Origin of the sequence: Metabacillus rhizosphaerae, assembly GCF_037201795.1 — a bacterium.
Taxonomy (GTDB): Bacteria; Bacillota; Bacilli; order Bacillales; family Bacillaceae; genus Metabacillus; species Metabacillus rhizosphaerae.
This window is the reverse complement of sequence record NZ_CP147403.1, coordinates 1,230,857-1,288,527: the sequence shown is the minus strand read 5'-3', so window position 1 is coordinate 1,288,527 and position 57,671 is coordinate 1,230,857. Positions and strand designations below refer to the sequence as shown.

The following is a 57,671-nucleotide window of genomic DNA, read 5'->3' as shown; positions in this document are numbered from 1 at the left end:
AATCGTAATTTTAATTGTATTAGATATTAAGAACATCGCTGTAAAAATCAGACCTATAATAAGACCTAATCCAATATTTCGAGAAAGTGATATAACATCAAAAAGCTTTTCAACTTCATCTTGACCATATTTCACTTTTGATGCATTTTCAAATTTTGCAATTTTATCAGCAATTAGCTTTGTATCCTGTGGTTCCTTTGCTTTGACAACAAAAACATCGTTTAATGGATTATTTTGCTCGAAAAGCTCAAAGGATTCCCCTTCTTCACCTAAACTCTCAACTAAGTTATCTAACTCTTTTTCCTTCGGAGAGTAAACAATAGATTCTACCTCTTTAATCTTTTCAATCTCACTCTTAAGCTTTGCTTGTGCATCCTCTTTAGCGGTTACATCGATAAGAACACGAACTTCAACATCGTTTTCAAGATTATCTGCAACATTGTTTAGGTTCATCATAATGACTAAGAATGTACCAACTAAAATTAATGTCACAGTTACTGCACTGACTGATGCAAACGTCATCCATGCATTTCTTGCTAGACTCTTTAAACTTTCACGAAAATGACGACCAAGAGTATTAATCATATAAACCGTACTCCCCTCTTGCTTCATCACGCACAATCTTTCCATCTTCGACTGCGATGACACGCTTTTTCAACGTATTTACAATTTCCCTGTTATGTGTTGCCATAACAATCGTTGTACCACGATTATTGATTTCCTCAAATAGGTGCATGATTTCCCATGACGTATCAGGATCAAGGTTACCGGTTGGTTCATCCGCGATCATTACTGCAGGATTGTTAACGATTGAACGCGCAATAGAAACACGTTGCTGTTCCCCACCTGATAATTCATTAGGGAAGAATCGTGCCTTATGCTTAAGCTGAACTAAATCTAGTACGTCTAGTACTCTCTTTTTAATATTTTTTTGGTTTTCACCGATCACTTCTAATGCAAAAGCAACATTTTCAAAGACTGTTAGTTTTGGTAATAGTTTAAAATCCTGGAACACAACACCAATACTACGTCTTAACATCGGAACTTTATTTTCCTTAAGCTTTGATAAATCGACACCATTAATGATGATCTTCCCGCTTGAAGGTTTTTCCTCACGGTACATCATTTTAATAAATGTTGACTTCCCAGCTCCACTAGGTCCAACTACATAAACAAATTCACCTTGGTTAATCATTATATCAAGCCCATTAATGGCTAAAACACCATTGGGATATGTTTTATATACTTCTGACATTTCTATCATAGAAAAACCACCTAATAGTTGTTTTTATTTGGAAATATGTCGTTCATTGTCGTAAATTGTCGACTAAACAGACATAATAATTCCTTGTCTTCAAAACTACAAGATTTATTATACCATCAATTTTCGTCAAAAATAGACTAAATTTATATTACAATTTCATTTCAAGCATATTAAACCTTCAAAAACCTTGATATAATAAGTTTTTTTGAGGGTTGTATGGGATAATGTGACAAAAGGATTATGTATAAGTAAGCGTTTTACTATTAAAATTTTAGAACCTTCTGACTAATATTGCAAGAAAAAATAAAAAAAGGATGACCTTTGTCGGAGTCAACCTTTCATTTTATTACAATATATTTCATTTAGGGCGATTTATTTTTTCTCTGCCAACCATGTTGCGACAACTTCAGCGTCAGCATCCTGTAATACTCCTGGCATGCCTCCACGACCGTTGATTAAGATCTCTTTTATTTCTTCTTTTTCATATTTCGCTCCGACTTCACGTAAGTCTGGACCATTTTTACCTTCTAGATTTTCACCATGGCAGCCAATACAGCTTTGTTGAACGATCGTTTCTGCATCACCGCTAGCCTCGCCTTTTGCTTCTTCCTTAGGCTCTTCTCCACCACCACAAGCGCCAAGAATAACCGATGTTCCAAGTAATAATGTAAGTAGCTTGGTTTTCAACAGGATTTCCTCCTTCTTTATGTATATAATTTCTAGGTTATTATAACCTAACTAGGCACGTTTGAAACCTTCGCCAAGAACCTCTGAAGCATCTGTTACAGTAACAAATGCATATGGATCAATGCTTTTAACGAGTTGTTTCAATTTTGTGAATTCCGTTTGATCAACAACACACATTAAAACGGGTCGTTCATTGTTCGTAAACCCCCCGTGTGCTGCTAACCGGGTCACACCTCGATCAATTTCATGGAGGATCGCATCCTGAATCTCCTTTTGCTGATTAGTTATTATCATCGCCATTTTCGAACGCCCCCAGCCAATTTGAACGATATCAATCGTTTTACTCGTCACATATAAGCCGATTAACGCATAAAGCCCTCTTTCAATATCGAACACAAACGCCGCCGCTAGCACGATAAATCCATCTAGTAGTGCTACACAAGTACCAAGTGTAAGCCCTGTATACTTATGAATAATTTGTGCAGCAAGATCTGTCCCTCCAGTTGATGCCTTTCCTCTAAATACAATACCTAAACCAAGACCGATGGCAATTCCACCAAATAATGAACCGAGCAAAGGATCCATTGTGGCCGGCTCCCAGTTTCTCGTTAGATAGACAACTAGTGGTACAAAAATAGTTCCAACTAATGTTTTGATACCGAATTGTTTCCCTAATAAAATCACACCGGCGATAAATAGCGGAATATTAAAGGCCCACTGCACATACGCAGGCTCGAATCCAAATGTCGCATCAAGGATCGTACTAATACCACTTACACCACCCGATGCAACTCGATTTGGCAGTAAAAATAAATTAAAACCGATCGCAACGAATGATGAACCAATTAATATGTATATGTATTCAATCACTTTTTCTAGCCTAGGATTGTATGAATGATTTCTTTTGCGAATCAATTGGAAATGTACCTCCTTTTTAGCTTTTTTGTTATTCATGAGATGTCCTAAATGAGTATAGCACTCGTTATTTTGTCTGTGAATGACAGCTAAATAACGTGGTAACGAGGTAAAGAGAGGGTAATTTTGATTAGTGTTTGCTACTTTGGAGAAAAAATTACGAAGTGGGGTTTTATAGAGGAAAAAGTTCATAGAAATGTGAGGCACTATAGAAGGTTTAGAGGAGTTAAGTAGTGATTCTTGCAAGTTTGGATACTTATTTTGCAACTTATATTAAAAATTTTGCAAATGCGGATGATTTTTTTGCAACTTTTACTGATAATTTTGTATTTGACTAATTCAATGCCCTTAGCCCCAGCTATAAAAAAAGCAACCCGATTGCGTTCACAATACGAGTTGCTTCATTAATTTATGATAATTTCGAACGTAAGAACGCATCAATAAACGGATCTAATTCTCCATCCATGACCGCATGTACGTTTCCGATTTCTGTATTTGTACGGTGATCCTTTACCATTGAATATGGGTGGAATACATAAGAACGAATTTGGCTGCCCCAGCCGATGTCCTTTTGCTCACCACGGATTTCCGCAAGCTCAGCTTCTTGCTCTTCAATTCGTTTTTGGTATAGCTTAGCTTGAAGCATTTTCATTGCACGCTCACGGTTTTTAATTTGGGAACGCTCTGTTTGACATGTCACAACAATATTTGTTGGCAAATGTGTGATACGAACAGCAGAGTCAGTTGTATTAATATGCTGTCCACCAGCTCCACTCGCACGGTACGTATCAACTTTTAAATCTTCAGTCCGTATTTCGATATCGATTTCTTCATTAAATTCAGGCATAATCTCACAGGAAACGAATGAAGTATGACGACGGCCTGATGAATCGAAAGGTGAAATACGTACTAAGCGATGAACGCCTTTTTCTGCTTTTAAGTAGCCATATGCGTTATGTCCTTTGATCAGGAGGGTAACACTTTTTATTCCAGCCTCATCACCTGGTAAATAATCAAGCGTCTCAACCTTGAAGCCTTTTTTCTCAGCCCATCGTGTGTACATACGCAATAGCATTGAGCCCCAGTCTTGAGACTCCGTTCCACCAGCACCTGGGTGTAGCTCAAGAATCGCATTATTTTTGTCATGCTGCTCACTTAGTAACAGTTGAAGTTCAAAGTCATTCAACTTCCCTACTAAATCCTTGATTTCAGAAACAAGCTCTTCCTGTAAATCCGCATCTTCTTCTTCTTTCACGAGTTCATAAGTTAATTGAAGATTCTCATATGACTCATTTAACTCATGAAACTGGTCAACCATTTCTTTTAATGCGTTTGTTTCATTTATTACCGTTTGTGCAGCGTTTTGGTTATCCCAAAAATCAGGTGCAGTCATTTGCCCTTCTAGTTGCTGAATACGAGCTTCTTTTATATCGAGGTCAAAGAGACCCCCTAAAGTCCGCTAAACGTTTAGCTGTTTTTTCAAGCTCTTGTCGAATTTCTACTAATTCCATTACAGTCACCTCAGGTTTAATTTGTATGACAGGATAAATCCGCAAACAAGAGAGAGGTGTAATGTCACCTCTCTCAGTTTAAGTAATTTCTATATTATATACCTTTTTCTCTATTGAAAGCTATTTATTGGCCACAGCAGTTTTTGTACTTTTTACCACTACCACAAATACATGGCTCATTTCGACCAATTTCCACGACTTTACGAGACGGTTTTTTCTTTGGCGGTTCATCGCCTTCTTTTGGATGAACGGCTGTTTGGCCCTTCGCTACCTCTTGACGCTCAAGATTATTGCGAATTTGTGCTTTCATAATATATTTCGCAACATCCTCTTCAATGGAGGCAATCATGTTTTCAAACATCGCAAAGCCTTCCATTTGGTATTCACGCAACGGATCATTTTGACCGTATGCACGTAAATGAATACCTTGACGAAGCTGATCCATCGCATCGATGTGATCCATCCATTTTGAATCAACCGCACGAAGAAGAATAACTTTTTCAAACTCACGCATCTGCTCATCGCCGAAGTCTTCTTCCTTCAAGTTGTACAGTGCGATTGCTTTTTTGCTAATAAGCTCTGTCATTTCTTCTGGATCTTTTCCACGAAGATCAGATATTCCAAGTTCACCTTCTTGAAGAATGTTGGCATTCATATAATCGATAATACCTTCTAAGTTCCATTCTTCCTCAACCTCATCTTGTGGTGTATAAGTAGCTACAGTGCGCTCAATCGTTGACAGAAGCATTTTTTCAACAATCTCACGAAGGTTATCTGAATCAAGAACTTCAAAGCGTTGTTTATAAATAACTTCACGTTGCTGACGTAATACATCGTCGTATTGTAGAAGCTGTTTACGTGCATCAAAGTTATTACCTTCAACACGTTTTTGTGCAGATTCAACAGCACGAGAGACGATTTTACTTTGAATTGGTTGCGTATCGTCCATACCTAGACGATCCATCATATTCATCATATTTTCTGAGCCAAAGCGGCGCATTAACTCATCTTCCATAGAAAGATAGAATTGTGTTGCCCCTGGATCACCTTGACGTCCTGAACGTCCACGAAGCTGGTTATCAATACGGCGGGATTCATGACGCTCAGTCCCGATAACCGCTAAACCACCTATCTCACGAACTCCATCACCAAGCTTGATATCTGTACCACGACCAGCCATATTTGTTGCAATTGTAACAGCTCCACGCTGACCTGCATTTTCAATAATTTCTGCTTCCTTCTCATGGTTTTTTGCATTCAACACATGATGGGGAACTCCTTTTTTCTTAAGTAGCTGAGAAATTAATTCAGATGTTTCAACAGCAACCGTACCAACTAAAATTGGCTGACCTAGATCATGACGTTGTGATACATCCTCGACAACTGCACGGAATTTCCCTTCCATGGAACGGTAAACTAAATCAGCTTTATCATCACGAGCAATTGGCTTGTTTGTTGGAATTGCGACAACCTGCATGTTATAAATGTTGCGGAACTCTTCTTCCTCTGTTTTCGCTGTACCAGTCATACCAGAAAGCTTTTTATACATACGGAAGTAGTTTTGGAATGTGATTGTTGCAAGTGTCATGCTTTCATTTTGAATCTCTAGACCTTCTTTAGCTTCAATTGCCTGGTGAAGCCCATCACTATAGCGACGTCCCTTCATTAGACGACCAGTGAACGAGTCAACAATGACAACCTGTTCTTCTTCAACAACATAGTCAACATCGCGCTGCATCACAAATTGTGCTTTTAACGCTTGGTTGATGTGATGATTTAACGCAACATGGTTGATATCGAAAAGATTTTCAATTCCAAAGGCTTTTTCAGCTTTTGTCATACCGTCCTCTGTAAGCTGAACAGCCTTTGTTTTCACATCATATGTAAAATCTTCTTCCTGCTTTAATTGGCGAACAAAGCCATTCGCTTGGATATAAAGCTTTGTCGATTTCGCAGCTTGTCCTGAGATAATTAACGGTGTTCTCGCTTCATCGACTAAGATCGAGTCAACCTCATCGATTACGGCAAAATTAAGTGGACGCTGTACCATTTGCTCACGGTAAAGAACCATATTATCTCTCAAATAATCAAAGCCAAGCTCATTGTTTGTTGAATATGTAACGTCTGCAGCATATGCTTCACGTTTTTCATCTTTGTTAAGTGAGTTTAAGTTAAGACCAACTGTTAGGCCAAGGAATTCAAATAATTGTCCCATTTCATGTGCATCACGACTTGCTAAATATTCATTGACTGTGACAACATGTACACCTTCACCAGATAGCGCATTTAAATAAACAGGCATTGTTGAAGTTAAGGTTTTCCCTTCACCTGTTTTCATTTCTGAAATATTCCCTTCATGTAAGGAAATACCACCCATTAACTGTACCTTGTATGGATGTAAGCCTAACACACGCTTCGCTGCTTCACGAACAACAGCAAACGCCTCTATTAAAAGATCGTCGAGTGATTCACCTTTTGCAACGCGACCCTTAAATTCTTCTGTTTTTGCTTTAAGATCATCATCAGATAAACCGCTCATTTTACTGCTTAATGCATCAATCTGATCAGCCATCTTTTCATAACGATTTAACGCACGTTTGTTAAAATCAAACACCTTATTTAAAATTCCAAGCATCATAACGCTCCTCTGTGTTTAGAGTGAAATTATCATTTTTGTTTGTTGATTGTTTTTTGTTAAACTATCCTTTATTTTAGCACTATTTGGAGTGGGGTACAACCAGGTGCCTGTCACCACCCGAATTTTGTCGAATCGATCTGGTGAGACAATTACCGTGTAGAAATAAACTCTTCCGCTTCCTTTAATGTCGGCATCCCCGCTTGAGCACCAAGTTTAGTAACAGACAATGCTGCAACTGCATTGGCAAATTGGCAGGATTCTTTTAAGGCAGCACCATTGCTTAAAGAGAAAGCTAACGCTCCATTGAAGGAGTCTCCTGCACCAGTAGAATCAACAGCTTTGACTTTATAGCCTTGGATAAAAGTTTCTCCATTTTGATAAAGCATTACACCCTTTGAGCCTTTTGTTACGATGCATTTTTCTTTAACTTGGATTAATTCTTCGTCAGTCATGTCATTTCTAGATAAGAGCATTTCTTGTTCGTGTTCGTTTGGTGTTATGTAATCTACTTGTAGGATTAGTTCCTTTGGTAGTTTTTGAATCGGAGCAGGATTTAAGATCACTCGCACGTTATGTTTTCTTGCTAGTTGAACAGCTTCGATAACACTTTGTAATGGGACTTCGAGTTGTAAAAGCACGATATCACTTTCAGCAATGATGTGTTCATGCTGTTTAACAATCTCAGGTGTGACAAAATTATTTGCACCAGATACGATGATAATGCTGTTATCTCCATCGGAAAGAGTAATTGAGGCAATACCAGTTGAAGTTTCAGGAATTGTTTTTACATTTTCCATCGCAACTCCCTGTGCGGTTAAATGATTTTTTAATTCACTACCAAATGCGTCGTCCCCTACACAGCCAATCATTGTCACTTCTGCTCCTAATCTAGCAGCTGCTACAGCCTGGTTGGCACCTTTTCCACCTGGAATTGTTAAAAAGGATTCCCCTAAAACGGTTTCCCCGACTTTTGGAATTGTATTTGTTTTCGTAACAAGGTCCATGTTTATACTGCCTATTACGGTAATTTTAGGTTTACTCATCAATTTCTCCCCTATGAAATAAAATAACAGCGCCCTAATTAGGCGCTGTCCTTGTTTTATACGTGAGGCTCAATTAAGCCATATTTTCCATCTTTACGTTTATAGACAACATTCGTTTTATTCGTTTTAGAATCCGTAAATACAAAGAAACTATGACCTAACATGTCCATTTGCAGGATCGCTTCCTCGCTGTCCATCGGCTTTAAGTTAAAGCGCTTAGTACGAACAACCTCTTCCTGATCTTCCTCATCTAATGGAGCGTTTTCTTCAGGTAGTAAATTGCTAAATACAAACTTTGGAGCACCCTGCTCACGAAGCTTGCGATTGACTTTTGTTTTATGCTTACGAATTTGACGTTCTAATTTATTTACCACAAGATCAATGGCTGCATACATATCTTGATTATGCTCCTCAGCACGGAGCACAAGATCTGTCATTGGAATCGTTACTTCTATTTTTGACTCCTGGTCATTATAGAATTTTAAGTTTACATTTACATTTGCGTCAACTGAATCTTCAAAGTATCGCTCAAGCTTACCAATTTTCTTTTCTGCATATTCTCTTAATGCTGGAGTTATTTCAATGTTTTCCCCTCTGACGTTATATCTCATGATTGAACTCCTCCTTTATGATAAAGCTATGTATACTTAATTCTATATTTCCCTGCTTGTCTCCTGCTAAAACGTAAAAATTTCGTGAAAAATTTGTGAAAAATGTTGAAGATTGTTTTATTTTTGTAAATACAGGATTAAGTGTAATAGTATATGCGCTTACATTTGGGGATATGTATTGCTTGATTAAGGTAGGCTTTATTAAGTTCAAATTATTGTGTTAGTTGATTGGTTGGAATATTATTTCTTGGGTGACTTAAGAGAGCGTGAAACTTTTCGTTTGTTCCAATAGTTCTTCGTCATATTTACACGAATATGTGATTCGAAAACACTATTTCGAGTGTATGATGATAGACTCCAAATTTAGCATGCTGGCTTGATACCACATCCATTGCTTGGGCTTTTCCGGTAGTACAGTGCACGAGGATTTAGAGGCTGAGGTGTATTATGATTGATTGATTTCTCGAAGCTTTTTCTCATGTTGTAAAGTTTCTACGGAGATAAAATCAAGCGTTTCTTATGTCTCTGTTAGTTCATCACGAATGCCATCCATTTTCTTCTCCATTCTATCTAATCGTCCTTCAATTAAATGTCGAATCTTTCATCAACTTATTTAAACTTTTGATCCATATGATCTGAATGTAATTTTAATGCATTAAGTATTTCCTTCAGCATTGTTTCCTGTTCCTTTATGACGCCTCCTTCATTATCATTTCAAAATCTTTATAACTACATTTACATCTCTTTCTAAAAGATTTTATTTTATAGATGAGCAGATTTTTTTAGGACATACAATTGGGTATTAGAATTACTTTCCTAATTGTTCAGATATTTTCTCTTCAGTTCCACCACTATCTCAATTGACAGCTTTACATACTTGGAAACTAGAGCTACAGGCATACCATCTTTTAAAAGTTTCAACTGCAACAAGCTTTTGACCTTCTTCAATTCCCTTTTCCCTTCCTTCTTCTCTTACCAACCTCTTCAATTCCCCAAAAGTCGGCGGCAAATTGTTTCGATCTAAATACATCATTTCTATTTCCTCCTTTGTAAGAATGATTTCATTCTGTAGTTTTTGTGTTAATTCAATCGGGATTTGTAATAGATAATCAATAAAGTATATTAATGCGGGATAAGGTTAAATATATCTCCCCTAATTGTTCAGATATTTCCCCTTCAATTCCTCTACTATCTCAATTGACAGCTTTACATACTTAGCAACTAGATATACAGGCATACCATCTTTCAAAAGTTCAACTGCAACCAGCTTTTGACCTTCTTCAATTCCCTTTTCTCTTCCTTCTTCTCTTCCTTCTTCCCTTACCAACCTCTTCAATTCTCCAAAAGTCGGTGGCAAATTGTTTCGATCTAAATACATCATTTCTATTTCCTCCTTTGTAAGAATGATTTCATTCTGTAGTTTTTGTGTTAATTCAATCGGGATTTGTAATAAATAATCAATGAAGTATATTAATGCGGATAAATATATGTATCGTTCTTCTTGGGGATAATCATTTTTTTGCAACACTAATTGGATTAATTTTCGTTTAAAACGATAACGCTTCTCTGAGTCATTTTTTGCTTCATTTGCAAGCTTTCCAGCTAATACTGCAATAGCAAATGGATTACTCGATTGCAGAAGCTTTGTTTTATCTTGATCAATAAATTTGTAAATATTATATTCATAAGTTAACACTGTTCCATAAGATGTACGATGAAACGTGTTAGGTCGGAAGTGTTTGGAGGTATCTGTTAATAAAGCAATCGCAACAATTTCTTGGTCGTATTTATCAAATATTCGATAATAATAACGAAACATTCTTTTTGCAAAGTCAGGATCGCGATCTCCCTGTACTTCAATGTGAATTAACAGCCACTTCTCCTCTCCACTTTTTAGAAATACTTTTACAATTTGATCAGCAACTTGTCTTCCTTTTCTTTCATTAATAATTTCCTGAAAAAGCTCCTGTTGTAAAAATTCAGGTTCCTTTAAAAAATCAATTTTTTCATACAGGTCAGTTGCAAAAAATAAGACAAACTCCTCAAACAACTCATAGATTAACTTTTTCCATAAACCATCATAATCAACTGCACAGTATTCGTGAGGCTTTTCAAAAACTTTGTTCATTATCATTATTTTATCACATACCTTTTTAATTTTATACATTCGTCGCTTAAAAAAAGGAACATTTGTTCTTATTTATTTTATCATATATTTATCTCATCCTCTACCGCTTTTCACGAAAAAAACTCGCCATGAAAGACGAGTTTTACTGTGTAATATAGGGTTGTAACTGAGTCTGAACGGATTCTTTCCATTTTAAATAGACAGGAACTAATTGCGTTTTAACAAACTCGTGAAGTTTTTTAACAGTTGTGAAAATGGATGCCTCACCGACTAAAGTTAAAATCACTTGATCAAATGCAGAGTTAGATGTGAAGAATCAACTCATATTGCTCATATTGATCACTTGTTAAGTGATACCATTACGGTTCACCTATTTTCGTTTATCATAGAACATACCATCAGATGTGGAAATGTCTTGATATGGATTGACATAGTGTTGATTGGACGACTTCGTCTTTTTTAATTGCATCATGTCTTGTTGGATTTGTTGCTTAATCTCAGTGAATCTTTTCGTAATAACCTCATTCCAAGTGACAATTTGCTGAAATAGTTGCTGATCATATTTAGTAAAAGGCGGCTGAACATCGGTTAGGAGCTGATCACGATGTTCTAACAAAGATGTTATCTCTTCAATACATTCATCTCTAGCTTCCTTTGCGATCGGCTTTGACACCAATTGAAAAAGCTGTTCGGTTACTCCGTATACTTTTTCTAATCGAGACACTACGCTTGACCGCCTTGACGATGCTGTTGTTGACGGGTAATTTGAATAACCTGCTTCCATGTATCGCGGAATTCAACAACAAGTCCTTCAACTTCCGTTAAAATAGAACCATCATTCTTCACATTCGCTTCCGTTAAGCGATGGTTAATATAATCGTACATAACGATCATACTTTTAGAGATTTCTAGATCCATATTTAAAGTAACCATAAGCTCAGTAATAATTTTCTGTGCTTTTTGGATATTTGTATTTTTACTTTCTATTTCTTTATTTTCAATTGCTGAACTTGCCTGTTTAATAAATTTAAGACAGCCATTGTATAGCATTAACGTAACTTCACCTGGGGAAGCGGTTGTTACTGCATTTTGCTGATAGGCTGCGTACGGGTTATTCATTGCCATGGGTGACACTCCTTTTATTATGATGAGAATTGCTGCATGAGAAAGGACATTTGTGAATTTGATTTTTGGATTGCTTTTTCCATTGCTGTGAACTGTGCCCAGTAACGGTTTTCGACTTGTGTTAGGCGGTCTTCAAAACGATCCATTTGGTCTGTAATTCTGTTAAGGTTTTTTCCTAATGTAAAAGTATCATTCGTTGCATTTGAATTTCCTGCTTTAGTTTTAATACTGTCCATTGTATTTGTTAAACTGTCATATAGTCGATTTAGAATTCCTTGCTCTCCACTTGTAGAACCGCTGCTAGTAAATAGCTTTTCTACAGATTCTGGATTTTCTTCAATTGCTTTCCGAAGCTCATCTTCATTAATAACTAGCTTTCCACCTTCAAGATAATTCGACGTTGTGGTTATCCCGATGCTAGATAATTGTTTAACGTTGGAATCAATTGTTGCATTACTTACTGGTGAGTAAAAGTCAGTCCGCATTTTTGAGAGTAGGCCTGAAAGTAAGGAATCTCTGCGAAGTAAACCACTTCTCGCCATCTCTTCCCATTTTTCTTGTTGCTTTTCAGATAGCCCTTCTCGCTCATTATCTGTCAATGGCAGATAATCCTTGTATTTCTCCTCATTCACCTTTGTTTGAATTTTTTCAATTAACTCATTGTAAGAGTTAACAAACTTTGTAATATTTTCAACGACTTTATTTGTATCGTTAGCAACGTTAATCGAAATACTTGGTTCTGTACTTAACAGCTTATCCTTTAACGTAAATGTCACACCATTCATGTCAAACGTGTTTGATGTACGTTCAGTGCTAAGTCCGTTTACAGTAAAAACAGCATTATCCCCACCTGTTTCTGATCCACTTCCAAAGCGTAAAATATTATTTAGAAAACCAGGTGTAGTAATGATTTCATTTCCAGCCTCGTTAAAGTCACCAGTTTCTTTGCGAGTTAATGTTACTTGGTCTGTGAATGTATCATAATAAGCTGATAGGCCAGCATCAGAAGAAGAGATTTTACTTAATACTGAATCAAGGGAATCTGAACCTTGGACAAGAAATCGTTCGTTTACCTGACCATTTGAAGTATGGGAACCAATATCGAATGCAAAATACATTTGTTCATAAGCTACTTTTACTTCCGTATCTTTTGCTTGTTGATTGGTAAACATAATTTTCCCAATTTCATCAATTTTTGCAAACACCGAGTTATCAGCTGCTAAAAGTTCATTTTTATTTGTACCGCTATTTCGATAATCAATACCGTTAATTGTAACAACAACCTCGTCCTGTAGAGATATAGGACTCTTGGCTAATTGGATTTCTGTGAAGTCGGCTGTTGGTTTTAGGGTTTCAATTTTTTTAGTTGCTGCAAAATCAACCTTAATTGTGCTTCCTTTAGAAATTTCATCAAAGAACTCCAAATTGCCGTCTTTATCAACTCTTACATCTCCAGTTTGAAGCGTTGATGCTGGATCAGTGATGATTTTAAATGACTTTCCATCAACCTTAACCGTTGTATGGTTTGCAATTTCTTGTAATTCTACGCCAGCTGTAAGAGTAAGCTTGAATGTTTTTCCGTTGGCTGCTGGAGAAACTGTTTGGGTTTCAACACTCCCAGAAGTCCACCCAAAGTTTGTATTAGCAAAGTTATCTTTCATGCTATAAAGACTTACCGATGCATCGATCTTAGTTCCAGATTTAGAAATTGCACCTGCGTTCACCTTTGTTGCAGCTGTTGCAAGCTGATCAATTTTTGAAATTGTAAAGGATGATAGGTCTGCAGCACTTTTTGCTATAGCAGTTATTTTGCTTTCGTTAGATGAGGTAACAGTACGTGCACCAAAATTAGATGATAGCTTCATATCAAATGTTTGATTTCGGAAGTTTAGTAGCAGTGTGTTCATCTCGCGATAAGCATCACGCTGCCATTCTATCACTTGTTTATTTTTCGTTAATTTATCTAGCGGCATACGTTCTGCCTTCATTAAGTCAGATACGATCGTATCAATATCCATACCACTAGCTAGTCCACCTATTCTCATTGCCACTCCATCCACCTCCTAGAATTTTTTATCGACGATTAGTCCAACAAAATCGGTCATGGCAGCATAAATGTCTAACCACTTTTTTGAAGGAATTTCTCTGACTATCTCATTTGTGTTGTTATCAACAATAGTTACGTAATATTCATTTAGTTTTTCGTGAAGTTCAAATTTAATATGGGTATTAGCCGGTTGTAATACTTCATTAATTCCATCTATGACACGTTCCATTTCCTCTTTAGATGGCGATTTTTCTTGTATATTTTGCTTAGCAATTATATTATGTTCGATCGTTTCATTTTGGCCAGTTGGTTTTGTTGTTTCAAAGTTGTGAAGTGCTGGCTGTGAAGATAGTTTTTCTACCGACATTAGGAACACTCCTCTGTATGATCTCTATTATTAATATCGGCTTTTTTTGATTATTGTTTAATTCAAAAGTTGAAAAAGTACAATTAACAAATCTATGGACTGATAAATCTTTACATAAAAGTAATGGAATTTGAATAAAAAGGGAACGTAGGTTTGTTATACTGTTTATGGGAGGTTAAAGTATGGAGTCAATTCTTACTCTAAAAAGTCTCTTACCAAAACATATAATAGATAGAATATCAGGAAAACTACTCGGCGACGGCAACATTAGTATTGAACATAATCGGAAACCTCGTCTAAGATTTTCACATTGCTTAAGAGATAAGGACTGGGCTATTCATTGTTATACAGAATTAAAGGACTATGTCCCTTTTAGTAAACCAAAAGAGAGAAGAGTAATTGATAGTAGAATTAAAATAGGATTCACAGATTCTATATATGTACAATCATTAACTTCACCAATAGTAATTTCACTCTTAGATATTTGGTATATACACAGAAAAAAGATTGTACCATTTGATCTTTTGTATGAAGGAATCTCACCAGTAACGTTAGCGTGGTGGTATCAAGACGATGGGCACTTGAAGAATGTAAATGGAAAGGTATCTAAAATTATCCTTTCTACTGATTCCTTTTCTAAAAAAGAAAATATAGAACTTATTGAACTTTTAAATACATTTTATAAATTGACCTTTAGACTCGATGGTCAAAATAGACTAATACTTTATGAGAAAGCCCAGATTCTATACTTCCTCGAAATTATCCAACCTTATTTACATAGTAGCATGCAAAGGAAATTCTTCATTCCACACAATGATAGCATTTCTAAAACGAATAAAAGAACAACAATTTATTTACCAAGTTCCATTCACCTTAAAAAGCCAACCAGTGAGATACATAATATATTAGCTAACCTATCTAAACTCCAACCATTGTTCAGAAATTCTCTACTTTATCAAGACTTAATTAAGACAACCTATTTAAATATAAAATCTGCTACCAGCAAGGGAAAAGGATATCAAGTAGTGTTAAATGGTGATTTGCTTGAGCAAATTGAAGATATAAAACAAATAACTGGATTAACTAGGAGTCAAATCGTTTATCTCTGTTATATACTACAGGAAAACCAATAGTACATAGAGTAACAGCTTTTTTATGGTTATCCATGAATTAATCAATTACCTATTGTATTAAAAAATAGAGAAAAGAGATTCTAAATTCAGAATCCCTTTTCTAGTAACTATATTAACGAAGAAGTTGAAGAACTCCTTGTGGTTGTTGGTTCGCTTGCTTTGCGACTATGTCTTTCGATCATAGAATAGACTATATCTTCACCCTTATCTAGAAAGGGGCTGGGCACTTCGAATGACATTATGCCACCCTATGAATCTCATTGTCATAGCAACTTTTGCCTTAGACAGTTCATTCTAGTCGTTGAACCTTCTCCAGAGTTTCCCCACAGGAGCTTGGCTGCTGATTATCCATTGTTTCATCTCCATCATTTTCACACCATCACGCCTACCGTTTCTGGTTACGTTGTGGTTGATGAAGCTTTAGGAAGTTCCAGCAATTCACCCAGTTATACTCTAGCTCGTTACCAAGCTAGACGCCCTTCTAATCATTATCTCAAGAGTTGTAATACGCCTTGAGGCATTTGATTGGATTGAGCCAACATTGCTTGTGCTGCTTGAGAAAGAATAGAATTCTTAGTTTGGTTCATCATTTCTTTCGCCATCGTGCGAACATTTACTTTCATAAATGACCAGACTATATCTTCACCCTCTAACAATCTAGTAGGGGTCGGGCACTTCGGATTCACAATGCTGATGACCATTGTTTCACCTATGGATTTCATCATCTTGAGCTTAGCTTTTAGATGGTTTATCCTAGTCGTTGAACCTTCTCCACTCTTTCGAGACAGGAGCTTGGCTGCTGATTGCCCAATCTTTTCTTTTTTTAAACCTTCACGCTAGTCGTTTCCAACTACGTTGTGGTAAGAAAAGCTCTAAGGGGTTTCCAGCAATTCACCCGATTATGATCTCTAGCCGTTACCAGCTAGGACGACTGTGCTTGTCAACTGCTTATGCAGCTAAAGCATAATCTACGTCACGGATACGAGATTCCGCAGCAGTTAGGTTTTCTGAAGATGTGTTCAAGTTGTTGATAGTGTGCTCTAAACGGTTCTGGTAAGCACCTAATTTTGAACGTTCTTTTGAAACTTCTTCGATAGCAGAGTCAATATTAGTAATAGTAGCTTTTGCAGCATCATGATCACTTACATCAACTCGACCAGCAGCGGATAAATTTATTGCTGTACCACTAGTAGTCATATCACGAATAGCTAAACTAATATTTTGATCTTCATTTGCACCAATTTGGAAAGTTGCAGAACCTGCTAAGACTTCTACGTCACCAACAGCATCATCTGCTGTGTAACCAGCATTTGTTTTAATTGAGATGCCAAAATCAGAGAAGTTTAATTCTTGAGCACCATCAGCATTGGTAATCGTTTGAGTTTTTGATCCGAATGTCATTGTTAACTCGCCCGCTGCACCAGAAGTAATTGCATAAGTACCAGATGTTGCACCAGATGTTTCAACAGAAGCAACACCAGTCGCTGCAAGTACAGTTGTTGTTGTTGCGTCTTGCTCTACAGTCCCACCAAGATTACCTTTAAGTAGCTTTTGAGTATTGAACTCAGTTGTGTCCCCAATGCGGTCAATTTCTGCTTTTAACTCGTTTAATTCTTCTTGAATAGCGTCTCTATCAGCATCTACGTTCGTGTCATTTGCACCCTGTACTGCAAGTTCACGCATACGTTGAAGAATATCATGTGTTTCGTTCAATCCGCCTTCTGCTGTTTGAATTAAAGATACAGCATCTTGAGAGTTGCGTGAAGCTTGGTCCAAACCGCGAATTTGTCCACGCATTTTTTCAGAGATTGCAAGACCAGCTGCATCATCTCCAGCTTTATTAATACGAAGACCTGAAGACAATTTCTCCATTGATTTACCTTGAGCACTTGAAGCACTATTCAACTGACGATAAGTGTTAAGCGCTGCAATATTATGATTAATTCTCATTATAAATTTCCTCCTTGAATGTATGAATGATCCACATCCATGTGAATCTTCTAAGTTTAAGGTATCCCTCATGTCGGCCGCCATTTGTTCAACCTCTTACTTTATATATCGTCGCTAGGTTGAAAAGTTTAATAGATTTTGTAGAAAAAAATAAAAAAACCTCAAGTTTTTTTACTTAAGGTTTTTTGGCTGTGTTTTTAATAGTTCGAGGATGTTTGGGAGTATGGAAGCCGCTTCATTATTTGATTCCTGGATGGACATATAGATTTCTTTTCGATGGACCTCAATGTCCTTTGGAGCTTTAATTCCTAACTTTATTTGGTCACCTTGAACAGAAAGAACGGTTATTTCAATATTATCTCCAATTTGAATTGATTCATTTAGTTTTCTTGTTAGTACTAGCATCCACCCACCTCCTATTTCACTACTTTTTCGGGAATTAATTTTTGCTTAGTTATATATTGAGTATCTGTTAAGATAATTTGTTTCGCTTGATTATTCCTTGTGTTAAGAACGATCGGTGCCTGTAAATTTGCAGTTGAGTCTTCGAATGGATCCTTGACGTTCAATATTGTCCACACTGTTACATCATTTTTAGATGTTAAATCAAGTAATTGTTTATCGTTTTTGGTAATTTCAAACTCATACGTTTCAAAATAATCAAAAGGATTAACAGTAACAAAGCCTAATTCTGCTGTCTCCGTTGATTGTAAAATCCAAAACGGTGAATCTACCTCTAAAGGAAGTAATACAAATAATTTCTCATCTAGAAAGCCTGGCAATCCATTTTGGAATCGAAGAATGTCCTTTTCCCCTATCTCAATAACCCCATGATACTTTGTTGTTAGTTTCATTCATTTATTCTCCTTTATTTACAGGTTCAAAATCAATATGGAGTTCGTTTCTTCTATCTAGATTCACTTCAACCGTTCCTGGTTGATAGTCAATGATTGGTTTATTTTGCGAGACTTCTATATTAGGTTTATTTGGAGTAACCTCGATGTTCACCTTCGCAGGCTCATACTGTATTTTCACACTACCAGCCGAAGGAATAAACCCCACATTAAATGGATAAATTGGCTTTTGACTTCGTTTCTTCGCTATATCAGCAAGCGGATTTCCTCCGTCCTCTATCCGCTTTAGTTGTTCTCCTTCTTCCGCTCTGCGGGCGATTCCTGCCATTACATCTTGATGGCCCTGCTCTGCAGCCTCTCTAATTCGCCGTGAAATATGCTTCAAATCCATGTCTGCCCATGCTTCAGTTTGATCAATTGTTAGATTGGACGGAGTGGTTTCAATTGATAACTCCGCTTTCGGCTGTTCAATTGAAAGGTCTGCTTTTGGTTGTTCAATTGTTTGCTGTCCTTTAATAGTATGAATACTAATTTGTGCGGATATACTTTGCAAGCGAATTTGCGGTACATTCATTTCCTTCACTCCCTAGTAAAAAGGTCTGACTCATCCCAATGTGTCAGACCCATTCAATCCTATTTATTGTTACTTATCTTAAGAAATCCATCAATGACGGCTGAATAATCTTTGAACTAACCGCTAACGATGCACGGTGAATGCTTTCTTGGATTGTTAAATCAGTTATGACTCTTTCTATGTCAGCATCTTCATTCTCAGATAGAATTCTGCTTGCGATGATTTCCTGATCTTGAATTCTTGTATCAATCATTTCTAAACGATTGTAGCGTGCTCCAATTTCAGAGCGCTCCGCAGACATGACATCGAAATGTTCATCTATTTTGCTTAGAAATTCATCGCCGCTTTCTATGCTGCCACTATTTAACGCATCCTCAATTGATTGCAGTGTATTAAATAGCTCACTACCAAACACATTTGTTGGGTTTATATTCACTTTCAGCTTTACGCCATTTGAAACTTCAACATTAAAAGCAGCGGTATTCATATCCACAGAAATGCCACTATCATCAATTGTAACAGGTGCACTATCTGTTTTCGTTCCGTTAAAGATATAACGTCCAGCTACTTGTGTGTTTGCCACATTTGCTAAATCTTCCTTTAACTGTCCAATTTCAACACCGATTGCTTTTAAATCCTCTGGACTGTTTGTTCCGGTGTTACCTTTTACAACTAGCTCACGCACACGCTGAATTACCTGTGTTGCATGCTCAATACCAGATTCAGAGCTCTCCATCCATTGATATGCTTCCGATAAATTCCGCTTATACTGTTCCACTTCAGTCAAATTCGTCCGATAATACATCCCTTTAATCGCCACAACCGGATCATCAGAAGGTCGGTTGATCTTCTTGCCTGTTGCAAGCTGATCTTGGTATTTCCCCATATTTGAATAGCTTTGGCTTAAGTGGCGTAGCGAATTTGTCGCAAGCATTCCTTGAGTTACACGCATGTTTTACTTACCTACCTTCCTGATAATCCCATTCCGTTGATGATGCGATCTAATATTTCGTCCTGCATCGTGATCATTCGTGCAGATGCATTGTAGGCATGCTGGAATTGAATCATGTTTGTCATTTCTTCATCAAGTGATACAGCACTGACTGATTGTCTTCTAACATCTACTGCATCTTTCAGAACTCCGCTGTTTGCTGTTAAGCGCTCAGCTTCTTGTGCGTCAACTGCCATTCCACCGATGATACTTTCATAATAGTTTTGAAAGGAAGTCGTGTTTCCATCAATACTAAATGTTTTGTTTTTTACATCTGCAAGCTTTGATGCGTTTTGGCTGTCACCAATTGCTACTTCGCCATCTGAGTTAGGCAGTGCTGCAGCAATATGATCAGTAGAGTTAATAATATCTTGTGAGATTTGGATAAGCTCTGCTGCTCCTTTGGAACCAGTTAATCCATCTTCACCGAATGAGAAGAAATCTACAGGAGTATGTGTCTTGGAATTATAGTCCTCAATACTCCAGCCTTCTTTATGTGCTTCATTAAATTTAGTAGCAAACTCAAATGCCATTGTATCGATATTTCCAAGCATATCTGGAAATAGTCCTTTTTCAAAGATACTTGTTCCACTTTCATACGTATAGCCATATGAATCAATTAAACTGCTAATTTTTCCAGTACTATTAAACTCTAAAACTCCTAGTGTTTTTTGACCAATTGATACGGTTTCAACTAAGCCGCTATCTTTTTTGTAGCCCACTGTTAGTTCATTTACTTTTTTATTTTTTGCATCAACTAGTGTACCAAGTGAGTTTCCGTTGTCATCAACGATTTCAACTGTTAGCGAACCTTCTGCGATGGCAAGGGCATTACCTCCAGAAGGATTTGAAGTTACTTTAACATTAGCAAGTGATGAAAGTTGGTCGATTAAACGATCTCGTTCATCATATAAGTCATTTGGTAAATAACCGTGCGGTTCGATTTCAGAGATTTGTTTATTGATGTTATTAATTTGTGAAGCTAGCGAATTTATTTCCTTTACTGTAACATCCAGCTCATTTTTCAGATCACCTTGAATGGATTTCAATGATGTTGAAAGATAGTTGAATGTTTCTGCAACAGCAATGCCGCGTTCACGTACGACCGAGCGGGCGCCTGCATTTGTTGGGTTAACCGCTAAGTCTTGCAAGGATTGCCAGAAACGATCAAGAGTGATAGATAAGCCCGAATCAGATGGCTCATTCATGATTTCCTCCATCTTTTCTAACGCGTTTGCACGAGAATTCCAGTAACCGAGTTTGTTATTTTCACTTCGGTATTGAACATCTAAGAAATCCTCACGAACTCGTTGTACCGTTCCAGCCTCAACACCAGTACCCATTTGTCCTGGTATGACAGGACTATTTTTTGAAACAGTAGGATATGGTGTTGTTTGAACAAAGTTAACACGCTGACGTGAATAACCAGGTGTATTTGCATTCGCAATATTGTGTGCTGTTGTGCTTAGGGCACTTTGTTGTGTGAACATTCCTCGTTTTGCAATCTCTAATCCATAAAAAGTAGATGTCATTGAGTTTTTCCTCCTTTCGTTATGCTTGTGAATCAAATAAAGATCGACGCTTTATATCTGATTGTGTTTTATTTCCGTCCGGTCGATTGTAGTTCGTAAGGCTTTCCTGAGGCATTAACATATCTAAAGAAATGGACACAAATTGTAAGGCCTGCTGTGTTAAATCTCTATTTAGCTGGTTAGCTGCTGTCAGCTTTTCCATCACTTCGGTGAATTCGTTAGCGATTCTCTCCAGGGATTGTTTTTCATGACCTGAAGATTTTTCAATACATGCTGAAAGTGTTAAATTTTCAGCATGACCCAGAAATTCTGAAGTAACCTGGACTCTTTCTGCTTCCAGTTGTTTAATTGCCTGAACAAACATTTGCTCTTTTTTCAGCAATTCCTTTAATTCTTCGATATTCTCACTCTTCAAGCTTTCCGTTTTCTGGAGGGTTATTTTATGGAGATTTTGATGAAGTTGTAAAAGTTTCTCTAGATTTTTAATCAATTTCTCAGCTGACATTTATATAACCCTCCGTATTGAAAGCTTGTAAGTCAATTATTTTTTGTAAAAGTTAACCAATCCCGTTGCAATCGCCTTTGGATCAATTGTATATGTGCCGCTCTCTAGTTGTGTTTTTATCGCTTGAACCTTTTCTTGTCTTGCTTTTGTTACCTCGTTTGATTGTTGGAGATCGATTGCTTTTGAGGAAATCTCTACTTTATCTTCCTTTGTTTGAGGTTTTTGTGCTGCTGTAGCACTTTTTTCTAAACTGCGTTTATATGGATTTACACCCATAGAACCAAGATTATTTATTTTCAAGAGGATCCCTCGCTTTCGTGCGTTATATATATTATTTATCGGATTGTTTTAACCAAGTTTTAGTGATTCACCTTTTTTTAGTACTTTGGGAGTAGTAAGTGTAACTAGACGTTTTTAGTTGGTTCCGCTCACTAATCTTTTCTACCTGCTCCATTTGATCCAGTTGCTTGTGAATATCCTGTTTACAGCTTTCACAAATCTTATCTTCTTTAATCGTTTTTCCACATTTTGCACATGGGTATCCGAGATTAGGAAAATTAGAAAGCTGAATTCTGCCATTACGTATAAATTTTAACACCAATTCTTCCTCAACACCCGTCGCTTCAACGACTTCATGAAGCATTGCTTTGCGATTTTCACGCTTGCGTAAAAATTGGTAGACTGTTTCATATGCTTTTTCTTCTATTTTGAAACAGGCATCACATACTGAACGAAACTGTGTTTTTACAAATAAGGCATTACATTTTGGGCAGTTTGATAGTTCTCCCATTGTCATTCTCCTATCCGAATATGATCTATTACTTATATCGGCAGGTATATTAATTTTTTTAGCTTCTAATTAATGTTAAAGAGGAAACACTTGTAGCTCCGTGTTGAATAAGTAGCTTTGCAGCATGCCTAAGTGTGCTCCCTGTTGTATAAATATCATCTATTAATAAAAAACTTCTATTATCTATTTTACTTGATTCTGTCACAGAAAACACATTTGAGGCTGTTAATCGTTCGAGACGTGATTTTTTTGATTGTTTTTCATGGTTGGTTCGTTGGAGAACGTCTAGTTGGGGAATAGGGAGGAAATCAGCGAGCAGTTTTGCTTGATTAAAACCACGTTCATACAAGCGTACTTTGCTTAAGGGGATCGGGATTGCATAGTCAATATTTTGAGAGGAAATTTGGTTTTTATAAACGCCAAGAAAGTCGTTTTGAAATACGTTAACCAAACCAGCATCACCACGGAATTTAAAGGTTGCAAGAACTTCCTTTACTGCGTCATTATATTCAAATACTGAGATGTTTTTGTGGAGGATGTTTTTCCACATAGGATCATCCTCCCACCTTTGGCAGTCACTACACCGCGTTTCTTTTACCTGTGGCCGACTACAGCTAGGACAGGTTGCCCCTGTAATCTTTTTTAACGCTTGATAGCACTCATCACATGCTGTATTTTCAGGTAGCAACAGCAAGCTTGTCCATGAAGCCTTGGTAGCAATCTCTTCATTACAGATAAGACATATAATCTTAGATCTTCTCCTTTTGTTGATTTTGGCATGTCGGATTATCAGAAACAATCTTTGCACATTCAGCTAGTTTTACTAGAAGAGAAGTCATTTTTTGTTTATCAATAAATTCGGCCTTAATATACATGACTTTCTCTGCCTTCGTCACATAACGAGGGTGGGTTTTATTTAATGTGAGGGCTAGGATGTCGTCTAAGCACTCATTGCAGGTGCAATTTAGCTGTAGTCGAGTTTTATATTCGTCTAATAAATCCTTCATAATCCGTTCCATGGCGTTAATGATCATGCTTACGATCTCCTTGCTGTCAATATTACTTTGATTATGACATAGAAAGGATTTATGCGAAAGGTATATACTAATTATTGGTAAAATTTTCACTCCTTACTGCTTCCTTATTCATTTGTAGGATATGGCTTTTGGCATCCAGCATCGCTTGTGTTTTACCAAAGTGAAACAGAATGATGTCGCCAGTTGGATATGATGCACTTCTTCCAACTCGGCCAGATATTTGCACTAGTGCACTTTCAGTAAAAATATCATCCTCACTGCCGAGCACAGCTACATCACTGTTTGCGATTGTCACGCCTCGTTCTAATATCGTAGAAGTTACTATGATTGGCACCTCTCCGTTACGAAAGCTCCTTACCTTTTCCTTTCTCTCTGGGTCTTCTGCAGATACTCCGACAATTCGCTCATCATAATGCCTGCACAGCTGTACAACTTGGTCGATGATTTTAACAGATGGCACAAATAAAAACGCCTGCTTGTTACGTTGCAGCTGTTTGGTCATCCACTTGATAATAACGTTTGGTAATCTTCCATTCTTTAATTGCTTCTTCCAATTTCCACACCAAGAAAATTGTGGAACGGGTAATGGATGTCCGTGATATCTAGCTGGTATTTTCACAGTTCTTCGTTTCTTTTGTTCCACATCTTTTTTCCATTGCTTAGAGGGAGTAGCTGTTAGATAAATGAGAGAACTAGTGGCTTTGCGGGATTTTTCTACCGCATATTGTAGGGAACTATCAGCAGAGTAAGGAAACGCGTCCACCTCATCTACAATGACCGTATCAAATGCTTCTTTGAATCGTAATAATTGATGTGTTGTTGAAAGATAGAGTGATGCGGGCTTGTGGTTTTCTTCACTTCCTCCGTATAGTGCAGCGACGGCGGTGGTTGGGAATACGTTTTTAAGTCGTGGGGTTAATTCTAGGACAACATCTGTGCGTGGAGTGGCAATGCAGATTTTCTTTCCAATAGATAATGCATATTCAATCCCTTTAAATAATACCTCTGTTTTTCCAGCACCACAGACAGCCCATACGAGAAGCTCTTGATCATGCTTGATGGCATTTACTACCTGCTCCGATGCATGAGCCTGTCCCTTCGACAGGACTCCGTTCCAATCTAGAGATGCGGATGATCTTTCTACTGGTGGAGTGCCCACCCAACTATATAAGGGAGTGCATTCGCTTACTCGCCCCATCATTATGCATTTTCTGCAATAATGACATTGCTGTTCTCCACAACGGGCACAGGAAAAGAGCGCAAATAGTGAAGGATTATTGTTGCCACAACGATTGCAGGTTAAGTGATCCTTTTCACGAAAAATACCATGAGTTAATGTAATAAAGCCATGCTGAAAATGAGTGTGAAGTTGTTCAACTGTGAAGTGAATTTCCGAATGAAGCAATTCCTTACCTGCTAGGTATTGCTGTAGCTCTGGAGAGAAATTAAATTCTTCATTAATTGGGTTTTGTGGAATGGATGTGCACTTAGAAATCGGCAATCCTTCTTGGTGGGAAAGTACTGGAGTAAGACTATTATTTTGAACAGTAAATCTCATTTGTCACCTCATTCACCTCTTAAAATTTTCCGATATCGTTTTTCTACACTAATCGCAGTACGAGATAATTGGGTAGCGATATGTCTAAATTTCATGCCGCTATTGCGTAATTCTAAGAGTTTGCGGTCTTCTAAGGTTGTCCAATGGCGATAAGTTCTTTTCTTGTCTTCACTTTTGTTTTTTATATCTTGACTGGAGGTAAAACTCATAGAAATCAAACCTTCCTCTGCATAGTACATGAGTATTATGAATGATATTTACCAGCCTGTCCATAATTTACTAAAATAGAGGAAAAAAGTACTAGAACTTCTGTACTTTTCCCTTATGCATTTTTTTATAAATCCTATTTAAAACAATACTTATTTCCTATACCACCCTAGACCAATCGCACCCTCTCCTAGATGAGTTCCAATCACAGGTCCAAAATAGCTAGTCAAGCATTCAACATTTGGATACTTTGATTCAAGCTCCTGCTTCAGTTTCTCTGCTACATCTGGTTGATTGGCATGAATTGCTACTGCTCGGATTGGTATGTTTTTTTCAGCATCCTCGTTAAAAAGCTCATACATTCGGTTTAAAGCTTTCTTCTTTGTACGAATCTTTTCAAAAGGAACAATGACTTTATCTTCAAAATGGAGAATCGGTTTAACTTGTAGTAAGCTACCGATTAATGCCTGAGCTCCACTTAAACGTCCCCCTCGTTGCAAGTTCGTTAAATCGTCAACCATAAAATAGGCACGCATTGACTGCTTCATTTCTTCTAAGCGAGCTAAGATCTCCTCAGGAGCTTTTCCAGCTTGCGCCATTTCTGCTGCTTCAAGCACATAAAAACCTTGTACCATACAGCTCACTTCTGAATCAAATGGGTAAACCTTTATGTTATCAACCATAGTAGCTGCGGTTGCTGCTCCGCTGTATGTACCACTAACTCCGCTTGAAAGGTGGATTGAGATGACTGCATCATATTCTTCAGCTAGTTTTTCGAATAATTCCACAAACATCCCCACTGGAGGCTGTGATGTTGTAGGAAGCTCCTGCTTCTCTCTAATTTCAGCGAAAAATTGCTCTGCTGTAATTTCGACCTCTTCCTGATAGGTTTCCATCCCAAAATTGACGCTTAATGGAATCATATGGATCTTATGCTTATCACGGATTTCCTTTGTGATATATGCGGTACTATCTGTTAAAATAGCCGTTTTCATAATTTTAATTCCTTCCTTGTAACAATACTTATAGTTTACTTATATTTTAACGGATCATGTATGTAATTACACTACCTTTAACATTGAAGGGAAAAGCAATCTGAATTGGAAAACGGATTAATTGTCGTCTGTAAAAGTTTTATTGTCGAGTTTTTGCTCATTTCTAAGAGATTGTTCTTTTAAAACAAAAACTATTTCAGTTGATTGGAGCGGAAGTGCGAGACTCCTGCGGGCGCAGCGGGGCAGGTGAGACTCATGCAGGCGTCTATGCCGAGGAGGCTCACCGCCCGCCCCGCGGAAAGCGAGCAACTGGAGCGGAAATCAACCACACCCATTACTTGGTAAATAGCAACAAAGTTTGAGAAAACTGCCTAATATATTGTCCGGAATTCTAATTCTATCAACCGAAAACAAAATGACATCAACCATTCAACAAATACCGACTTACTTTTCACTTTTATAAAATTGGTAGATCACCAAATAAAAAAAGCCAGACCCCTAAAAAGAGCCTGACCCGTTAATTACATTTACTTTACTTCAACCCAACCATTTTTAATCGCAACAACAACAGCTTGTGTACGATCATTTACACTCATTTTTTGCAAAATATTACTTACATGGTTTTTAACTGTTTTTTCACTAATAAATAATGCTTCACCAATTCCACGGTTGCTTTTACCGTCTGCAAGCATTTGTAAGACTTCACACTCGCGTCGAGTAAGAATATGTAATGGACGACGGATTTCCGGTTGTAAGTGCTGAGTTGGATGAGCTTGTCCACTTGATGTTGCCAGTCGTCTAAACTCATTGACTAAATTATGGGTTACTTTTGGATGTAAATAAGAGCCACCATCTGCGACAACCTTTACTGCTTCAATTAATGTATCTGCATCCATCTCTTTTAATAAGTAGCCTCTTGCACCTGTTTTTAACGCGTGTGTTACATAGTTCTCATCATCATGTATTGATAAAATAATGACCTTTGTATCAGCGTTCGCTTCAATTAATTGTTTTGTTGCTTCGACACCATTTACTTTTGGCATGTTGATATCCATGATCACGACATCAGGCTTGTGTGCCTCAACAATTGCTAAAGCCTCTTCCCCGTCATCACCTTCTGCAACAACCTCAAAACTTGGTTCGAAATCTAAAATGCGTTTTACACCTTCACGAAATAACTGATGATCATCAATAATTACAATTTTCGTCTTCATGCTTACGCCTCCCCACTAGTTTATTCTAGTCTATTAGCCATCTATACCGTCAATAAGCCTTTAGACCGTATTTATCTGAATACCTTTGTTAACCAACTTGATATGGTACTTGAATCATGATAAAAGTCCCTAAACCAACCTTAGAATCAATCGTCATTTTCCCTTCTAACAAGTCAACTCTTTCCTTCATGCCAATAAGTCCAAATGATTTCTTGTCTTTATTCCCTTTGAATTCTTCTAATTTAAACCCTTTACCATTGTCTTTAATGACCATTGTAAAGGTCTTCTCGGCTGCTTCGACCTTTACAGAAATCTCTGTAGCTTCCGCATGCTTTAAAGCATTTGTAACCGCCTCTTGAGCAAGCCGGAATAGGGCAACCTCAAATCGAGAAGTAAGTCGTTTAGCCTCAAGGCAGCCAAGACTTTCAAAATAAATCTTCGTTTTTCCATTATATTCTTCGATTGTATTCATATATTTTCTGAGGGTCGGAATAAGTCCTAAGTCATCTAACGCCATTGGTCTTAAGTCATAGATAATCCGACGAACCTCATATAAAGCATTACGAACGTTTTGTCGCAAGTTGCGAATTTCCTTAAAGCCTTCCTCAGCACCACGTTCACGATAAATCCGTTCAATTAGTTCAGAACGCATCATAACGTTGGCAAGCATTTGCGCCGGGCCATCGTGTATCTCTCTTGATACCCGCTTTCGCTCCTCCTCTTGGGCTTCGATAATCCGTAACCCAAAGTCCTGTTTTTGCTGGGCATCCTCTAATAGTAAACCGACCTGACGAATATCACGATTTAAATAATTTAAAACAACTGTAATTTGACTAACAAGTGACTGAGAACGTTCAATAATTTCCTGAAGCCCAAGTAAACGACGCTCGAGATCATCACGACGAACACGTAGCTGCTTTTCATGCTGCTGAATCATTGTAAGCTCTACTTGAAGCTTGTGAGCCTTTTCATAAGCCTCCCGAATTTCATCCTCAGAAAACTCCTTAAAATGTTTACTCACTTGCGAAAGTCGATTACGTGCAAATCGCGCATGGACTTCAAGCTTATCTCCTTCTTCAATCACTTTACTCACTTGGACTTTTATATCCTTTAGTTCCACTACTAACTCTTCATATTGCTGACGAGACTGCTCACCAATTTGAAAAATCTCACCCTTGCTTCCATCCACCGTATGGATCATTTTATCTAAAACTTCATCGAGTAATTTGCTATCTATCTTATTGGAGTTCACGATTTTCCCTCCGCTATTTTATGTAAGCTAAACCTGACTAACAACACCATTTTACAAATTTCAACGTAACTCTTTTTAGTTTGTCACATTATTAACGATTGAAGTAAAAAAAATGTCGTTTTATAATAAAAGAATATGCTATTCTAATTTTGCTTGCTTGTCAGGAGGTGTACAAGCATGCTTTCACATTATTATACCGTAAAAGGCTATGGAGAGCATGAAATAATTATCCAAAAATCACGTTTTATTTGTTATATAGAGCGAGTAACCAATGAACAAGACGCTCAGAGCTTTATTCAACAAATAAAAAAGAAACACTATGACGCCAATCACAATTGCTCTGCATATATCATTGGGGAAAATGATCATATCCAAAAAGCAAATGATGATGGTGAACCTAGTGGAACTGCCGGAGTTCCCATGCTAGAGGTGTTAAAAAAGAAACAATTAAAAGACACGGTAGTCGTTGTTACCCGTTACTTCGGCGGTATTAAGCTTGGAACCGGCGGATTGATACGCGCTTACGGAAAGTCTGTTTCTGAAGGGTTAGGCGCGATAGGAATTGTCGAACGAAAGCTAATGCGTGTGATGCATACAAAAATTGATTATACATGGTTGGGAAAAGTGGAAAATGAATTACGTTCTTCCACATTTTTATTGAAAGAAATTCATTATTTAAATGATGTTGAAGTGGAAGCATATGTAGAAGAAGATAATAAGGGTACCTTTATAGACTGGATGACGGAGCTTACGAATGGGAAAGGTTATATTTCAGAAGGCGAAGTCACTTATCTTGAACAAATAGTTCAAAATTAACTGTAAGAGGAGAAATTTATGGATAGAAAACAAATGAGGAAGGTTAGAAAAAAAAGAAAACGTCCTATCCTTAGGAGAATTCTTTTTTTTACAATTCTTTTATTTTTAGTTATCAGTTGTTATATCGGTTATGTTTTATTTGAAACCTATCAAGCGGCAAGTGAGTCATATTCAGAATTGGAAAGAGGAGAAAAATCTAAGCTTCGAACTGAAGCAGTAGAAATTTCTGAAGATCCTTTTTCAGTATTACTTTTAGGCATTGAGGATTACTCCTCTGGTGGTGAACAAGGCCGAACAGATTCAATTATTGTTGCAACAATTAACCCAAAGGATCAATCAGTTAAACTGATTAGTATTCCTAGGGACACGATGGTATACCAGGAGGAACGAGAAAAGGAAGACAAAATTAATCATGCCTATGTTTTTGGTGGTAAAGAAGCAACAATTAATGCAGTTGAAACCTTATTAGACATTCCAGTAGATTATTATGCAACAGTAAACTTTAATGGTTTTAAAGAAATTGTTGATGAAATTGGTGGAGTTACGGTTGATGTCCCTTTCGATTTTTGGGAAAACAGCGATGATCCGGAGAATAAAAGAAGAATCGAGTTTTATGAAGGAACAATGAAATTAGATGGAGAAGAAGCATTGGCCTATGCAAGGATGAGAAAGCGTGATCCTCGAGGTGACTTTGGCCGAAATGATCGTCAAAAACAAATCATCACTGCTGCTGTTAATTCTATGCTGTCACCGAAAAATTTGTTAAAATTTGATGATATTGCTAAACATATTGGGAATAACGTTGAAACAAATATGAAAGTAAGTGAAGGTCTGGGATTACAAAGTCAATTTAAAAACTTTAATGCATCTTCTATTGAGCAATTATCAGTCGAAGGTTCTGATGAGTATATAAATGGGACATATTATTATATCCCAGATGAAGAAAAGCTCGCTGAATTAACAACAGAATTACAAACTCATTTGAATCATAGTAATAGTAGCTCATCTGGTAGTACTGATACTACTTCTGCGGATAGTACTATTGAAGAATAAAGTGAAAATAACTGTGGGGTTCTTCTCCTCAGTTTTTTTCATATAAAAGGGTTTATTTCTTATTAAATAGATGAACAATAATACTGAAACCTTTTTTACCTTAATCACGTCTAATAAAAGATGCTACTATTAATAAACGATTACATTTCAGAAAAAAGATTGCATAATTAATTAAAATCATTTATCCTTCTCATGAGATGATTTAATAAACTACACCTTAAAAGAGGTGAACACAATGATAACAATATACCAACTATTTGGGTTTATACTTGCATTCACAGTTTCTTTAGTATCAACTCCATTTGTTATTAAATTTGCAAAAAGATTCGGTTTTGTCGATATACCTAATTATCGTAAAGTTCATAAAGCACCTAAACCTCTGATTGGTGGACTATCCATTGTCCTCGGGGCAACTGCTGGTATCCTATATCTAAAGCCTTTTTATAATTATCTAGTACCAGTTATGCTTGGAGGCTTTATTATACTAGTTATCGGTATGATAGATGATAAATATAATTTAACACCCAAATGGAAGGTTTTGGGCCAATTAATTGCGGCCATTATCGTCGTTTCAGCTGGGGTTAAGATTGACTTTTTCATAATCCCCTTTATAGGTGAAAAAATTGAACTTGGGGTATTTAGCTATATTATTGCTGTAATATGGATAATTGCAATAACAAATGCCATCAACTTAATCGACGGTCTTGATGGATTATCTGCAGGAATATCAGCTATTGCGCTATCATCGATACTTGTTCTTTCGATCTTGAATGGGCAAATGTTCGTTATATCTATAACTGTAATCCTAATTGGTAGCATTTTAGGTTTTTTACCGTATAACTTCCACCCTGCTAAAATTTTTCTCGGTGATACAGGCGCATTATTTCTTGGATATTGCATTGCCGTTATCTCAATATTAGGCTTATATAAAAGTGTGACAATCTTTAGTTTAGGTTTACCAATTATTGCTCTAGCAGTTCCAATTTTCGATACAATATTTGCCATTGTGAGAAGATTGCTTAATAAGCAAAGTATCTCATCACCAGATAAGGCTCACCTTCATCACAGATTATTAGCAATGGGCTTTAGTCATCGGGCAACAGTTATGATCATTTATGCAATTGGTGTATCCTTTGGATTATCGGCTATCCTCTTTACGAGAACGACACTTTGGTTATCCTTATTATTCATGGTAGCATTGTTGGTATTGTTCCAGCTTCTAGCAGAATTAATTGGATTAATCGGAAACCACAAGCCATTGCTCACTGCTTTAGCTAAATTAATAAATAAAAGAGAGCCTCTTAAAAATAAAAATAATTAATACACACATAAAGTGAAGAGAAGCGATGGTTTCTCTTCACTTTTTATTTTGTTACACTATGGCCTAGTCCAACATTATCTAGAAGTAGGTTTCCAAACTGCTTGTCGTTTTCCTGTTAAAGCCCGATAAGTTCCTATTAGAGCTGCTAGGTTAACGATACAGAAATAGTATGGTATGTAAGTGACAAAACTTTTTATAAATTTCCCTACATAAGCTAATAAATAAAACAACACTTGAAGCCCAAACAATACCATATAAAAAGGCTGAGTGATCAGAGTGATATTTAGGATAAAAACAATGATCATATAGTATGGAACTAGATATCGTAATAATTTATGTGATAAATATTTAAAAAATAGTTCAAACCGTGTAAATGGGTTAAACAATCGTTTGTAAGAAAGAACTCCAGTGAAACTTCTAGTCACAATCCTCACTTTGCGTCCAAATTCCTCTACATTACTAGGTGATGTTTCTTCAACCGTTACCGCATCTCGGTCATAAATATATCGTTTACCTTGTCCAATAATGATGAGCGGATTTTGCATATCATCACCAACATTCGGATTCATAGGTTTGAATAATGACTTCCGAATACTATAGATTGATCCATTTCCCACAACACTTGTACCCGTTCGACTTTCTAATGTTTTTAACAATCTTTCGTATTTCCAATACACGCCTTCCGATTCACCAATAGCAGAATTCGTTGGATTAATCAATTTTAATTCCCCACAAACACCACCAATAGACTCATCAACATAGTATTTGACCATATGATGGATTGCATCTTCCTTATACATGGAATTTGCATCTGAAAACACGAGAATATCACCATTAGCTAAATGGACACTTTTATTTAATGCTTCGGTCTTCCCTTTACGCCCATATACAATATTTAATTTTATAAAAGGATAATCCTCAGCAATTTCATTAACAAATTCATTTGTACGATCTGATGAATCATCTGATACGACAATAACTTGTAATTTGTCCTTTGGATACGATAAATCAATTGTGTTAAGGAGCTTATTCTTTATGACCTTTTCTTCATTATATGCCGCAATAAACATCGTTACCTTCGGTTGATATTCGTCATCAGTAATTGTTTTTGCTTGTTTTATTTTTGAAACCATCCATAATAAAGTAGGATAACCAAAATAAATATAAATAATTAGAAAGATAAAAAACCATAATAACACTTGTATTAATACCATAATGCACTTCCTTACTGAGATAAATAGTACTGATATGTCATGTTAATTCCTTCTAAAAGTTCGACTGATGGCTTCCAATCAACATGCTTCTTAAACTTATCATTTAGAAGAAAACTATGTTTTATATCCCCTTTGCGATCTGCCATAAAATTCACGGGAAACTGAGTGTGAATCGTTTCCTTTACGAGGTTAATAAGCTGAAGTAAATCAGTTTGTTTTCCAGTGCTAATGTTAAAAACATCGTTTAGAGGCTTTGCACTTGCTAACAGATTTGCACTTACTACATCAAAAACATGGATAAAATCCCTTGTTTGTTTACCATCACCATATAAATTAAAGGAATTCCCTTCAATTGCTGACTTCATTAATACAGATATTACTCCACCTTCACCTTTTGGATCTTGTCTCATTCCATACACATTTGCATAACGGAAAATCGTATAAGGGACACTGTAGAGATTATGATAGAGTCTGATATATTGTTCAGGCGTATATTTGGATATTCCGTAATTAGATATTGGTGTAATTTCATGTTTTTCATCAATTCCTAAATAATTAGGTGTCCCATAAACAGCTGCAGATGATGGGTAAATCAGTGGTACACCTAATTCCTTGCATACTTCCAATACATTTATCGTTCCGATAATATTTATCTTCGCATCTAATCCAGGGTTTTTAATAGAAGATTGCACATCTATATTTGCAGCATGATGATTAATCAGATCAGGCTTTTCTTTGATAGCAATATCATAGAATTCCTGAGAACATATATCTACCTCATAGAATTTTACCATTGAATGAATATGTTCCTGTTTCCCAGTTATTAAGTTATCAACTACGACAACGTCATAACCAGCTTTTATATATTCTTCAGCTAGATTAGATCCTATAAAGCCAGCTCCGCCAGTTAGTAAAACTTTCATTTTAAAACTCCTCTACATCCTATTAATTGAAAGAGACTGTTTTTCGACCGATTGAAGCGTAATAAAATCCCATTTGTTCCATATGTTCATTTGAAAAAATATTACGACCATCAATGATGATTTTTTGTTTGACTAACTTTGAAACTTCAGTCAAATCTATCTCTTTAAATTCCTTCCAATCTGTTAAGATCATGATTGCATCACTGTTAATAATTGCTTCTTGCATAGTATCTGCGATTTCTAAATTAGGAATAACTTTTTGGGCATTTTCATTTGCCACAGGGTCGTATGCAACAACCTCTGCTCCTTCGTTTTGTAGAATTGGGATTACATCCACAGATGGAGCATCCCGCATATCATCTGTATTTGGTTTAAATGCCAAGCCAAGTACAGCAATCCTTTTTCCGTATAGTTCATTTTTTAATGCAACTTTTAATTTATCAATTACCTTGGAGCGTTGCTCTTTATTTACCTGCTCAACATCCTTAACAATTCTAAAATCATAACCTGCCTTTTCAGCTATCGCAACTAGTGCACTCGTATCCTTTGGAAAACAAGATCCTCCATACCCAATACCTGCTTGCAAAAAGGCATGTCCAATCCGTTTATCATACCCCATACCTTCAGCAACTTTTGTTACATCTGCCCCTAATAACTCGCAAACATTCGCAATTTCATTTATAAAACTAATTTTAGTAGCTAAAAATGCATTTGAGGCATATTTGATCATTTCTGCTGTTTCAATATTGGTAAGAACTATATTCGATGTCAAAGGTTTATGTAATCCAATAAGAAGCTCCGCTGCTTTTTCACTTTCAACACCTATAACTGCTCTTTCCATGTTTAATGTATCATAAATTGCCGAACCCTCTCTTAAAAACTCCGGGTTTGATGCTACATCAAATTCCACTTCTCCTGCATGACGTCTTATAATCTCTTTAACGATTTTTCCAGTTCCAACTGGCACTGTACTTTTTGTTATAATCACCTTATAGCTTTTTAAATGCTGCCCGATGGATTCCGCTACTTTTTCAATATATGTAAGATCTGCTTCACCATTTTGTTTTCTAGGTGTCCCTACCGCAATAATAACGATTTGTGCAGATTCCATTGCTTGCTTTAAATCTGTTGTAAAAAGCAAACGATTTTTATGAAGGTTTTTTTGAATGAGGTCCTCAATACCTGGCTCATAGATTGGAGATTTACCTTCTGTTAATTTTGCTATTTTTTGCTCATCTACATCTACACATGTAACATGATTACCTAACTCACTAAAACAAACACCTGATACTAAACCTACATATCCTGTTCCTACTACACAAATATTCATCAATTTATTTACTCCTTATATCTTTGTGTTGTAAATAAGAATTTTACTATTTCTTTATTGATTATGTTCAATAAAGTTTTATATCATAAATATAAACCAAAAATAAGATAATATATGTTAAGTTTTATTTAAATATGAAAAGGGAGCATTAGATGATAAGCATAATTATACCAACTCTTGGCGATCGCCCTGATGAACTTAGAAGACTTTTTGATAGCCTTAGTTCTCAAACCTATCAAAACTTCGAAGTCCTATTAGTCACTCAATTAAATCATGATTGTATTCAATTTTTACCACAATACGATATGAAAATAAAGCAAATTAAACTAAATAAAAAGGGACTCTCCTATTCAAGAAATGAAAGCTTAAAAGCTATAGCTGGATCGATCGTCACCTTTTCAGATGATGATTGCTGGTATCCTGAGGATTCACTTCAAAACGTGATCAATGCTTTTGAAAAGGATGACTCCCTAGATGTAGCCTGCTTTCAAATTTTTGATCCATTGCAGAAGGTTCATTATAAAAGTTATGAACAAAAAGCAAAAAGTCAGATTTCGAAGAAGGATATCCTTAGGAAGTCTTCTATTGAATTATTTGTAAGATTAAAAAATGTTACTTCAACTGAGCTAACATTTGATGAAAATTTTGGCCTTGGTACAAAGTATCCATCTGGTGAAGAAAATATATTTTTAAGTGATTTAATGAACAAAAAGCTTAAAATAAGCTATTTTCCACAAATCATTGTCTATCATAAAAAGCCTGAACAAACATCCCGCTTAACAACAGCACAAATGATTAGTAAAGGGCCATTATTTAAACGATTAACAAACACACCGATAGCATCAATATTACTCATTCTATTCTTTTTAAAAAAGGCAAAACATATTCAAGAGCCTTCGAAAACCTTTTTATCTACAGTAAAAGAGATGCTAAATTACAAAAAATAAGGAGAATCTAAATTATGCAATGTCCTATATGTGAAAAAAATAAGCAGCACAATCCTTCAGAAATTTACCGTAATCAGTTCATAGTGGTTTCACATGCACCACTTGATGCCAATCTTCTTGGTTATGTATATATTGAACCAGTAGAACATTTTGAAGACTGGTCAGACATCCCTTTAGAAGTATTAAGTGATGTTCAAAGTACTGTCAAAAAGATCGACCTTTTCTTAAGAAACGAACAGCTAGCCGAAAGAGTGTATTCAGTTACAATTAGTGAAATGGTGCGCCACATTCATTTTCATATTATCCCACGACATAAAGATAATAGCATGAAAGGAATTTCATTAATTGAAAAAGCTACACAACAATTATCAAACGAAAATGATGAATTGATTCAAGAAGAGCAATTTGAGAAATTTATTCTAAAGGCAAAACAATTCTTAGCTGGATAAACATTTTTAAAAGCACGATAATCAAATTATCGTGCTTTTAAATACTCCTCTACTTTGTCAATATCTTCTGGTACATCTACTCCAATTAACTCATTTGAAACTTCTGATACATAAATAGAATGACCATTTTCAATTGCTCTTAGCTGCTCTAATGATTCAGCCTTTTCAAGTATTGATTCTGGTAAGTTAATATAGTCAAACAGGAATGACTTTCGATATGCATAAACACCGATATGCTTATAATAGTCTACTTCTATATTCTCTCGGTTATATGGAATCGTTGAACGTGAAAAATAGATCGAGTGATTATCTTTATTTGTAATCACTTTAACCACATTTGGATTCGCTACATCTTCAGGATTATTAATTTTTGTTTTTAAAGTTGCCATCTGTAATGTATCGTCTTTTAGAAATGGTTGTACTAAAGTTTCAATGAGATCTGCTGAAATAAGTGGTTCATCACCTTGAACGTTAACTACTATATCAGTTGAAAGATCGCGTGCAACTTCAGCGATTCGATCTGTCCCTGTGGCATGTTCTTTAGATGTTAAGAAACAATTACCGTTAAAACCTTCTACAACGTTTTTGATCCTTTCATCATCTGTTGCAACGATTACTTCATCCACAAACGTTGAAGCAGAAACATTTTCATACACATGCTGAATCATTGGCTTATTAAGAATATTGGCAAGTGGTTTTCCTGGAAATCTAGTTGACCCATATCGAGCTGGAACAATAACTGTAACTTTCATAAATGTTATACCCCCATCTTAATGATTTTCTATCATTTCTTTTAGTAAAAAGCCTACTTTTTTTAACCGGTTTGGTATTTTGATATTAGCCTGCCTATTATCAAAATACATATTTCTCTTTTCAATGAGTTTGTCTATAACTGTATCACAGGAAACCCTTATTCCATTTTCCCAATCAAAGTACCTAGGATATACGAGTAAAGCTCCTGCAATAAGCTCATCAAGAGTTAGTGTACGTTTCCTTCTATCTATAGAATGGCGATCATGTGTCAGACCCCAGCCGGAATAAAATGGAGATCCATACGTATAAACTGTTTTACCACGAAGTAAAGCATCAAATCCTGTTAACGATGTCATCGTATGTACTTCATCGGCATAATTAATACAACTAATGATGCTCGCTTCAATTTCAATATGATCACATGCATCTGTAATAAAATCTGAGGTTACCTCACCTTGTCGATTCCTCGAAACAATGTCAGGGTGTGGTTTATAGATAATATAAGCATCTTGATTTTTTTCCCTAACACTATTTAACAGCTCGGTATTTGTTTTAATGTCCTTACATCCATAACGAATTGAGGCATCATCTTCTACTTGGCCAGGTACTAAAATCACCTTTTTTCCTTCGCTAGGAAGGTTTAGTGATTCAATTGGCTCAGAATTGTACTTTGTTAATTGATTTTCAACAATCTTCTTTCTGATGTTCATCGCATCTTCTAGCATATTTTCAGTAAAGAGTTGATGAGTCAGGATGTGTTCCAATTCACTTACTTGCTGTGGATTATAGTATATCCCTTTATGATCTAACGCTAAGGACCAGGGAAGCGTCACGTTTGTCCCTAAGCCAACTGAACGAATAAAACCGTCTTCTATCCTCATAACCGGCTTATTCCATTTCTCAGCTAACTCTCTTACATCTGCTGGCTCTTTATGTCCCCACACCAAAAGTTCACTTTGCGTGTCAAACTTATTTTGAACTTCTTGTACAGTTTTCGGAAAATAAATTGTATTGTAAGGATTTTTAACAAACGGTCGTACAAACCCTCTTTTCCATGGCTGAATGCCAAAACAATAGATTTTTTTCTCTTTACTTTCCAACTGAGAATCCTTTTTATCTTCTATTATTTTGATTATCTCATTTAAATTAGTTGGCATCCCTGTTAATGGATTTATTTGCTTTTCATAAAAATAAAAAAAGATTGTAAAAAGCTCTAATATTGTTCTTTGCTTTGTTCTACGGCTATTTTTGATTTCATCCGTTGTAAGTCCCCAACCAGAATAAAATGGTAAACCAAAACAGTGAACTTCTCTATTTTGCAGCAATGCCATAAATCCAGTAATCGATTCAATGACAAACACCTTTTTTGCAGTATGTATGAGTTGATTTGCTTTATCGACGCTAGAAATAATTTCAACATTTTCGTTTTGGCAAAGTTTTTTCAAGTATCCTTCTTCATCAAAGGTAGATAATACTTTTATGTTATTTGTTGCATAAGTGTTCTTTGCCCTCTCTAGCATATCCTTAAAAGTGTCTTCTTTCTTATTGTTTCTTTCTATTCTTTCATCTACTAATACTATGTTCTCACTAGTTAATGGAGCCTTCGTGATGTAGTCGAAAACCTCTTTTGCCTTCTTAAGTAAATTCGCATCGATATCAACCGAATTCAACAACTGTTCGAGTTGTGTAGTATCCTCACTATTTTTAATGGAGCCATTATTGTCAATAAGTAATGAATAGTCAAACTCAAATAGCTGTTTATCATCAATTAATTGACTAGACAACCCATTTTCTATCGTATAATATGGTAGATTCTTTTTTCTAGCTAGTTTTTTCCCTTGCTGGATGTAAGTTTCATTACCATAAGCTGTTATACCCGTTAATTTATCCACGTATTTTGCAGGTAGATATGTAATTCTTTCTTGAAAGAATGAATCCATAAAGGGCATTCGCTGACCTTTGGGACAAAAAACTCCAATCATATTTTTAACTCCTTAAAATCAATTCAACCATAGAAAATAAAGCTATATCATTCTAAAGTGAAAGGAAGTTTATTAAATACTATTCTTAGCTATTTCCTTCATACAAAAGAAGTCCTCTTTCTTGAATTAAACAATAATCAAGATCTGAGGACATTCAAATTATCCTAATTTTAATATATCATGTAAGCGCAGCATGCCTATATATTCATGACCATCCAATACAGGAATAACTGAAATTTCTCGCTGTTTCTTTTCCATAACCTGAATAGCCTGACCGGCTGTTAGCCCTTTATTAATAACAATTGGATTTTTAGTCATAATTTGTGTTGCTTGCAATTGGAAAGATTGTTCACCATGCTTTTCAATCGATCTTCTTAAATCTCCGTCTGTTATGACTCCTATCATTTTTTTATTAGAGTCTAATACAACTGTGCCACCTAGAGGTCTTTTTGTTAATTCCATAACGATTTCTTGGAAGTGATCATCATCAGAAACAAATGTATATGAATCAGCTGCTAGCAAATCTTCTACATTCAAGGTTAGACGTTTCCCTAAGCTTCCACCAGGATGATAAAGAGCAAAATCGTTGGAAGTGAATCCCTTTTGCTCAGATACAACTAGTGCTAGTGCATCACCTAACGCTAGGGTAACAGTCGTACTTGTAGTTGGCGCTAAATTCATATGGCATGCTTCTTTTTCAATCGTAAATTTCAACACAATGTCTGCATGTTTTCCCATAGTAGAATTTTCATTAGAGGTTATCGCAATCATCTTCGGTTCAATCTTTTTAAGAGTTGGGAGAATATCTGAGATCTCTTGAGATTCACCACTTTTACTAATTGCCAGGACGATATCGTTCTTTTGAACAATTCCAAGGTCACCATGCAAGCCTTCTGCAGGGCTCATGTAAACAGCTGGAATTCCCAAGCTAGACATGGTCGATGATATTTTTCTACCAATCCAGCCTGATTTGCCGATCCCAGTTACAACGATCTTCCCTTTACAAGCTGTGATCATTTCAACAGCAAGATAAAAATTTTCTCCTAGCTCTAATTCTGAATTTAAAATCGCTTGTGCTTCCTGATGTAAAATCGCCTTACCTTTAGAAATAATTTGATCATATTTAGTGGATACTGAGTTTGGTGATGACATATGTTTACACTCCTTTATCTCTTAAGAAATGGGGTGAATCTGATCTGACATCATTCAACAATTCGCTCTGTTATTAGCCTATCCCACCTTTGACTACTTGATCACTTCTTATTGAAAAAAGGTGAAGGATTTGTAATACCAATTCTTTAGTCATAAAGTCTGACGTATGATCTTCTTTTGAAAAACAATCAAACATATATAATCCGTTTTTATATTCAAGTGAATTTTTCAAGCTTTCAGCAGCTGCTAGGTCTGCGGGATATGTCCCGTATTGAATATAAAGACTTGGCAGTAAATCATATGTAGCAATCAATGAACCTAAATTAGGCAACGGGCCTACTTCAAGTAGAACTTGTTTCCACTTTTGCCAACCATACTGATGAATAACCTCTTCATTAGCTTGCGGGACTACCGCTATTGCACCTTTTAAATTCAGCTTTACCGCATAATAAATAGCCGCATATCCACCCATTGAGGAACCAATCGTGTAAATTTCTTTTGTACGTTGTAGTTCACTAACAAGCTTGATTAACTCAATCGTTTGCTTTTCAACAAAGTAGTTATCTTCATATCCTAGATAATATAAGCCACCTTTTTGTGCACCGTTATTATCTGAGATAAACAGAAAATTAATATCCCACTCTTCTGTTTCTTCCCAAAACATTCGAATTCTCTCATAAATATGTGGACCAAGTGTGGTAAAGCAAACAAGCATCTTATCACTTTTAGAAGGGTATAGCACATACTTGATCTTATTATCTCCAATATGTGCACTTCTTTCGTATTTAGCTAATACCTTTTCTGCGTTGAATTTCAAGCTCATCACCTTCATTTTGTTTATAAGCTAACATTTCTTCATACGCATCTATATAATCCTTAATAATATTTTCCCATGATTTTAAATTTTTAGATTCTACGGCATGTAACCCCATTTGCTTCAACAATTCTGGATTCTGAATAAATTGTTCAATTCGGTTAACAAATGCTTCATCTTCATCATAATCAACGATATAGCCATTCTGGCCATTTGTTACCATATCTGGTACAAAACCACATGGAGTTGATACGACAGGTAGCCCAGTTGCCAACGCCTCAGGTAATGACGCCGGTCCACCTTCAGCCTTTGATGTAATTAAAAATAAATCCATTTGATCATATAAACGAGGAAACTCACTATAGGCTATTTTTTCATATACCTCTGACTCAACTCCAAGTGATTCGCAAAATTCATGCTCTTTACTCCGATCTTGTCCTATAAATATGAACTTAACAGGCTGATCTTTTAAGCCCTCGATAATTTTATAAAGCGTCTCTTCTCCTTTTATTAACCGAGGATATCGACGACTAGAAAAACCAATCACTAGCTTATTGTTGGCATTGATCTGTTCTTTATATGTTTTCTTAGGTGTAAAGCTTGTATCAAATCCATGTGGAATAACCTTAATCGGTTTTGTTTGACCAATGTATTCTGTGATTCTTTGCTTCTGTTGTTCATTTAAGCATAGGATCATATCACTTCGTTTATAGCTATCAATAAAATGTCTTAGGCTAAGACCTTCGGAATCACGATCAAAGTCATGGTGTACGGTTACAATTCCAGGATGTTTAATATCCGTTTTACTAGCATTTGGTCTCCAGTAATGATAAATATCCGCATTTTTCAATGATTTTTCTGTCACAATCATTAAATAGTCGTCCTTTAATTCATTGCGAAACCTAGCTAACATATCCTCAAAGATTTTACTATATGTTGCTTGTCCCATAACCATGTTGACGATTTTTTTCGAAGTCATTCTTGCCTGAAGAATACTAAAATACAAACTAGCCCGATATTTTAGCGCTAGAGTTGCCTTTTTAGGTTCTTTATAAGCTTTTCTAGCAATTGATTTTACACGTCTTAGTTTCAACTTGTACTTTTTGAATTTTTTGTTTATCCGACGTAGAAGGCCCACTTCTTTATTTTTATTGAACGCAGTCGTTTCATAAAACTTCTTTTCAAAATTTATGTCCTCATCCGTTCTTTTAAAACAATGATTATGTAGTAAATGATAGATAAATTTCCTAACTTCTTTTACTTCAATTTCTTCAAGACGAGGTTCAGCTAATGCTATGTCAATTGCAAGCGGTAAAAATTCTGGTTGTGTTACGTCCACCGTCCAGCCTTTATTACCATAAAAAGCATTTCCTACCTGAACAACTCTTTTTCCCATATAAAGCATCTCTAAACCTGCTTGGCTACAAGATGTAAGACCAATTTCCGAGAATTCAATGAGAGAATCTATATTCACATCATAGTCAACTGTATAATTTGTAATGGAAAGGTCAGCTAATTTTTTCTCTAAAACGCGTTTAGATAATTCAGTTGTACTGTTCTGTTTATGGTTTTCCCACGGGTGAAGCTTAATAAACAGATGACAATCTTTTTTATCTGCAATTGTTTTAATAACATCCACATAAAAGTCTATTGAAGAATCATAATTTTTCAAATCTCTCGTAATTGAAAAATCATTTAATACTTGACCTATGAGTAAGATTAACTTTTTATTAGGATCTATATTATAACGCTGATATAACTCTGCTTTCGTTAGTTTATTAGGCTGGACAACATTTAGGTTTAAGCGATTCGCCATGACATTTTCTAGCCATTCAGCTTGTTTGTCAAGAAAATCTAACCCTTGTAATCGAACCCATTTTGAATGATCTGCAAAGCGATGGTTGTTTGTAATCATTCCTGAGCCACTATCCGCATAGTGGAAATCCTTAATAAATGAACCTTCAAATGAAAGCACATTTGTATTGTTCCATTGTGCAACTAATGTTGCTGCTCTAGAATAGATTGTCGTACCGCCGAACACACATACATTGTTTATTTTGAATTTCTTAAATGTTGCTGCCCAGTAATCAATCCAAAACGCACCTATAGCAAAATTATAGAAAACTAAATTTTGAAAGGTCTCATCTTCTAGTTTTGAGGTTCTAAGCCATTGTAATAAATCATCTGAATCAGATTGTGGATTAGTAATTTCATTCGCTATGTAATGTTGATAGATTCTTGGTGTTAAATAAGCATACATCTCAGCATGGATTACGTCCCATAGATTATAGCCTTTATAGCTAACTTGCTTCAGCTCTGAAAGAGGTTTTTCATTAAGACCTTTAAATACCTCTTCATATTTTGAGAAATTTGGAAGTCCACTGATCTTCCTTAGTTCATATTTCCCAAAACTTTTCTTTAAAGATGGATATGCGTTGTTATACTTAAAGGTGAAATTATCCTCCACAAACGAAATAAAGTTATCAAAATTTCGTTTGTGGAAATTAATTTGATCAACAAAGTAAAAATCAATTTTTTTCATAACTAGGTTTGCACTCCTTTGTGTGTCAATCCCATGAATGTTTTAGAAAAACTAGGCCGGTTTTCTCTTTTCTATCATTTATGGAGCATTGTAATACATTTTGTTCTTTTTTTATTGTTCGTTTATCTTTGTTTAATGTAATAATATCAAAAGTATAGTTTCCATTACCTAGAAAAGATTTACGTATCGTTAACACGCCCGTTTTACCATAGTCAATTGGTACTGTGAAATGTGTAATTGGTACATGTAATGACTTATTGATTATTTTATGGAATGTTACAATCCCATACTTTACTTCTTCGTTTGGGAAGCATAGCTTTACTTCCATCTCATCTTCATTCACATCATTGAGAGACCATATTTGTTCAGACGTTTCATCAATAGATGAAACAGAATGAGGAACTTCGATAAACCCTCTCATTTTGAAATCAGGCTTGTGGTTGATCACTGAAAAACTCATCACATCATTCTTCACTTCAACAATATCGTTAGCTCCATTTAATATGGTTACATCGATATTATACTTACCATTATATAAAGGTAGTTCCTTTATTCTAAGTATCGTATCTAAAACACCTGGCTCTTCTGGTTTGATAACAAACTCTGAAATTGTATCTGTAAAGGTCGAAATCTCATCCGCCTTTATTTTCACTTTAATAACAGGGTTTTTCGTTTTCGGATGAATATTCACTTTTAATTTTACTGATAGATCGTTTCCATAACTTATAATAGACGTTTCTTCTTCTTTATCGTTTAATAGAATGCCTTCCACTAGATGTGTTCGATAATTCTGAAGCCTTGTATTAAAACTGGATTGCGTAGCATTTGACAGTTCTTGATATACTTTAATTGCATCCTCTGTCTCACCAGTAAATATTAACTTTCCACGATTTAAAACAATGCATTTATCACAGATTCTCTTTATTTGTCCAATATCATGTGAGACAAAGACAATTGTTTTATCAGCAAGAAAGCTCTCCATCATTTGCAAGGCTTTTTTTCTAAAAGAACTATCTCCTACTGCTAATACTTCATCTAATAAGACAATATCCGTTTCAATAGTAATAGCAACTGCAAATCCTAAACGAACTTTCATTCCAGAGGAATAACTTTTTAAAGGCATATCGATAAAGTCTGCTAAACCGGAAAATTCGATAATTTGTGGAAAACGATCTTCAATCTCCTGCTTAGAAAGACCTAAAATTGCTCCGTTAATATAAACATTTTCTCTTCCTGTCATTTCTGGGTGAAATCCAGCTCCTAATTCAATTAAACCACCAATAGTACCATTTATATTAATGTCACCTTCAGTTGGTACAGTAACACCTGATAATAACTTTAACAGTGTACTTTTCCCTGAACCATTGGAGCCGATAATTCCAATTGCTTCTCCCTTATTGACAGAGAATGAAATGTCTCTTAGTGCCCAAAAGTCATTATCCCCGCGATAATTCTGTGTTACCTTTGTAACCACGTCCTTGAGACGAGTTAATTTTGCTGTTCTAGAATATTTTTTCCCTACTTGAGAAAATTCAATAGCGATATCTGTTGAATTCATGTTAACCACCATTCTTATAAAACATCAGCAAATTTTTTCTCTAACTTATTAAAGACGATAAAGCCAATAATAAATATAACAATTGAAAATCCCACAGTATATGCTAAAGGGATCCATTCTGGCATTTGTTGATGTAATAATACTTTTCTATAAGCGTCCAATATACCTGTCATCGGATTTAGTATGAGCCATTTTCGATACTCTTCTCCAATTAGTTCGTAAGAATAAATGACTGGAGATAAATAGAACCATAGACGAGTGACTATAGGTGTCGCAAGTCCAATATCACGCACATATACATTTAATGATGATAAAAGCATCATAAAACCCATGATTAAGAAACTCTGTAAGAGAAATAACGGAACAATTAATAACATTGTCCAGCTTAATGTCACTTGGAAGTAGATAAAAATAATAACAAGACTTATCAACGAATAAAAGTAGTTAATTGACTCAGTTATCATTCGATTTACTACTAAAGAAAGCCGATAAAATGCTCTCTGTTTGATTAATCCTGTTTGCCCAACAATGACACTTGGTGCTGCACTAACAGCATTTGTGAAAAAATTCCAAGGTAGTAATGCCGTTAAGAAAAATAACGGGTAAGGTACTCCCTCACTCGGTAAACGAGCAAATTTAGAAAATACGACTGTTAAAATCAACATAAACATGAAAGGTTGAATAACAATCCACAGCTTACCTAAAAATGATTGTTTATATTTTGCATTTAGTTCTCTCTGCGCAAGAGCTAAAATAAAACCTTTATGCTCTCGTAATTGTTTTATACTCTCAACCATAATCTCTACTCCTAACAATATGTGTTTGAAACACTATTATCTATTATACATAACGATCAAAATAATTCTATAATAGGTAAGGTTACAATTTTGTTACTAAACTAAAGTACAAAGTTATCAAAAAAGTCTCATCTATACAAGTATGGACTTCTTTGACATAAAAAAGTCTAGTTCAAGTAAAATTCACATGAAAAAGAGGCTGACTAGAAAGCAATGTCAAACCTCTCCATAAAATTAGCTGTTATTAACTTCATCTAACTCCATTATATAACGAATAAGATCTTCTCTTAATTCTGGTCGTTGCAAACCAAAGTCTAAAGTTGCTTTAATGAATCCTAGTTTATCACCTACATCGTATCGTTTTCCTGAAAATTCATAAGCAAGAACTTCATTTGTTGTTAATAATGTATTTAAACTATCAGTAAGTTGAATCTCTCCACCTGAACCTGGTGGTTGATTTTCAAGTATATCTAAGATGGTTGGTGTTAAAATATATCTTCCCATAATCGCTATATCTGAAGGTGCTTCAAGTGGGTTTGGCTTTTCTACAAAAGAATTCACACGATAAATGGAATTATCCATTTTCTCTTTATAACCAATGATTCCATATTTTGAAACATCTTTATGTATTACCTTTTGAACACCTACTACTGAAGATCCACTATCAGAATGAACATCAATTAACTGTTGTAAGCATGGCTTATCCACGGATTGTACGACATCATCTCCGAGCATAACTGCAAATGGGTCATCTCCAATGAATCTTCTTGCGCAATATATTGCATGACCTAAACCTTTAGGCTCTTTTTGTCTTATATAATGAATGTTAGCTAATTCTGAAATCGATCTGACCTGTTCAAGAAGCTCCCACTTTTCTTTCTGAGCAAGATTTTCTTCAAGCTCATATGATTTATCAAAATGATCTTCAATTGCACGTTTTCCTCTGCCAGTAACAATTAAGATATCCTCGATACCAGATTGAACAGCTTCTTCTATTATATATTGAATCGTCGGCTTATCTACAATAGGTAACATTTCTTTCGGCTGTGCCTTTGTTGCAGGTAAAAATCTCGTTCCTAATCCCGCTGCTGGAATTACTGCTTTTTTTACTCTCTGCATAAAGATCCTCCTACTGTTTTATTACATACCTATTAAAGTATAGCTTAAAAATATTGTTCATTACATATCGTTTTAAGTAAAACAGGACAAAAGATCTAACTTACTGCAATAATTTTTAATAATTGTAATCTAAATGTCATTTTTTGTAGATTTCTCTCCTGCTTTTCTAGTATACTACTACAAGTAAAATATTAATTTCGTAGAATTCAATTCTACTTTTTATATGAATGATTAAATGGAGGAGATAAGTTGAAGAAAGCCAGAAATCTTGCAGTGGCATCTACACTTTTATTAAGCGGACTTTCTGCTAATCACGTTTTCGCAATGGATTATCAAACATCAGAAGTAGAAGTGTCAGCATATGTTACTCAAGACACCTTAACAGTTCGTAAGAGTCCAGGAATGCTAGAAGAAAAAATAGGTATTTTAGCCGATGGTACCAAATTTGACGTTATTCAAGTTGAAGGTAATTGGTCTTTAGTAGAATCAGTAGATCTAAAGGGATGGGTTGCAAATAAAGAACTGCAGGCTTCAGATCTTCTAAAAAAATATTCTCCAAAACAACAAGTGGCAGCTGTAACAATTAATGGTGTGATGTACGGTGTAACAACATCATCGAACACCATTATTAAAAACGGATTTATGCCTCACAATAAAGTTTTAGACACTCTTAATGCGAATCTGCCCTTAACTGTTTTAGAGGTTAAAAATGGGTACTATCGCGTAATCGCTCCTCATATAAGAGGATGGATGCCTGTCTCAGATGTGAAATTACGTACAAGTGCAGTTCCATATACTGAGCATCAAGCTGTAGCAGACAAAAATGGAGTCATTGTTCGAAACGGATATATGCCACATAATCATCAGGTTGGAACATTAAATCTAAACGTGCATGTAAGAATCATCGACTTAAAAAATGGATTCTATCGAGTTGTTGGCGAAAACACACGCGGCTGGGTTCATAAGAGCGACTTACAGTTGATGCCAACAGGAGTCTATTATGGTGTGACGACAAATAGTAATACAGCAGTAAAAAATGGGTATTCTGATAGTAACAAAACAATTTCAACTCTAGATCAAAATGAACCACTCACTGTTCTAGAAACAAAAAATGGGTACCATCGAGTTATTGCTCCATATACAAGAGGTTGGATCAAAACAACATCTGTGAATATTCAAAATGAAGCAGTACCGTATGATAAACAAACTGGGGCTTCAATTGCAGGTAATGTTTCAGTCCTCAATGGATACATGCCTCATAATCATAAAGTTGGAACATTACAGGATAATCAAGCAGTTGAAATAATTGATATAAAAAATGGATATTACCGTGTCGTTGCTAATAATACAAGAGGATGGGTTTCCTATCGCTCAATTGAAATAACAAATGGGTCAACACCACCTCCTACAGAAGAACCTAATGAATCAGAGGATCCAGTATCAAAGGATGGAATTATTACTGCTTCTACATTAAATGTGCGTTCAGGACCAAGCACAGATTATGGAAGTGTTGGTTCATTAAATTTTAATTCAGATGTAAAAATTATTGATGAACAAAATGGATGGTTCAAAATCCAAAGCGGCAATATTACAGGTTGGTCAGCTGGAAGCTACATCGAAGTGTTTCCACTAAAAGCTGATACGTATCAATATATTAATCTTAGAAAACCATCAAATGTAACTGCTGAGCAAATCAATAGCTATATTGCTAACTTCGAAAAGGCGAATAATAAGAAAAGTGTTTTTTCTGGTAAGGGTCAAACATTCATCAATGTTGCTAGAAAATATGGTGTTAATGAATTATTTTTCGCAGCCTTTGCAATCCATGAATCTGCTTACGGCACATCTATAATTGCAAAGTCGAAAAATAACCTTTTTGGATTAGGAGCTTATGATAGTGCTCCATATGATTCCGCTTATTACTTTAACAGTGTCGAAGATAATATTAATTATGAAGCTGCTTATATTCGTCACAAATACTTATCACCTGGGTATTTTCAATTTAACGGTGCCTACTTAGGAGATAAAACTGGCGGTTTGAATGTAAAATATGCAAGTGACACAGCATGGGGAAGTAAAATTGCAAGTCATATGCAAAAGATCTTAGCGTATAATCCAAATGATTATGAAAATGTTACTGCTTTTGAAGCAGGCACACCAACCTACTCACTTCCAGATCATACTGATAGTTTCCCTAATGGTGTTTTTGCTAAAGCAAATTCTGATCTTACATTGTATTTAAGCAAAAATGGTGGAAAATCCGAAATAAAAATACCAATGGGTGAGCTTTTTGCAGTCACTGCCAAAACAAATGATTATTGGATTCAACTTCGATATAATGGCAATACGTACTGGACTACCTTTAACTTCTCAACATATAAAGATTATATCAGTATAAATAACCTTATTAGAATACAGGTTGATGAGACATTAAATGTTCGACAAAGTCCTTCAACTAGCAGTGCTTTAATTTCAACATTAAATAACTATACACATGTTGAGGGAATTGTAGATGATAATAAAAATATAGTAACAAGTGGAAGCTGGTATCAGGTTAGAACCCCAGATGGTAAAATAGGCTGGGTAAGTAATACCTACGCAAAACGAGTATATCCTTAATACAAAAAGGCTGTTTTCGCAAACTTTGTTGCTTTTAAAATAGTATTGGGTTGGCTGATTGCAGCGAGAGGATGCTCGCTTTCCGTGGGGCGGGCGATGATCCTCCTCAGCGCGAAGCGCCTGCGAGGTCTCATCTGTCCCGCTACTCCCACAGGAGTCTCGCATATCCGTTCCAATCACCCTAATCAGTTTTGTTCAAAAACAACAATCTTTTAGAAAAGAGCCTACAAAAAAGAGTTGCCATAAATGGCAACTCTTTTTTTGCTATTTTTGTAGAATTTTGTATTTATATGAATATAACTTACTAGTATAATAGAATTTGGTTATTTATTACTATAAAGGAGATGAAAAATGAAAAGATTACTACTGTTTGCTTTTTTTCTTTGTATTGCTTTATTGGTTTTCCCAGATAACACCAATGCTAAAAGCTATGTCAATCCAAACCAAACTTATACTTATGAAGAGATGACAGCCGATATAAAAAATTTAGGAATGGCTTATCCAGAACTTATAACTTACAAATCATTAGGAAAAACACCTTTTGGGAGAGAAATGTGGGCTGTTGGTGTCGGTCGAGGTGACGCAACCTTATTTATTAATAGTTCACATCATGCAAGAGAATGGCTAACTACAAATATCGCCATGGAAATGATCGATCAGTACAGTGAATCATACGTAAATAATTCTAAAATAGACGGCTATTCTGCTAGGTCTCTTTTGAATGAAGTTACGATTTGGTTTGTACCGATGGTAAATCCTGATGGCGTTACTCTCCAACAAAGTGGATTAAATGCCTTTCCTTCTTGGACCCATCAATCCTTGATTAAAATGAACAACGGCAGTAAAAACTTCAAAAGATGGAAAGCAAATGCTCAAGGAATTGACTTAAATCGTCAATATCCAGCTGGCTGGGAACTTAAAAGTGGATTAACGAATTCTTATATGAATTATCCTGGTAAACGAGCTTTAGAAGCCCCAGAAGCAGCTAAACTTGCAGCTTTTACTTATTGGGTTGACCCAGAAATTACAGTTTCGTACCATTCTTCAGGAAGAACACTATTCTGGAACTATAAAGTAAAAAAAGGCAATTATGATCGTGATTATACAATAGCTAAAAAAGTTGGAAATATGACAGGGTATAGTCTTGTAATGCCAACCTCAACACCAAGCGGTTCTGGCTACAAAGACTGGTTTATTGAAACATTTGACCGCCCTGGCTTAACTCCTGAGATTAGCTATTACGTTCCTAATACAAATCCACCTATTTCTGTATTCCCAGAGGAATGGCGAAGAAATAAAGCAGTAGGCTTATACCTCGCACAAGAGTCAGATAAGCTGTGGGAAAAGAAAGTGACACATGTTAATAAAACCATTACAACCTTTGATACTAAGTCAACTCTAAATCGCCCAGACCCAGATCATGCTTCTAGAAAAACAATTAAACCTGGGGTTTATACAGTTGATGCTACGAAAGACAAATGGTTGCGAGTATCAACAGGTACAGGAAAAACTTGGGTATATGCATCTAGTTTCGTATATGGAGAAGTTTCTAATGTTAATGAACCTTTATTGTTACTTACTAAGAAAACACTATTCAGCATGCCTTTACAAAATAAAAATACAAAGGTATTAATTGACCAACAAATCGTAACGGCTAAAAAGAAGTGGAATAATTGGTACTTAATTAATACAACTTATGGTGATAGATGGATTACAGATGCATCTGTACTAAAAAATTATTCTCCAACTACAATTAACGAAACATATAAACTATTAGTTCCAAAAGTAGCTTGGGAAGCTCCAGTCTATACAGCTAAGAGAACATCATTGCAAAAAAATACTGTTATAAATGCTACACAACAATGGAATGGATGGATTCGCGTACAATTTGACGGAAAGCATTACTGGATGAGAAAAGATCACACATTAGAGTCATTTAATGTTAATAACTCTACAGAGAATGTTAACCAAGAAATTGTATTATTAACGAATAAAGTATTATTCAATCTCCCTTCATATGGATCTAATTCAGGTAAATCAGTTAAAGCAGGAACATATCAAGTAGTAAGAAAGATGAATAATTGGTATGGAATTGAAACATCTTATGGCACTAAATGGGTAAGTCATTCATCTGCTATTACAGACAACCAAACAAAGAAAATAGATACAAAATATGAACTGGTAAAACCAAAGGTTGCACACAGCATTCCATCAGGATCAGCAGCTGTTCGATCAATACCTGTTGGTACAATTGTACAAGCAACAAGTGAATGGGAAGACTGGACATCAGTTATTTATGATCAGCAAACATACTGGTTAAGAACTGATAGCGTATTAAAGCCATTTACAGTTGAACAATCAACAGAGCCTATCGATCAAGAACTTGTTTTAATAACAAGAAAAACACTATTTACACTTCCTTCATACGGAAGCAATACAAATGAATCTGTTGAACCTATGATTGTAAAAGCAACTCGTCAACGAGGAAACTGGTACGCGTTTAATACGGTAAATGGTGAACGTTGGATTTCTAGTGCTTCTGTTATAACAGACTATCATCCAACAGCAATCAATCAACAGTATAAGCTCTCACAAGAGAAAAGAGGGTTTACAATTCCTTCTACAACCGCTGAAAGTCTGATAATTGCTAAGGATTCAGTTGTTACCGGAAAGCAAACTTGGAAAGATTGGATTTTAGTCGAATATTCTGGAAAAGAATATTGGGTCAAAACAGATGCAACTCTTGTCCCATATTCTCCTCAACAGAACATGTCAAAAATGCTTAGCACTGAAACTAGTCCAGAAACAACATCTGAACAACCTGAAGTTAAAGAAGAGAAAACTCAATAACAAAATTGAAAATAACCTACCGAATTTATGATTCGGTAGGTTATTTTTCATTCCAGCATTTCCCTATCATATTCAACTATACAAAGGAATAAATTTTGTAATCAAAGAATCTCAATTTGGTTCTTATTGTTTATTTTCCAACAAAAAGTGTAATAATGATTATATCTTTCTATTTTTACATTTTTTAATGAAAGGGGAATGTTTAATGGAAATAGAACAAAATGAAAAAGTCTGGGATGAACTTTTTGAAATCTCATCTGGGCAGGTACCAAATGGGTTTCAAAGGCTAGAGGAAATGTTCGAAAAAGGATTAATAGATTATGCAGATTATGAGGATGCAAAAACAACTTTAAGCAACCTCTTCTTATGACTCATTGACAATAGGCTTGTAAATTGTAAGTATGCGCCAAGACTTTATTATATAGTACCACTTATTAGGGGAGAGTCTGTCTCCCCTATTTAGACCGTTAATTATAGAAAAGCTTAGTTTACCGATTATCTACATCCTAATATTGGTATAATGAACCCACCCTCTTTTACCGTCCTTCGTAATAACACGATAATATCCCATCTTAAGGTCAATTAGTTGAACTGCCTCTTCCTTTTTTAAGTGTCCTGTAATATAGTTCCATGGCATATAACCATTTTTCAATGCTGCTTCACTAGTTTTTATAAAACCTGATTTTACCGGATAAGGCAAAGAGTTTAACGTCACTTTTACATCTGTTGCTTTTACCCAGCCTCTAGTATAGGAAGCTATGACTCTGTGATACCCTTCCTTTGTTTCAATAATCGTTAATGGCTCATTGTTAGCTAGTGTTGCAATTACTTTATTATGATCCTTAAAACCATTTCGTAATGACGCAGATGATGCACTTACAGTTCCGTAATAAATATATTTCGTTGGTATTGCTAGTAAGTAACTATGATGTACCCATCCTCTAGTTTTTGCACCAATGACACGATAATAACCATTCTTTAAATCAATGACTTTAACAGCTTCTCCATTTTCTAGAGATCCTACCAATTTATTATGTGGCAAATATCCATTTAAGACTTTAACATTATTCGCAAGAGAAACTGCCTGTTTTACCTCAAAGACTCCCTCGTTCGTAACTTTTATAGTAAGAGATTTACTATTGTTTCCCGCACGATCAGTAGAAATAATTGATAATACAGTGTTTACGTTTTGCGGTGAAATTGTCATATAATAAGTACCAGTTGATGATGCCGTTGTAGATTTAATAACAGTTTTCCCATTGTTAATTTTAACAGTTGAATTCGCTTCTGCCTTCCCTGTTATCGTTGTAGTCTTATTTGTAAATTTTCCAATATTCGGGATAGCAGGTGGGGTGTTATCTATAACTTTTAATGAATATGGTTCACTTTCTAATCCATTATTATTTAAGATAATTTTAATGATTGTTCCAACCTTTTGTTTTGGAATACTGATTGAAAAACTACCATCATCATTTATTTTTGAACTTCCTATTGTTTTTCCATTTACAGAAGCGACAATTTGAAATCCAATATTTATAGATTTACCAGTAAGTTTGACATCATTATCACCTATTTGATCAACTTTTGGTTTGCTCGGGATCGGATGGAGCAAATACGTAACAGATGCTTTAGGATTTATTAATCCATATCCATATATGGAATCTTTCCCTGACTTACCTAAATCAACAGCAGTATACTCTAAAATTCCACTAATTTTATTCGGAGATAAGGTTGAGTCAAGTGATTTATATAGACTTACAACTCCTGAGACTATAGGTGCTGAAAAGGAAGTTCCAACCCATTGATCATAAGTACTATTGACACTAGTTGAGGTAACGCTCCCATCAGCTACTATATCAACGTTATCATTTCTATTAGAAAAAGTAAAAATGGAGTTTGATTCATCAACTGCCCCTACTGATATAACACCTTCATATGATGCTGGATACACGTATTTCGTATTTCCTTCATTACCTGCAGATGCCACAATTGTGATTCCATTATCAACAGCGTGTTTTATCGCCTCTTGCTCAATCGTTGAAGATGTTGTTCCTCCAAAACTCATATTCATAATATCTACATTTTTTTCAATCGCATAGTCTATTGCCTTTAAAACGTCCTCCTGATAAATTACACCATCAGAATGAGCAATCTGCAAAGGGAGAATTTTCACATTAGCATTTCCAATTACACCGCTAATTCCTTTTCCATTGTTTGTATTAGCAGCAATTACCCCACTTACTGCTGTTCCATGCCCGTTTAAATCATAAATGTTAGAACTGTTGTTTATAAAATTATAGCCCCCAGGAGCTACAATTCCTTGTAAATCCTCATGCTTAGTATCTAAACCCGTGTCCAAAACTGCAACTACTACCTCATTAGTAGGTTGAGCGTCCATGATATCCCATGTATAAGGTAATTCTAGCTTTTCTATATAGCCTTGTTGTTTATAATAGGGGTCATTTGGAAGAGAAAATAATTGACGAGTGTTGTTTTCTTCAATATTTTGTATAGCTTTATTTCTTTTAAGTTCCTCGATTAATTTATCTTTATCCTTACGATTATCTAAGGTTATCACATCTATATTCAAATTTTTAAAGGTCTTTTTATTCTTCAGGAGTGCTTTATTTATACTCTTCTCTAAATTCGCACCTTTTTTATACGAAACTAGTAATTTTGATTCCTTTTCTTCTTTACTAGCATTTTCACTTTTTAGCAACTCCTGTTTTGATAAATCCGTTTCAGCGTTTACAGATAATACTAATAAATGAAAACCAATAAAAAAAGCTAAAAAACACATAACAAACACTGGTATATTTAAAACTGACTTCATCCTATTCCCTCACTTTTGCATTACTTTTATTTACTTTTTTAAAAAGAAGCTGAATTCGGGTTAAAAATAAATATTTTAAGAAAACCATTTTACTATTAATATCTATCATAACTAAATATTTAATGTTTTTGTTAATAAATGAAAAAAGTGAACGAATTAACTAATTAGGAGGAAGATAAATGTACTATACTCATTTTTTACAATTACCAAGGTAACAATCGAGTAGGAGGGGGTGACTAACCCCCGACCTCTCACACCACCGTACGTACCGTTCGGTATACGGCGGTTCAAATTAAGTGTGACGTAAAGTTTCGTATCGTTCAGATAGACTTTTGAGACCCTCTTTTCTCCAGAAAGAGTTATTGAGGGCACGGTGAAGGATTGGACTACTGGTTATTCGCCAGTAGCCCTTTCTGCTATTTCCCCATTCATATGCTTTGTGTTTATCAATTCCTAGTCCTATAAGTTTCCTTATCCTTGTTTTAGGAAGTTTCCACTGTTTCCAGTAACACAATCTCAGTCTTCTTCGAATCCAACTTTCCAAACCTTTAAAGATACTTGGAGTATCTGCCAATGCGTAATACCCACACCAACCCACTAAATACTGATTTAATTTCTTTATTCTTACATCCATTGGTATCGGTGATTTTCTTGACGTTATTTCCCTAACCTTCTGTTTAAATCTCTTGATGCTTTGTTTGGATATACGTATTTTCGGCTCTTTTCTGTTAGTAAAACTAAAGCCTAAGAATTTTCGGTTCCATGGTCGTTCTACGGCTGATTTCTCACGATTTACCTTTAAACTAAGCTTCTTTTCAATGAAAGACGTTACACCCGCCATTGTTCGTAAGCCAGCTTTCTTAGATTTCACGTAAATATTACAATCATCCGCATACCTCACGAATTTATGCCCTCTATTCTCTAATACTTTATCTAACAAATCTAGGATGATATTTGAAAGTAGTGGACTTAGCGGACCTCCTTGTGGAGTTCCCTCTGTATTTTGTGAGACCACGCCACCCATCATAATCCCGACATTGAGATATTTTCGAACAAGATTTAGTAGAACTTTATCGTCAATACGCTTTGACAGTAGCCCCATGAGTTTGTCATGGTTCACTTTATCGAAGAATTTCTCTAAGTCTATGTCGACTACCCACCTATAACCATCTTCGATGTATCCTTTCGCTTTCCGTACAGCGTCATGCCCTCGTCTTTGTGGACGAAACCCATAACTGTTTTCAGAAAATGTTGGGTCATAAATTGGGGTTAATGTTTGAGTAATCGCTTGTTGAATGAAACGGTCTATCACGGTTGGGATTCCTAGTAATCTAACTCCGCCGTTTGGTTTCGGGATTTCGACACGACGAACGGGTTGAGGTTCATAGGTTCCCTGTTGGAGAGACTTTCTCAATTCGTCCCAGTGCTCGACAATATACGAACGCAGGTTTTGGGTCGACATCTTGTCTACACCGTGACTACCTCCGTTACGTTCCACTCGTTTAAGAGCGTTCAGTAAGTTTTCTCGTGATAGAATTCGTTCCATTAACATTAAGATATATCCTCTCTACGTGAATGAGATGTTCTATTTGTGCCATTAGTAGCTCCACCCTCTTGAAGTCCCCTGTGTATTCACCACTTCTTCCTTCAAGTAAGTCTCGTAAGAGATTG

The 57,671-nt window shown here is 35.8% G+C and carries 52 protein-coding genes (1 of these 52 cut by a window edge); 9 read left to right on the top strand and 43 right to left on the bottom strand.

All coding sequences use genetic code 11. The features are described from left to right. From ftsX to flaG, 14 genes are all read right to left on the bottom strand, one after another. A protein-coding gene (gene ftsX / locus WCV66_RS06130) for a permease-like cell division protein FtsX (RefSeq protein ID WP_338788300.1) crosses the window boundary here: on the bottom strand, window positions 1-585 show its 5' portion. Its footprint begins 306 nt before the window's first position; only the first 585 of its 891 coding nucleotides appear in the window; it begins with the start codon at window positions 583-585; its stop codon lies off the left edge, out of view. After that, a complete protein-coding gene (gene ftsE / locus WCV66_RS06125) occupies window positions 578-1,264 on the bottom strand; it encodes a cell division ATP-binding protein FtsE (RefSeq protein ID WP_066333308.1) in 687 nt (228 codons plus the stop codon). The genes ftsX and ftsE overlap by 8 nt, the downstream gene beginning before the upstream one ends. A 372-nt stretch (window positions 1,265-1,636) precedes the next feature. Beyond that, window positions 1,637-1,951 carry a cytochrome c551 gene (cccB, locus tag WCV66_RS06120; protein ID WP_066333304.1) on the bottom strand — a complete coding sequence of 105 codons (315 nt, stop codon included), beginning with the start codon at window positions 1,949-1,951 and terminating at the stop codon, window positions 1,637-1,639. Between the two features lie 51 nt (window positions 1,952-2,002). Then, a complete protein-coding gene (locus WCV66_RS06115) occupies window positions 2,003-2,863 on the bottom strand; it encodes a YitT family protein (RefSeq protein WP_066333372.1) in 861 nt (286 codons plus the stop codon). 412 nt (window positions 2,864-3,275) lie between these two features. Next, window positions 3,276-4,377, bottom strand: a protein-coding gene (gene prfB, locus WCV66_RS06110; protein ID WP_207976999.1) for a peptide chain release factor 2 whose coding sequence is annotated in 2 segments (ribosomal slippage) — window positions 3,276-4,304 and window positions 4,306-4,377 — 1,101 coding nt in all. Because the reading frame shifts where the segments join, the coding sequence is not laid out codon by codon here. Between the two features lie 124 nt (window positions 4,378-4,501). Continuing rightward, a complete protein-coding gene (gene secA, locus WCV66_RS06105) occupies window positions 4,502-7,012 on the bottom strand; it encodes a preprotein translocase subunit SecA (RefSeq protein ID WP_066333293.1) in 2,511 nt (836 codons plus the stop codon). A gap of 152 nt (window positions 7,013-7,164) precedes the next feature. Beyond that, window positions 7,165-8,058, bottom strand: coding sequence for a ribokinase (rbsK, locus tag WCV66_RS06100; protein WP_338788299.1), 894 nt, complete (start codon window positions 8,056-8,058; stop codon window positions 7,165-7,167). A gap of 56 nt (window positions 8,059-8,114) precedes the next feature. After that, entirely contained in the window at window positions 8,115-8,669 is a 555-nt protein-coding gene (gene hpf / locus WCV66_RS06095; protein ID WP_066333277.1) for a ribosome hibernation-promoting factor, HPF/YfiA family, read from the bottom strand. 856 nt (window positions 8,670-9,525) lie between these two features. Next, on the bottom strand, window positions 9,526-9,702 hold the full coding sequence (locus tag WCV66_RS06090) for a hypothetical protein (RefSeq protein WP_338788298.1): 177 nt from the start codon (window positions 9,700-9,702) through the stop codon (window positions 9,526-9,528). A gap of 120 nt (window positions 9,703-9,822) precedes the next feature. After that, window positions 9,823-10,803, bottom strand: coding sequence for a hypothetical protein (locus WCV66_RS06085; RefSeq protein WP_338788297.1), 981 nt, complete (start codon window positions 10,801-10,803; stop codon window positions 9,823-9,825). A 364-nt stretch (window positions 10,804-11,167) separates the two neighbouring features. Beyond that, window positions 11,168-11,521: a flagellar protein FliT gene (locus WCV66_RS06080; RefSeq protein ID WP_338788294.1), complete on the bottom strand. Its 354-nt coding sequence runs from the start codon at window positions 11,519-11,521 to the stop codon at window positions 11,168-11,170. Further along, window positions 11,521-11,922, bottom strand: a complete 402-nt coding sequence (fliS, locus tag WCV66_RS06075) for a flagellar export chaperone FliS (protein WP_338788293.1) — start codon at window positions 11,920-11,922, stop codon at window positions 11,521-11,523. Before fliS ends, WCV66_RS06080 begins: the two co-directional genes overlap by 1 nt. Before the next feature lie 17 nt (window positions 11,923-11,939). Continuing rightward, window positions 11,940-13,967, bottom strand: a complete 2,028-nt coding sequence (gene fliD / locus WCV66_RS06070) for a flagellar filament capping protein FliD (protein WP_338789406.1) — start codon at window positions 13,965-13,967, stop codon at window positions 11,940-11,942. An 18-nt stretch (window positions 13,968-13,985) separates the two neighbouring features. Further along, entirely contained in the window at window positions 13,986-14,336 is a 351-nt protein-coding gene (gene flaG, locus WCV66_RS06065) for a flagellar protein FlaG (protein ID WP_338788292.1), read from the bottom strand. 182 nt (window positions 14,337-14,518) lie between these two features. On the opposite strand from flaG, the gene WCV66_RS06060 reads away from it, so the two are divergent. Beyond that, a complete protein-coding gene (locus WCV66_RS06060; protein ID WP_338788291.1) occupies window positions 14,519-15,469 on the top strand; it encodes an endonuclease in 951 nt (316 codons plus the stop codon). A gap of 488 nt (window positions 15,470-15,957) precedes the next feature. Here WCV66_RS06060 and WCV66_RS26790 read toward each other — a convergent pair whose 3' ends face one another. The 16 genes from WCV66_RS26790 to WCV66_RS05980 form a co-directional block, all read right to left on the bottom strand. Next, window positions 15,958-16,194: a flagellin gene (locus tag WCV66_RS26790; RefSeq protein ID WP_413789631.1), complete on the bottom strand. Its 237-nt coding sequence runs from the start codon at window positions 16,192-16,194 to the stop codon at window positions 15,958-15,960. 223 nt (window positions 16,195-16,417) lie between these two features. After that, window positions 16,418-17,419, bottom strand: a complete 1,002-nt coding sequence (locus tag WCV66_RS06050; protein WP_338788290.1) for a flagellin — start codon at window positions 17,417-17,419, stop codon at window positions 16,418-16,420. 171 nt (window positions 17,420-17,590) lie between these two features. Continuing rightward, a complete protein-coding gene (csrA, locus tag WCV66_RS06045; protein ID WP_066333240.1) occupies window positions 17,591-17,824 on the bottom strand; it encodes a carbon storage regulator CsrA in 234 nt (77 codons plus the stop codon). 11 nt (window positions 17,825-17,835) lie between these two features. Continuing rightward, window positions 17,836-18,273 (bottom strand): flagellar assembly protein FliW, encoded by a 438-nt coding sequence (gene fliW / locus WCV66_RS06040; RefSeq protein ID WP_338788289.1) that lies wholly within the window; start codon window positions 18,271-18,273, stop codon window positions 17,836-17,838. Between the two features lie 4 nt (window positions 18,274-18,277). Continuing rightward, window positions 18,278-18,847, bottom strand: a complete 570-nt coding sequence (locus WCV66_RS06035; RefSeq protein WP_338788288.1) for a DUF6470 family protein — start codon at window positions 18,845-18,847, stop codon at window positions 18,278-18,280. Window positions 18,848-18,920: 73 nt separating this feature from the next. Next, a complete protein-coding gene (gene flgL / locus WCV66_RS06030; RefSeq protein WP_338788287.1) occupies window positions 18,921-19,799 on the bottom strand; it encodes a flagellar hook-associated protein FlgL in 879 nt (292 codons plus the stop codon). An 11-nt stretch (window positions 19,800-19,810) separates the two neighbouring features. Continuing rightward, window positions 19,811-21,370: a flagellar hook-associated protein FlgK gene (gene flgK / locus WCV66_RS06025; protein WP_338788286.1), complete on the bottom strand. Its 1,560-nt coding sequence runs from the start codon at window positions 21,368-21,370 to the stop codon at window positions 19,811-19,813. Between the two features lie 19 nt (window positions 21,371-21,389). Further along, entirely contained in the window at window positions 21,390-21,875 is a 486-nt protein-coding gene (locus tag WCV66_RS06020; protein ID WP_066333228.1) for a flagellar protein FlgN, read from the bottom strand. Between the two features lie 36 nt (window positions 21,876-21,911). Continuing rightward, entirely contained in the window at window positions 21,912-22,175 is a 264-nt protein-coding gene (gene flgM, locus WCV66_RS06015) for a flagellar biosynthesis anti-sigma factor FlgM (protein ID WP_066333226.1), read from the bottom strand. A 67-nt stretch (window positions 22,176-22,242) separates the two neighbouring features. Beyond that, a complete protein-coding gene (locus tag WCV66_RS06010; RefSeq protein ID WP_338788285.1) occupies window positions 22,243-22,665 on the bottom strand; it encodes a TIGR03826 family flagellar region protein in 423 nt (140 codons plus the stop codon). Between the two features lie 58 nt (window positions 22,666-22,723). Further along, the gene (locus tag WCV66_RS06005) at window positions 22,724-23,215 is read right to left on the bottom strand and encodes a ComF family protein (protein WP_338788283.1); all 492 of its coding nucleotides are present in this window, start codon (window positions 23,213-23,215) and stop codon (window positions 22,724-22,726) included. Window positions 23,216-23,414: 199 nt separating this feature from the next. Continuing rightward, the gene (locus WCV66_RS06000) at window positions 23,415-23,699 is read right to left on the bottom strand and encodes a late competence development ComFB family protein (protein ID WP_338788281.1); all 285 of its coding nucleotides are present in this window, start codon (window positions 23,697-23,699) and stop codon (window positions 23,415-23,417) included. 70 nt (window positions 23,700-23,769) lie between these two features. Further along, a complete protein-coding gene (locus tag WCV66_RS05995) occupies window positions 23,770-25,260 on the bottom strand; it encodes a DEAD/DEAH box helicase (RefSeq protein ID WP_338788280.1) in 1,491 nt (496 codons plus the stop codon). 359 nt (window positions 25,261-25,619) lie between these two features. Continuing rightward, window positions 25,620-26,462, bottom strand: coding sequence for a DegV family protein (locus WCV66_RS05990; protein WP_338788279.1), 843 nt, complete (start codon window positions 26,460-26,462; stop codon window positions 25,620-25,622). Between the two features lie 527 nt (window positions 26,463-26,989). After that, entirely contained in the window at window positions 26,990-27,676 is a 687-nt protein-coding gene (locus tag WCV66_RS05985) for a response regulator transcription factor (RefSeq protein WP_338788278.1), read from the bottom strand. Window positions 27,677-27,764: 88 nt separating this feature from the next. Next, window positions 27,765-28,928, bottom strand: coding sequence for a sensor histidine kinase (locus WCV66_RS05980; RefSeq protein ID WP_066333205.1), 1,164 nt, complete (start codon window positions 28,926-28,928; stop codon window positions 27,765-27,767). A gap of 177 nt (window positions 28,929-29,105) precedes the next feature. Here WCV66_RS05980 and WCV66_RS05975 point away from each other — a divergent pair, with 177 nt between their 5' ends. The 3 genes from WCV66_RS05975 (at window position 29,106) to WCV66_RS05965 (ending at window position 32,118) form a co-directional block, all read left to right on the top strand. Further along, window positions 29,106-29,744 carry a YigZ family protein gene (locus WCV66_RS05975; RefSeq protein ID WP_066333203.1) on the top strand — a complete coding sequence of 213 codons (639 nt, stop codon included), beginning with the start codon at window positions 29,106-29,108 and terminating at the stop codon, window positions 29,742-29,744. A gap of 18 nt (window positions 29,745-29,762) precedes the next feature. Then, the gene (locus WCV66_RS05970) at window positions 29,763-30,797 is read left to right on the top strand and encodes an LCP family protein (protein ID WP_066333200.1); all 1,035 of its coding nucleotides are present in this window, start codon (window positions 29,763-29,765) and stop codon (window positions 30,795-30,797) included. Between the two features lie 235 nt (window positions 30,798-31,032). Beyond that, on the top strand, window positions 31,033-32,118 hold the full coding sequence (locus tag WCV66_RS05965; protein ID WP_338788277.1) for an MraY family glycosyltransferase: 1,086 nt from the start codon (window positions 31,033-31,035) through the stop codon (window positions 32,116-32,118). 74 nt (window positions 32,119-32,192) lie between these two features. Here WCV66_RS05965 and WCV66_RS05960 read toward each other — a convergent pair whose 3' ends face one another. The 3 genes from WCV66_RS05960 to WCV66_RS05950 are packed head-to-tail and all read right to left on the bottom strand — an operon-like array spanning window position 32,193 to window position 35,585. Further along, window positions 32,193-33,332, bottom strand: a complete 1,140-nt coding sequence (locus WCV66_RS05960; protein WP_338788275.1) for a glycosyltransferase family 2 protein — start codon at window positions 33,330-33,332, stop codon at window positions 32,193-32,195. Between the two features lie 11 nt (window positions 33,333-33,343). Further along, window positions 33,344-34,255, bottom strand: coding sequence for an NAD-dependent epimerase/dehydratase family protein (locus WCV66_RS05955; protein ID WP_338788274.1), 912 nt, complete (start codon window positions 34,253-34,255; stop codon window positions 33,344-33,346). Between the two features lie 22 nt (window positions 34,256-34,277). Further along, window positions 34,278-35,585 carry a UDP-glucose dehydrogenase family protein gene (locus tag WCV66_RS05950; RefSeq protein WP_066333184.1) on the bottom strand — a complete coding sequence of 436 codons (1,308 nt, stop codon included), beginning with the start codon at window positions 35,583-35,585 and terminating at the stop codon, window positions 34,278-34,280. A 152-nt stretch (window positions 35,586-35,737) separates the two neighbouring features. On the opposite strand from WCV66_RS05950, the gene WCV66_RS05945 reads away from it, so the two are divergent. Further along, window positions 35,738-36,532: a glycosyltransferase family A protein gene (locus tag WCV66_RS05945; RefSeq protein ID WP_338788273.1), complete on the top strand. Its 795-nt coding sequence runs from the start codon at window positions 35,738-35,740 to the stop codon at window positions 36,530-36,532. Between the two features lie 14 nt (window positions 36,533-36,546). Further along, the gene (locus WCV66_RS05940; RefSeq protein WP_338788272.1) at window positions 36,547-36,981 is read left to right on the top strand and encodes an HIT family protein; all 435 of its coding nucleotides are present in this window, start codon (window positions 36,547-36,549) and stop codon (window positions 36,979-36,981) included. Window positions 36,982-37,007: 26 nt separating this feature from the next. Here the strand turns inward: WCV66_RS05940 and kdsB are convergent, their stop codons facing one another. From kdsB to galU, 8 genes are all read right to left on the bottom strand, one after another. Beyond that, on the bottom strand, window positions 37,008-37,733 hold the full coding sequence (kdsB, locus tag WCV66_RS05935; protein ID WP_338788271.1) for a 3-deoxy-manno-octulosonate cytidylyltransferase: 726 nt from the start codon (window positions 37,731-37,733) through the stop codon (window positions 37,008-37,010). An 18-nt stretch (window positions 37,734-37,751) separates the two neighbouring features. Continuing rightward, the gene (locus WCV66_RS05930) at window positions 37,752-39,716 is read right to left on the bottom strand and encodes a hypothetical protein (RefSeq protein ID WP_338788270.1); all 1,965 of its coding nucleotides are present in this window, start codon (window positions 39,714-39,716) and stop codon (window positions 37,752-37,754) included. 159 nt (window positions 39,717-39,875) lie between these two features. Further along, a complete protein-coding gene (locus WCV66_RS05925) occupies window positions 39,876-40,868 on the bottom strand; it encodes a KpsF/GutQ family sugar-phosphate isomerase (protein WP_083964640.1) in 993 nt (330 codons plus the stop codon). A 73-nt stretch (window positions 40,869-40,941) separates the two neighbouring features. Beyond that, a complete protein-coding gene (locus WCV66_RS05920; RefSeq protein ID WP_338788269.1) occupies window positions 40,942-41,685 on the bottom strand; it encodes a hypothetical protein in 744 nt (247 codons plus the stop codon). Then, window positions 41,654-44,224 (bottom strand): glycosyltransferase, encoded by a 2,571-nt coding sequence (locus WCV66_RS05915; protein WP_338788268.1) that lies wholly within the window; start codon window positions 44,222-44,224, stop codon window positions 41,654-41,656. The genes WCV66_RS05920 and WCV66_RS05915 overlap by 32 nt, the downstream gene beginning before the upstream one ends. A 25-nt stretch (window positions 44,225-44,249) precedes the next feature. Next, the gene (locus WCV66_RS05910; protein ID WP_066333156.1) at window positions 44,250-45,782 is read right to left on the bottom strand and encodes an ABC transporter ATP-binding protein; all 1,533 of its coding nucleotides are present in this window, start codon (window positions 45,780-45,782) and stop codon (window positions 44,250-44,252) included. Window positions 45,783-45,796: 14 nt separating this feature from the next. Continuing rightward, on the bottom strand, window positions 45,797-46,579 hold the full coding sequence (locus WCV66_RS05905; RefSeq protein WP_066333152.1) for an ABC transporter permease: 783 nt from the start codon (window positions 46,577-46,579) through the stop codon (window positions 45,797-45,799). Between the two features lie 234 nt (window positions 46,580-46,813). Beyond that, a complete protein-coding gene (gene galU, locus WCV66_RS05900) occupies window positions 46,814-47,698 on the bottom strand; it encodes a UTP--glucose-1-phosphate uridylyltransferase GalU (protein ID WP_066333146.1) in 885 nt (294 codons plus the stop codon). A 249-nt stretch (window positions 47,699-47,947) separates the two neighbouring features. Here galU and WCV66_RS05895 point away from each other — a divergent pair, with 249 nt between their 5' ends. The 3 genes from WCV66_RS05895 to WCV66_RS05885 all read left to right on the top strand — a co-directional run bounded on the left by WCV66_RS05895 (window position 47,948) and on the right by WCV66_RS05885 (window position 53,537). Then, the gene (locus tag WCV66_RS05895; RefSeq protein WP_338788267.1) at window positions 47,948-50,317 is read left to right on the top strand and encodes an SH3 domain-containing protein; all 2,370 of its coding nucleotides are present in this window, start codon (window positions 47,948-47,950) and stop codon (window positions 50,315-50,317) included. Window positions 50,318-50,668: 351 nt separating this feature from the next. Next, window positions 50,669-53,167, top strand: a complete 2,499-nt coding sequence (locus WCV66_RS05890; RefSeq protein WP_338788266.1) for a M14 family zinc carboxypeptidase — start codon at window positions 50,669-50,671, stop codon at window positions 53,165-53,167. 205 nt (window positions 53,168-53,372) lie between these two features. Then, on the top strand, window positions 53,373-53,537 hold the full coding sequence (locus WCV66_RS05885; protein WP_157094323.1) for a hypothetical protein: 165 nt from the start codon (window positions 53,373-53,375) through the stop codon (window positions 53,535-53,537). 129 nt (window positions 53,538-53,666) lie between these two features. On the opposite strand, the gene WCV66_RS05880 is transcribed toward WCV66_RS05885, so the two are convergent. Together WCV66_RS05880 and ltrA are read right to left on the bottom strand one after the other, a co-directional pair. Beyond that, window positions 53,667-56,000, bottom strand: a complete 2,334-nt coding sequence (locus tag WCV66_RS05880; RefSeq protein WP_338788265.1) for a S8 family serine peptidase — start codon at window positions 55,998-56,000, stop codon at window positions 53,667-53,669. 292 nt (window positions 56,001-56,292) lie between these two features. After that, window positions 56,293-57,552, bottom strand: coding sequence for a group II intron reverse transcriptase/maturase (gene ltrA / locus WCV66_RS05875; protein WP_338786043.1), 1,260 nt, complete (start codon window positions 57,550-57,552; stop codon window positions 56,293-56,295). Between the last annotated feature and the right edge of the window lie 119 nt (window positions 57,553-57,671).

Coding starts and splice junctions, on each gene's coding strand:
- ftsE (WP_066333308.1), bottom strand. CDS start 1,264: ATGATAGAAATGTCAGAAGTATATAAAACATATCCCAATGGTGTTTTA.
- secA (WP_066333293.1), bottom strand. CDS start 7,012: ATGCTTGGAATTTTAAATAAGGTGTTTGATTTTAACAAACGTGCGTTA.
- rbsK (WP_338788299.1), bottom strand. CDS start 8,058: ATGAGTAAACCTAAAATTACCGTAATAGGCAGTATAAACATGGACCTT.
- hpf (WP_066333277.1), bottom strand. CDS start 8,669: ATGAGATATAACGTCAGAGGGGAAAACATTGAAATAACTCCAGCATTA.
- WCV66_RS06090 (WP_338788298.1), bottom strand. CDS start 9,702: ATGATGTATTTAGATCGAAACAATTTGCCGCCGACTTTTGGGGAATTG.
- WCV66_RS06085 (WP_338788297.1), bottom strand. CDS start 10,803: ATGATAATGAACAAAGTTTTTGAAAAGCCTCACGAATACTGTGCAGTT.
- fliS (WP_338788293.1), bottom strand. CDS start 11,922: ATGGCAATGAATAACCCGTACGCAGCCTATCAGCAAAATGCAGTAACA.
- fliD (WP_338789406.1), bottom strand. CDS start 13,967: ATGAGAATAGGTGGACTAGCTAGTGGTATGGATATTGATACGATCGTA.
- flaG (WP_338788292.1), bottom strand. CDS start 14,336: ATGTCGGTAGAAAAACTATCTTCACAGCCAGCACTTCACAACTTTGAA.
- WCV66_RS06060 (WP_338788291.1), top strand. CDS start 14,519: ATGGAGTCAATTCTTACTCTAAAAAGTCTCTTACCAAAACATATAATA.
- WCV66_RS26790 (WP_413789631.1), bottom strand. CDS start 16,194: ATGATGAAATCCATAGGTGAAACAATGGTCATCAGCATTGTGAATCCG.
- WCV66_RS06050 (WP_338788290.1), bottom strand. CDS start 17,419: ATGAGAATTAATCATAATATTGCAGCGCTTAACACTTATCGTCAGTTG.
- csrA (WP_066333240.1), bottom strand. CDS start 17,824: ATGCTAGTACTAACAAGAAAACTAAATGAATCAATTCAAATTGGAGAT.
- fliW (WP_338788289.1), bottom strand. CDS start 18,273: ATGAAACTAACAACAAAGTATCATGGGGTTATTGAGATAGGGGAAAAG.
- WCV66_RS06035 (WP_338788288.1), bottom strand. CDS start 18,847: ATGAATGTACCGCAAATTCGCTTGCAAAGTATATCCGCACAAATTAGT.
- flgL (WP_338788287.1), bottom strand. CDS start 19,799: ATGCGTGTAACTCAAGGAATGCTTGCGACAAATTCGCTACGCCACTTA.
- flgK (WP_338788286.1), bottom strand. CDS start 21,370: ATGACATCTACTTTTTATGGATTAGAGATTGCAAAACGAGGAATGTTC.
- WCV66_RS06020 (WP_066333228.1), bottom strand. CDS start 21,875: ATGTCAGCTGAGAAATTGATTAAAAATCTAGAGAAACTTTTACAACTT.
- WCV66_RS06010 (WP_338788285.1), bottom strand. CDS start 22,665: ATGGGAGAACTATCAAACTGCCCAAAATGTAATGCCTTATTTGTAAAA.
- WCV66_RS06005 (WP_338788283.1), bottom strand. CDS start 23,215: ATGTGGAAAAACATCCTCCACAAAAACATCTCAGTATTTGAATATAAT.
- WCV66_RS06000 (WP_338788281.1), bottom strand. CDS start 23,699: ATGATCATTAACGCCATGGAACGGATTATGAAGGATTTATTAGACGAA.
- WCV66_RS05995 (WP_338788280.1), bottom strand. CDS start 25,260: ATGAGATTTACTGTTCAAAATAATAGTCTTACTCCAGTACTTTCCCAC.
- WCV66_RS05990 (WP_338788279.1), bottom strand. CDS start 26,462: ATGAAAACGGCTATTTTAACAGATAGTACCGCATATATCACAAAGGAA.
- WCV66_RS05985 (WP_338788278.1), bottom strand. CDS start 27,676: ATGAAGACGAAAATTGTAATTATTGATGATCATCAGTTATTTCGTGAA.
- WCV66_RS05975 (WP_066333203.1), top strand. CDS start 29,106: ATGCTTTCACATTATTATACCGTAAAAGGCTATGGAGAGCATGAAATA.
- WCV66_RS05970 (WP_066333200.1), top strand. CDS start 29,763: ATGGATAGAAAACAAATGAGGAAGGTTAGAAAAAAAAGAAAACGTCCT.
- WCV66_RS05965 (WP_338788277.1), top strand. CDS start 31,033: ATGATAACAATATACCAACTATTTGGGTTTATACTTGCATTCACAGTT.
- WCV66_RS05960 (WP_338788275.1), bottom strand. CDS start 33,332: ATGGTATTAATACAAGTGTTATTATGGTTTTTTATCTTTCTAATTATT.
- WCV66_RS05955 (WP_338788274.1), bottom strand. CDS start 34,255: ATGAAAGTTTTACTAACTGGCGGAGCTGGCTTTATAGGATCTAATCTA.
- WCV66_RS05950 (WP_066333184.1), bottom strand. CDS start 35,585: ATGAATATTTGTGTAGTAGGAACAGGATATGTAGGTTTAGTATCAGGT.
- WCV66_RS05945 (WP_338788273.1), top strand. CDS start 35,738: ATGATAAGCATAATTATACCAACTCTTGGCGATCGCCCTGATGAACTT.
- WCV66_RS05940 (WP_338788272.1), top strand. CDS start 36,547: ATGCAATGTCCTATATGTGAAAAAAATAAGCAGCACAATCCTTCAGAA.
- kdsB (WP_338788271.1), bottom strand. CDS start 37,733: ATGAAAGTTACAGTTATTGTTCCAGCTCGATATGGGTCAACTAGATTT.
- WCV66_RS05930 (WP_338788270.1), bottom strand. CDS start 39,716: ATGATTGGAGTTTTTTGTCCCAAAGGTCAGCGAATGCCCTTTATGGAT.
- WCV66_RS05925 (WP_083964640.1), bottom strand. CDS start 40,868: ATGTCATCACCAAACTCAGTATCCACTAAATATGATCAAATTATTTCT.
- WCV66_RS05915 (WP_338788268.1), bottom strand. CDS start 44,224: ATGAAAAAAATTGATTTTTACTTTGTTGATCAAATTAATTTCCACAAA.
- WCV66_RS05910 (WP_066333156.1), bottom strand. CDS start 45,782: ATGAATTCAACAGATATCGCTATTGAATTTTCTCAAGTAGGGAAAAAA.
- WCV66_RS05905 (WP_066333152.1), bottom strand. CDS start 46,579: ATGGTTGAGAGTATAAAACAATTACGAGAGCATAAAGGTTTTATTTTA.
- galU (WP_066333146.1), bottom strand. CDS start 47,698: ATGCAGAGAGTAAAAAAAGCAGTAATTCCAGCAGCGGGATTAGGAACG.
- WCV66_RS05890 (WP_338788266.1), top strand. CDS start 50,669: ATGAAAAGATTACTACTGTTTGCTTTTTTTCTTTGTATTGCTTTATTG.
- WCV66_RS05885 (WP_157094323.1), top strand. CDS start 53,373: ATGGAAATAGAACAAAATGAAAAAGTCTGGGATGAACTTTTTGAAATC.
- WCV66_RS05880 (WP_338788265.1), bottom strand. CDS start 56,000: ATGAAGTCAGTTTTAAATATACCAGTGTTTGTTATGTGTTTTTTAGCT.
- ltrA (WP_338786043.1), bottom strand. CDS start 57,552: ATGTTAATGGAACGAATTCTATCACGAGAAAACTTACTGAACGCTCTT.